At 64.5% G+C, this 56,035-nt stretch carries 53 protein-coding genes and 1 tRNA gene; 30 read left to right on the top strand and 24 right to left on the bottom strand.

Features of this window, described 5'->3' with window-relative positions; translation table 11 throughout:
* The first annotated feature begins 114 nt into the window (after positions 1-114).
* The 3 genes from O7A05_RS19670 (at position 115) to O7A05_RS19660 (ending at position 3,412) form a co-directional block, all read left to right on the top strand.
* Positions 115-657, top strand: coding sequence for a sigma-70 family RNA polymerase sigma factor (locus tag O7A05_RS19670; protein ID WP_337094758.1), 543 nt, complete (start codon positions 115-117; stop codon positions 655-657).
* Positions 654-1,292: an NrsF family protein gene (locus tag O7A05_RS19665; RefSeq protein ID WP_337094647.1), complete on the top strand. Its 639-nt coding sequence runs from the start codon at positions 654-656 to the stop codon at positions 1,290-1,292. The genes O7A05_RS19670 and O7A05_RS19665 overlap by 4 nt, the downstream gene beginning before the upstream one ends.
* Before the next feature lie 161 nt (positions 1,293-1,453).
* Positions 1,454-3,412 (top strand): PAS domain S-box protein, encoded by a 1,959-nt coding sequence (locus tag O7A05_RS19660; protein WP_337094646.1) that lies wholly within the window; start codon positions 1,454-1,456, stop codon positions 3,410-3,412.
* 30 nt (positions 3,413-3,442) lie between these two features.
* Here O7A05_RS19660 and O7A05_RS19655 read toward each other — a convergent pair whose 3' ends face one another.
* The 7 genes from O7A05_RS19655 to O7A05_RS19625 all read right to left on the bottom strand — a co-directional run bounded on the left by O7A05_RS19655 (position 3,443) and on the right by O7A05_RS19625 (position 8,897).
* Positions 3,443-4,321 (bottom strand): 3-hydroxybutyryl-CoA dehydrogenase, encoded by an 879-nt coding sequence (locus O7A05_RS19655; protein WP_126081053.1) that lies wholly within the window; start codon positions 4,319-4,321, stop codon positions 3,443-3,445.
* Between the two features lie 198 nt (positions 4,322-4,519).
* Complete coding sequence (locus tag O7A05_RS19650; protein ID WP_337094645.1) at positions 4,520-5,449, bottom strand: electron transfer flavoprotein subunit alpha/FixB family protein; 930 nt, start codon at positions 5,447-5,449, stop codon at positions 4,520-4,522.
* A 24-nt stretch (positions 5,450-5,473) separates the two neighbouring features.
* The gene (locus O7A05_RS19645; RefSeq protein WP_337094644.1) at positions 5,474-6,223 is read right to left on the bottom strand and encodes an electron transfer flavoprotein subunit beta/FixA family protein; all 750 of its coding nucleotides are present in this window, start codon (positions 6,221-6,223) and stop codon (positions 5,474-5,476) included.
* 162 nt (positions 6,224-6,385) lie between these two features.
* The gene (locus tag O7A05_RS19640) at positions 6,386-7,189 is read right to left on the bottom strand and encodes a rhomboid family intramembrane serine protease (RefSeq protein ID WP_337094643.1); all 804 of its coding nucleotides are present in this window, start codon (positions 7,187-7,189) and stop codon (positions 6,386-6,388) included.
* A gap of 22 nt (positions 7,190-7,211) precedes the next feature.
* Positions 7,212-7,793, bottom strand: coding sequence for a cob(I)yrinic acid a,c-diamide adenosyltransferase (locus O7A05_RS19635; protein ID WP_337094642.1), 582 nt, complete (start codon positions 7,791-7,793; stop codon positions 7,212-7,214).
* A gap of 19 nt (positions 7,794-7,812) precedes the next feature.
* Positions 7,813-8,004: a twin transmembrane helix small protein gene (locus O7A05_RS19630; protein WP_040998521.1), complete on the bottom strand. Its 192-nt coding sequence runs from the start codon at positions 8,002-8,004 to the stop codon at positions 7,813-7,815.
* 26 nt (positions 8,005-8,030) lie between these two features.
* Complete coding sequence (locus tag O7A05_RS19625) at positions 8,031-8,897, bottom strand: SDR family oxidoreductase (RefSeq protein ID WP_337094641.1); 867 nt, start codon at positions 8,895-8,897, stop codon at positions 8,031-8,033.
* 58 nt (positions 8,898-8,955) lie between these two features.
* On the opposite strand from O7A05_RS19625, the gene O7A05_RS19620 reads away from it, so the two are divergent.
* Positions 8,956-9,807 carry a YihY/virulence factor BrkB family protein gene (locus O7A05_RS19620; protein WP_095767497.1) on the top strand — a complete coding sequence of 284 codons (852 nt, stop codon included), beginning with the start codon at positions 8,956-8,958 and terminating at the stop codon, positions 9,805-9,807.
* Here the strand turns inward: O7A05_RS19620 and O7A05_RS19615 are convergent.
* Positions 9,777-10,673 carry a DMT family transporter gene (locus O7A05_RS19615; RefSeq protein ID WP_337094640.1) on the bottom strand — a complete coding sequence of 299 codons (897 nt, stop codon included), beginning with the start codon at positions 10,671-10,673 and terminating at the stop codon, positions 9,777-9,779. The two genes, O7A05_RS19620 and O7A05_RS19615, sit on opposite strands and share 31 nt — an antisense overlap.
* On the opposite strand from O7A05_RS19615, the gene O7A05_RS19610 reads away from it, so the two are divergent.
* Positions 10,651-11,115: a hypothetical protein gene (locus tag O7A05_RS19610; RefSeq protein ID WP_337094639.1), complete on the top strand. Its 465-nt coding sequence runs from the start codon at positions 10,651-10,653 to the stop codon at positions 11,113-11,115. The two genes, O7A05_RS19615 and O7A05_RS19610, sit on opposite strands and share 23 nt — an antisense overlap.
* Positions 11,116-11,119: 4 nt before the next feature.
* Here the strand turns inward: O7A05_RS19610 and gluQRS are convergent, their stop codons facing one another.
* Positions 11,120-11,989 (bottom strand): tRNA glutamyl-Q(34) synthetase GluQRS, encoded by an 870-nt coding sequence (gene gluQRS / locus O7A05_RS19605; protein ID WP_337094638.1) that lies wholly within the window; start codon positions 11,987-11,989, stop codon positions 11,120-11,122.
* Positions 11,990-12,080: 91 nt separating this feature from the next.
* Between gluQRS and O7A05_RS19600 the strand changes: the two genes are divergently transcribed.
* Together O7A05_RS19600 and O7A05_RS19595 are read left to right on the top strand one after the other, a co-directional pair.
* Positions 12,081-12,740: a DNA-3-methyladenine glycosylase family protein gene (locus tag O7A05_RS19600; protein WP_337094637.1), complete on the top strand. Its 660-nt coding sequence runs from the start codon at positions 12,081-12,083 to the stop codon at positions 12,738-12,740.
* 111 nt (positions 12,741-12,851) lie between these two features.
* Entirely contained in the window at positions 12,852-13,409 is a 558-nt protein-coding gene (locus O7A05_RS19595; protein ID WP_027167440.1) for an HNH endonuclease, read from the top strand.
* A gap of 164 nt (positions 13,410-13,573) precedes the next feature.
* Here O7A05_RS19595 and O7A05_RS19590 read toward each other — a convergent pair whose 3' ends face one another.
* Complete coding sequence (locus O7A05_RS19590) at positions 13,574-14,092, bottom strand: disulfide bond formation protein B (protein WP_337094636.1); 519 nt, start codon at positions 14,090-14,092, stop codon at positions 13,574-13,576.
* 23 nt (positions 14,093-14,115) lie between these two features.
* Positions 14,116-14,706 carry a YqaA family protein gene (locus tag O7A05_RS19585; protein WP_337094635.1) on the bottom strand — a complete coding sequence of 197 codons (591 nt, stop codon included), beginning with the start codon at positions 14,704-14,706 and terminating at the stop codon, positions 14,116-14,118.
* Between the two features lie 335 nt (positions 14,707-15,041).
* On the opposite strand from O7A05_RS19585, the gene O7A05_RS19580 reads away from it, so the two are divergent.
* A tRNA-Leu gene (locus O7A05_RS19580) sits at positions 15,042-15,126 on the top strand.
* 128 nt (positions 15,127-15,254) lie between these two features.
* On the opposite strand, the gene O7A05_RS19575 is transcribed toward O7A05_RS19580, so the two are convergent.
* The 5 genes from O7A05_RS19575 to O7A05_RS19555 form a co-directional block, all read right to left on the bottom strand.
* On the bottom strand, positions 15,255-16,412 hold the full coding sequence (locus O7A05_RS19575; RefSeq protein WP_337094634.1) for a YncE family protein: 1,158 nt from the start codon (positions 16,410-16,412) through the stop codon (positions 15,255-15,257).
* Between the two features lie 70 nt (positions 16,413-16,482).
* Positions 16,483-17,763 (bottom strand): GNAT family N-acetyltransferase, encoded by a 1,281-nt coding sequence (locus O7A05_RS19570; RefSeq protein ID WP_337094633.1) that lies wholly within the window; start codon positions 17,761-17,763, stop codon positions 16,483-16,485.
* Positions 17,763-19,166, bottom strand: a complete 1,404-nt coding sequence (locus O7A05_RS19565) for a lipopolysaccharide biosynthesis protein (RefSeq protein ID WP_337094632.1) — start codon at positions 19,164-19,166, stop codon at positions 17,763-17,765. Before O7A05_RS19565 ends, O7A05_RS19570 begins: the two co-directional genes overlap by 1 nt.
* Positions 19,167-19,482: 316 nt before the next feature.
* Positions 19,483-19,935 (bottom strand): hypothetical protein, encoded by a 453-nt coding sequence (locus tag O7A05_RS19560; RefSeq protein WP_337094757.1) that lies wholly within the window; start codon positions 19,933-19,935, stop codon positions 19,483-19,485.
* Positions 19,936-20,454: 519 nt separating this feature from the next.
* Entirely contained in the window at positions 20,455-20,727 is a 273-nt protein-coding gene (locus O7A05_RS19555; RefSeq protein ID WP_095767571.1) for a DUF4242 domain-containing protein, read from the bottom strand.
* Between the two features lie 243 nt (positions 20,728-20,970).
* Between O7A05_RS19555 and O7A05_RS19550 the strand changes: the two genes are divergently transcribed.
* A complete protein-coding gene (locus O7A05_RS19550) occupies positions 20,971-23,556 on the top strand; it encodes a helix-turn-helix transcriptional regulator (protein ID WP_337094631.1) in 2,586 nt (861 codons plus the stop codon).
* Positions 23,557-23,671: 115 nt separating this feature from the next.
* On the opposite strand, the gene secA is transcribed toward O7A05_RS19550, so the two are convergent.
* On the bottom strand, positions 23,672-26,404 hold the full coding sequence (gene secA, locus O7A05_RS19545; RefSeq protein WP_337094630.1) for a preprotein translocase subunit SecA: 2,733 nt from the start codon (positions 26,402-26,404) through the stop codon (positions 23,672-23,674).
* Between the two features lie 264 nt (positions 26,405-26,668).
* Between secA and O7A05_RS19540 the strand changes: the two genes are divergently transcribed.
* Positions 26,669-27,586, top strand: coding sequence for a peptidylprolyl isomerase (locus O7A05_RS19540; protein WP_337094629.1), 918 nt, complete (start codon positions 26,669-26,671; stop codon positions 27,584-27,586).
* A gap of 61 nt (positions 27,587-27,647) precedes the next feature.
* Here the strand turns inward: O7A05_RS19540 and O7A05_RS19535 are convergent, their stop codons facing one another.
* A complete protein-coding gene (locus tag O7A05_RS19535) occupies positions 27,648-28,241 on the bottom strand; it encodes a TetR/AcrR family transcriptional regulator (protein ID WP_337094628.1) in 594 nt (197 codons plus the stop codon).
* A gap of 189 nt (positions 28,242-28,430) precedes the next feature.
* Between O7A05_RS19535 and argJ the strand changes: the two genes are divergently transcribed.
* From argJ to O7A05_RS19510, 5 genes are all read left to right on the top strand, one after another.
* Positions 28,431-29,672, top strand: a complete 1,242-nt coding sequence (argJ, locus tag O7A05_RS19530) for a bifunctional glutamate N-acetyltransferase/amino-acid acetyltransferase ArgJ (RefSeq protein WP_337094627.1) — start codon at positions 28,431-28,433, stop codon at positions 29,670-29,672.
* Positions 29,672-30,451 carry a GNAT family N-acetyltransferase gene (locus tag O7A05_RS19525; RefSeq protein ID WP_337094626.1) on the top strand — a complete coding sequence of 260 codons (780 nt, stop codon included), beginning with the start codon at positions 29,672-29,674 and terminating at the stop codon, positions 30,449-30,451. Before argJ ends, O7A05_RS19525 begins: the two co-directional genes overlap by 1 nt.
* Positions 30,448-30,870: a (deoxy)nucleoside triphosphate pyrophosphohydrolase gene (locus O7A05_RS19520; protein WP_337094625.1), complete on the top strand. Its 423-nt coding sequence runs from the start codon at positions 30,448-30,450 to the stop codon at positions 30,868-30,870. Before O7A05_RS19525 ends, O7A05_RS19520 begins: the two co-directional genes overlap by 4 nt.
* Before the next feature lie 166 nt (positions 30,871-31,036).
* Positions 31,037-31,357, top strand: coding sequence for a hypothetical protein (locus tag O7A05_RS19515; RefSeq protein ID WP_224588618.1), 321 nt, complete (start codon positions 31,037-31,039; stop codon positions 31,355-31,357).
* Positions 31,358-31,467: 110 nt separating this feature from the next.
* Complete coding sequence (locus O7A05_RS19510; RefSeq protein WP_411962280.1) at positions 31,468-31,647, top strand: Flp family type IVb pilin; 180 nt, start codon at positions 31,468-31,470, stop codon at positions 31,645-31,647.
* 30 nt (positions 31,648-31,677) lie between these two features.
* Here the strand turns inward: O7A05_RS19510 and O7A05_RS19505 are convergent, their stop codons facing one another.
* Entirely contained in the window at positions 31,678-32,550 is an 873-nt protein-coding gene (locus O7A05_RS19505) for a methyltransferase domain-containing protein (protein ID WP_337094623.1), read from the bottom strand.
* A gap of 64 nt (positions 32,551-32,614) precedes the next feature.
* On the opposite strand from O7A05_RS19505, the gene O7A05_RS19500 reads away from it, so the two are divergent.
* The 4 genes from O7A05_RS19500 (at position 32,615) to O7A05_RS19485 (ending at position 35,052) form a co-directional block, all read left to right on the top strand.
* Complete coding sequence (locus tag O7A05_RS19500; protein WP_337094756.1) at positions 32,615-33,415, top strand: ComF family protein; 801 nt, start codon at positions 32,615-32,617, stop codon at positions 33,413-33,415.
* Between the two features lie 76 nt (positions 33,416-33,491).
* Positions 33,492-33,761, top strand: a complete 270-nt coding sequence (grxC, locus tag O7A05_RS19495; protein WP_337094622.1) for a glutaredoxin 3 — start codon at positions 33,492-33,494, stop codon at positions 33,759-33,761.
* 2 nt (positions 33,762-33,763) lie between these two features.
* Positions 33,764-34,630: a carbon-nitrogen hydrolase family protein gene (locus tag O7A05_RS19490; RefSeq protein ID WP_337094621.1), complete on the top strand. Its 867-nt coding sequence runs from the start codon at positions 33,764-33,766 to the stop codon at positions 34,628-34,630.
* Entirely contained in the window at positions 34,627-35,052 is a 426-nt protein-coding gene (locus O7A05_RS19485; RefSeq protein ID WP_337094620.1) for a DUF1178 family protein, read from the top strand. Before O7A05_RS19490 ends, O7A05_RS19485 begins: the two co-directional genes overlap by 4 nt.
* Here O7A05_RS19485 and O7A05_RS19480 read toward each other — a convergent pair.
* Positions 35,049-35,543, bottom strand: coding sequence for a MarR family winged helix-turn-helix transcriptional regulator (locus O7A05_RS19480; RefSeq protein WP_337094619.1), 495 nt, complete (start codon positions 35,541-35,543; stop codon positions 35,049-35,051). The two genes, O7A05_RS19485 and O7A05_RS19480, sit on opposite strands and share 4 nt — an antisense overlap.
* 99 nt (positions 35,544-35,642) lie before the next feature.
* On the opposite strand from O7A05_RS19480, the gene O7A05_RS19475 reads away from it, so the two are divergent.
* A complete protein-coding gene (locus O7A05_RS19475; RefSeq protein ID WP_337094618.1) occupies positions 35,643-36,575 on the top strand; it encodes a DMT family transporter in 933 nt (310 codons plus the stop codon).
* Between the two features lie 71 nt (positions 36,576-36,646).
* Here the strand turns inward: O7A05_RS19475 and ubiG are convergent, their stop codons facing one another.
* Complete coding sequence (ubiG, locus tag O7A05_RS19470; RefSeq protein ID WP_337094617.1) at positions 36,647-37,396, bottom strand: bifunctional 2-polyprenyl-6-hydroxyphenol methylase/3-demethylubiquinol 3-O-methyltransferase UbiG; 750 nt, start codon at positions 37,394-37,396, stop codon at positions 36,647-36,649.
* Between the two features lie 327 nt (positions 37,397-37,723).
* On the opposite strand from ubiG, the gene O7A05_RS19465 reads away from it, so the two are divergent.
* Positions 37,724-38,281, top strand: coding sequence for a putative glycolipid-binding domain-containing protein (locus tag O7A05_RS19465; RefSeq protein WP_337094616.1), 558 nt, complete (start codon positions 37,724-37,726; stop codon positions 38,279-38,281).
* A gap of 38 nt (positions 38,282-38,319) precedes the next feature.
* On the opposite strand, the gene O7A05_RS19460 is transcribed toward O7A05_RS19465, so the two are convergent.
* Positions 38,320-38,616: an antibiotic biosynthesis monooxygenase family protein gene (locus tag O7A05_RS19460; RefSeq protein ID WP_337094615.1), complete on the bottom strand. Its 297-nt coding sequence runs from the start codon at positions 38,614-38,616 to the stop codon at positions 38,320-38,322.
* A 213-nt stretch (positions 38,617-38,829) separates the two neighbouring features.
* Between O7A05_RS19460 and O7A05_RS19455 the strand changes: the two genes are divergently transcribed.
* From O7A05_RS19455 to O7A05_RS19420, 8 genes are all read left to right on the top strand, one after another.
* A complete protein-coding gene (locus tag O7A05_RS19455) occupies positions 38,830-40,083 on the top strand; it encodes an aspartate kinase (protein ID WP_127225134.1) in 1,254 nt (417 codons plus the stop codon).
* 83 nt (positions 40,084-40,166) lie between these two features.
* Positions 40,167-42,437, top strand: coding sequence for a phosphoenolpyruvate--protein phosphotransferase (gene ptsP, locus O7A05_RS19450; RefSeq protein ID WP_337094614.1), 2,271 nt, complete (start codon positions 40,167-40,169; stop codon positions 42,435-42,437).
* Positions 42,438-42,576: 139 nt separating this feature from the next.
* Positions 42,577-43,656 (top strand): peptide chain release factor 1, encoded by a 1,080-nt coding sequence (gene prfA, locus O7A05_RS19445; RefSeq protein ID WP_337094613.1) that lies wholly within the window; start codon positions 42,577-42,579, stop codon positions 43,654-43,656.
* Entirely contained in the window at positions 43,649-44,518 is an 870-nt protein-coding gene (gene prmC / locus O7A05_RS19440; RefSeq protein ID WP_337094612.1) for a peptide chain release factor N(5)-glutamine methyltransferase, read from the top strand. The genes prfA and prmC overlap by 8 nt, the downstream gene beginning before the upstream one ends.
* A 313-nt stretch (positions 44,519-44,831) precedes the next feature.
* Positions 44,832-45,839: a DUF4167 domain-containing protein gene (locus O7A05_RS19435; RefSeq protein WP_337094611.1), complete on the top strand. Its 1,008-nt coding sequence runs from the start codon at positions 44,832-44,834 to the stop codon at positions 45,837-45,839.
* Positions 45,840-46,062: 223 nt separating this feature from the next.
* A complete protein-coding gene (clpB, locus tag O7A05_RS19430) occupies positions 46,063-48,669 on the top strand; it encodes an ATP-dependent chaperone ClpB (RefSeq protein WP_337094610.1) in 2,607 nt (868 codons plus the stop codon).
* 116 nt (positions 48,670-48,785) lie between these two features.
* A complete protein-coding gene (locus tag O7A05_RS19425) occupies positions 48,786-49,151 on the top strand; it encodes an MmcQ/YjbR family DNA-binding protein (protein ID WP_337094609.1) in 366 nt (121 codons plus the stop codon).
* A gap of 191 nt (positions 49,152-49,342) precedes the next feature.
* A complete protein-coding gene (locus O7A05_RS19420) occupies positions 49,343-50,875 on the top strand; it encodes a L,D-transpeptidase family protein (protein ID WP_337094608.1) in 1,533 nt (510 codons plus the stop codon).
* Between the two features lie 93 nt (positions 50,876-50,968).
* Here O7A05_RS19420 and O7A05_RS19415 read toward each other — a convergent pair whose 3' ends face one another.
* A complete protein-coding gene (locus tag O7A05_RS19415; protein WP_337094607.1) occupies positions 50,969-51,481 on the bottom strand; it encodes a TMEM175 family protein in 513 nt (170 codons plus the stop codon).
* 213 nt (positions 51,482-51,694) lie between these two features.
* Between O7A05_RS19415 and O7A05_RS19410 the strand changes: the two genes are divergently transcribed.
* Positions 51,695-53,248: an MFS transporter gene (locus O7A05_RS19410; protein ID WP_337094606.1), complete on the top strand. Its 1,554-nt coding sequence runs from the start codon at positions 51,695-51,697 to the stop codon at positions 53,246-53,248.
* Between the two features lie 206 nt (positions 53,249-53,454).
* Here the strand turns inward: O7A05_RS19410 and O7A05_RS19405 are convergent, their stop codons facing one another.
* A complete protein-coding gene (locus O7A05_RS19405; protein WP_337094605.1) occupies positions 53,455-55,434 on the bottom strand; it encodes a M23 family metallopeptidase in 1,980 nt (659 codons plus the stop codon).
* Positions 55,435-56,035 lie beyond the last annotated feature (601 nt).

The raw sequence follows: 56,035 nt of genomic DNA, 5'->3' as shown, positions 1-56,035 counted from the left end.
CAATCGGTCGCTGTGCCGCAAACTTTCGTGATTTTGCGGCAGTTTGGCTTGGACATTATTTGGCCGGCCACGTAACAAACCAGGGCCGAGACGCGAACATTGGGGGTAACTCTTGTGACCGGCAAGGACGAGGCCGAGCTTTCCCGGCTGCTCAGGGCCGCGATCGCGGGAGATGAAAGGGCTTATGCCGACTTTCTGCACCGCATTGCCGCCCTCGTTCGCGGTTTTATCCGGCGCAAGATCGTTCAGGGCGGGGTCGATCCCGAGGATATCGTGCAGGAAACCTTGCTGGCCATTCATGTCAAACGCCACACCTGGCGGCCTGACGCGCCGGTGCTGCCCTGGATCTATGCGATCGCCCGATTCAAGCTGATCGACGCGTTCCGCCGACGCGGGCGGCGCATCGAGGTCGAGATCGACGAGATCGCCGAAACCTTCGCCGAGCCGGAGACGGAAACGGTGAGCGAGCGCGACATCAACCGGGCGCTCGACGGGCTGCCGCCGGCGCAACGCTCCGTGGTCTCGTCGATCTCAGTCGACGGGCAGTCGATCGGCGAGACGGCGGCGAAGCTCGGCATCAGCGAGACGGCGGTGCGCGTATCGCTGCATCGGGGCCTCGCCGCGATCGCCAGACGGTTTGGACGAACAGCGACATGAGGACAGAGGATCTCATCAAGGCGCTCGACGCCGATGCCCGCGACAAGGCCATGCCGCTCGGCAAGGCCTGGTGGCTGGCGGTCGGCGTGGCCGTGGTGATCGCGGGGGTGGTCTTCTTTGCGACCATCGGGCCGCGTCCCGACATCATGCCGGCCATGCACACGATGCGCTTCATGTCGAAATTCGTATTCACGCTGGTGCTTGCGGCCAGCGCCTTCGCGCTGATCCGCGCGCTGTCGGTGCCGGGTGCTTCGACCGGGCGGGCGATGGCCTGGATGATCGCCGCGCCGCTTCTGGTGGTGCTGGCGGTGGTTCTGGAGCTTTTCGTCGTGCCCGAGGCCGATTGGGGCAAGCGACTTATCGGCTCGAACATGATGATCTGCATGAGCTTCATCCCGCTGATCGGCATTGGTCCGCTGGCTATCTTCCTCGGAATGCTGCGCTATGGCGCTCCGACGCGGCCGGTGTTGGCGGGCGCGGTGGCCGGCCTGCTCGCGGGCGGGCTCGCGGCAACCTTTTATGCCGCGCATTGCTTCGATGATTCGCCGCTCTTCGTCGCCACCTGGTATACGATCGCAATCGCCTTCCTGACGCTGCTCGGCGCCGTCGGCGGCCGGCTTTTCGTGCGCTGGTAGCCGTATAGCGATCCTTAGGTAGAGTTTAGAAACAGTCCCTTAATCATGCCGGAAATTGTTTGCCGATAGCGGAGCGATCGCTGTCGTCCGTGCAACCATTCCTTAAAACCGATCCACCAGGGTTGTGGCAACGTGCAGTGCGTGTTGGGTGGGATCGCCTCGTGGCGTGGTTGAACTGGAAAGGGCTCCGTGCCGACGGCCATGCTGCGCAGGCTTTGCTGGCGGTCGGGTTGGTTGCCGCCGCTGCGTCGGTCCTGCTGCCGCGCCTCGAATTCGGCGCCGATGCGCTGAAGCTCTGCCTGCAGGTTTCCGTGGCTATCACGGCCGCGACGCTGTTCTTGTCGGCGCTGTTCATCCACCGCATCGTCGATGATCGCCGGCAGATCGCCGAGAGCGAGCAGCGCTTCCGCCGGGCCATGGAAGATTCGGCGATCGGCGTCGCCATTGTCGGCCTCGATGGTCGCATCCAGCAGGCCAATCCCGCCTTCGCCGCGATGCTGGGCTACAGCCGCGCGGAGATCGAAGCACTGACCTTCCCGCAGATCACGCATCCGGACGATCTTGCGATCGGCCGCGAGACGATGCTGAACGTGCGGGAAGGCCGGATCAGCTCCTACCACTTCGAAAAGCGCTATCTCAGGAAAGACGGAACTGCGGTCTGGGCGCAGCTCGCCGGCTCGGTCATCCGCGACGAGGACACCCGCAAGCCGCTTTATCTCGTGTCCCAGATCGAGGACATCGACGCCCGCAAGCAGGCCGAGGCGCGCATCGCCGAGGCCGAGACCCGGTGGAACTTCGCGCTCACCAGCACCGGACAGGGCGTCTGGAGCCTCGATATGCGCAAGGGCGGCACCACCTATTCCGAAACCTGGGTGAAGATGCTGGGCTACGCCCATGGCGAGCTCGACGGCGACCCCGGCCGCTGGCTGACCATGATCCACCCCGACGACCGCGAAATTGTCGCCGAGGCGGATCGCGCGCATCTTGCCGGCGAGACGGCCTTCTTCGAGGCCGAGTTCCGGATGCGGCACAAGGACGGGCACTGGGTCTGGATCCTCGACCGCGGCAAGGCGATCGAGCGCGACGGCGAGGGCCGACTGATCCGGGCCATCGGCAGCCTGACCGATATCACCGAGCGCAAGGAGGCGGAGGCGCGGCTGATGGTTTCGGCGACGCTGCTGGCCGACGAGAAGGAGCGCCTCAGAGTGACGCTGCACTCGATTGGCGACGCTGTGATCTGCACCGACGCCGCCAACCGCATCACCTTCATGAACCCGATCGCGGAAAAGCTCACCGGCGTCGACGTCGGCGAGGCGCTGGGAAAGCTGCTCGGCCATGTCTATTGGGCGGTCGACGAGGAAAGCGGGCACAGAATCGGCCTGACGCGTCCTTCGGCGGGCGAACGCCCGAACTGCGACCACAACACGCGCGCTGTCCTTGTCCGGCGCGACGACACCCGATGCAGCATCCGCCAGGTGGTGTCGCCGATCATGAATGACCGCGAGGAGTTCTGCGGCCTGGTCATCGTCTTCCAGGATTTCAGCGACGCGCGCGCCCTGCAACGCCAGCTGGCCTATGCCGCCGCTCATGACGCGTTGACCGGGCTCGCCAACCGTTCGAGCTTCATGCGCACCATGGAAGATCTGGTCGATCAGTGCCGCATCAATGGCGGCGAGCATCAGTTCATGTTCGTCGATCTCGATCACTTCAAGGCGGTCAACGACACCGGCGGCCATGCCGCGGGCGATGCGCTGCTCAAGCGCGTGGCCGACACGTTGCGCAGCGTGCTCGGTGCGGAAGACATTGTCGCACGGCTCGGCGGCGACGAATTCGCCGTTATCCTCAAATCGGGCGCCGCTGAGCGCGGGCCGATCGCGGCGCGCTCGATCATCGATGCCATCCGCAACCTCAACTTCAGCTGGGACGGGCGCCTGCATTCGATCGGCGCCAGCATCGGGCTTGCGCCGATCCGCGCCGGCTGTGGCGAGGTGGACGAGATCATCGCCCGCGCCGACGCCGCCTGTTATGCCGCCAAGGCGGCAGGCCGCGGCTGCGTTTCCGCCGCGCCCGACGAAGCTTCGAAAGATTTGGCGCCACTGCCGCTTGCCGCGGCTTCCTGAGCCGCGTCGAAAGGGTTCAGCCGCAGAAGATCAGCGCGTCGGCACCGGATGGTCGCCGCGATAATCGTAGAAGCCGCGACCGGTCTTGCGGCCGAGCCAGCCGGCTTCGACATATTTCACCAGCAGCGGGCACGGGCGGTATTTGGAGTCCGACAGGCCCTCATGCAGCACCTGCATGATCGACAGGCAGGTGTCGAGGCCGATGAAGTCGGCGAGCTGGAGCGGTCCCATCGGGTGGTTGGCGCCGAGCCGCATGGCGGTGTCGATGGCGTCGACCGTGCCGACGCCTTCGTAGAGCGTGTAGATCGCCTCGTTGATCATCGGCAAAAGAATGCGGTTGACGATGAAAGCCGGGAAATCCTCCGAGACGGTGATGGTCTTGTCGAGGTGCTTCACATAGGTCTTGGCGGCCTCGAAGGTCTGGTCCTCGGTGGCGATGCCGCGCACCAGCTCGACCAGCTTCATCACCGGCACCGGGTTCATGAAGTGGATGCCGATGAAGCGCTCCGGACGGTCGGTCTGGGCGGCAAGCCGGGTGATCGAGATCGACGAGGTGTTGGTCGCCAGAATCGCTTCCGGATTGAGCTGCGGGCAGAGCTGCGCGTAGATCTTGCGCTTGACCGTTTCATCCTCGGTCGCCGCTTCGATCACCAGATCGGCGGCGGCGAGGTCGGCCATGGCCGGGGCGGCGGAGATGCGCGCCATCGCTTCGTTGCGCGCCTTCTCCTCGAGCTTGCCGGAGCCGACCTGGCGGGCCATGTTGCCGCTTATCGTGGCGATGCCCTTCTCGATCCGGTCAGCCGATATGTCGTGGATCAGGACCTTGTAGCCGCCCAGCGCCGAGACATGGGCGATACCGCCACCCATCTGACCCGCGCCGACAATGCCGATCGTCTCGATCTTGCTCATGACCCCGATCCCGTCCGGAGCAGTTCCGCTTCCTTGAAGCAGGAACGCGCCTGTGTGTTTGTTTCTCGCAATCCCGGACGCAAACCGCCGGAATGGCTCAGACCTTGGCGGCCTGCTTTTTGTGCAGTGCAAACTAAAAGGGCGGGGCGACTTCGTCTACCCCACCCTTTGGATTTTAATATGCCAGAACCGGCGGCGTCAAAGCACCTTTTGCAGCTCCGGCAGGATGACGAAGAGATCGCCGACCAGGCCGTAATCGGCGACCTGGAAGATCGGCGCTTCCTCGTCCTTGTTGATGGCGACGATCACCTTCGAGTCCTTCATGCCGGCAAGGTGCTGAATGGCGCCGGAGATGCCGACGGCGATGTAGAGATCGGGCGCGACCACCTTGCCGGTCTGGCCGACCTGCCAGTCGTTCGGCGCGTAGCCAGCGTCGACCGCGGCGCGCGAGGCGCCGACCGCAGCGCCGAGCTTGTCGGCAACCGGCAGGATGACCTCCTGGAACTTCTCCGAGGAGCCGAGCGCGCGGCCGCCCGAGATGATGATCTTGGCCGAGGTCAGCTCCGGACGGTCGTTCTCGGAAAGCTTGTTCTCGACGAAAGACGACAGGCCGGGGTTGGCGGCGGCGCCGACCGTCTCGACCGAGGCGGAACCACCTTCCGGCGCTGCCGAGAAGGATGCGGTTCGTACGGTGATGACCTTCTTGGCGTCGGTCGACTGCACGGTCTGGATGGCGTTGCCGGCATAGATCGGCCGCTTGAAGGTATCCGGCGAGACGACCTCGATGATCTCGGAAACCTGGGCGACGTCGAGGAGTGCCGCCACGCGCGGGGCGACATTCTTGCCCGACGAAGTGGCCGGCGCGACGATCGCGTCATAGGAGCCGGCGAGCGAGACGACCAGCGCCGCCGTCGGCTCGGCGAGGCGCTCGGCAAGCTCGTCGGCCTCGGCGAGCAGCACCTTGCGGACGCCTTTCAGCTTGGCGGCGGCATCAGCCGCGCCCTTGGCGCCCTTGCCGGCCACCAGCACGTCGACATCCGAGCCGATCTGGAGGGCCGCCGAGAGCGCCTTGGCGGTCTGGTCGGAAAGGCTTGCATTGTCATGTTCGGCGATGAGGAGAATTGCCATTTTCTTTATCCTTTCCCGATCGCTTTAAAGCACGCCGGCTTCGTTCTTGAGCTTCTCGACCAGTTCGGCCACCGACTTCACCTTGACGCCGGCCTTGCGGCCGCCCGGCTCCTCGGTCTTGATCACCTTGAGGCGCGGCTTGACGTCGGCGCCGTAGTCGGCCGGGCTCTTCTCGTCGAGCGGCTTCTTCTTGGCCTTCATGATGTTGGGCAGCGAGGCATAGCGCGGCTGGTTGAGGCGAAGGTCGGCGGTGACGATCGCCGGCATCTTCAGCTCCACCGTCTGCAGGCCGCCGTCGACTTCGCGCGTCACCTTGGCCTTGTCACCGGCGAGCTCAATTTTTGAGGCGAAGGTCCCTTGAGCCCAGCCAAGCAACGCCGCCAGCATCTGGCCGGTCTGATTGCTATCGTCGTCGATCGCCTGCTTACCGAGGATGACGAGGCCGGGCTTCTCGGCCTCGACCACGCCCTTCAGCACCTTGGCCACACCCAGCGGCTCGGTCTGCTCGTCGGTCTTGACCAGGATTGCGCGGTCGGCGCCCATGGCGAGCGCGGTGCGCAGCGTCTCCTGCGCCTGCTGCGGGCCGATCGAGACGACGATGATTTCTTCCGCCTTGCCGGCTTCCTTGATGCGGATCGCTTCCTCGACCGCGATCTCGTCGAACGGGTTCATCGCCATCTTGACGTTGGCAAGCTCGACGCCCAGTCCGTCGGCTTTCACCCGGACCTTGACGTTGGCATCCACAACCCGCTTCACGGGCACAAGGATCTTCATTTTCCTGTCACCTCTCCTGAGATAGTCGGGGCGCTATAGCAGCGTGCGCCCTGTCAGAGTTGTCGAAAGCCGACATCTCGGACGGAATATCCGTCCAATTGTGCCGTTTCCGTAGTGGCGACAAATCGGCGCGTCAATATCCCACGACGCACCCAAATCGGTTCAATCCCGGGGCGTCGCTGCTCCACGGCCCCATTGCGAGGCCGGCTGCGCCGGATCGCTGGGGGCCGGCTCGACGGGGATAGGCGGCTGCTGGATGTTGGGCGTCGGATCCGGCTCGCCGTCGGCGCCGGCCAGCAGCGGCACGCCCCGGCTGCGCAGCACCAGCACCAGGATCGATCCGGCGATGATGCCGCCGATATGGCAGGCCCAGGAGATCTGGTCCTCGCCGGCCGCGGCAAACATCACGATCTGGAACAGGATCCACAGGATCAGCGGAATGAACGCCGGGATGCGCAACGGGATGCGGGCAAAGGCCAGCACCCAGACCTTCACCCGGGGATAGAGGATCAGATAGGCGGCGACGACGCCGGCAATCGCCCCCGAGGCGCCGATCAGCGGCACCTGCGAATCCCAGGCCACTAACCCCTGGAAGAAGGCACCAGCGACGGCGCAGGCCAAGTAGAAGATCAGATAGCGTATGTGGCCGAGCGCATCCTCGACATTGTCGCCGAACACCCAAAGGAACAGCATGTTGCCGCCGAGATGGAAGATGTCGGCATGCAGGAACGAGTAGGTGAGGTAGCTGAGGCTCTCGGGGATGACGACGAATTCGGGCGACAGCTCGACCTTGTCGTGAACCACCGACGGAATGAAGCCAAGGCCGAGAACCGCGGCATTGGTGAAGTTCTCACCGCCAAGCGTGGTCGCCAGATAGATCAGCACATTCGCCACGATCAGGCCGATGGTGACATATTGCAGCCGGACATGGCGCAGCCTGTTGGTGTCGTAGAGCGGGATGAACATCGGACCCCTCCCGCCTGCGGATTCAGCGGTTCTTACCGGGAACCCATAGCACGTCGGCCTTTCCATTGTCATTGACCGCACGGGCGGCGACGAACAGGAAATCCGAGACGCGGTTGATGTATTTGAGCGCCTCGCGATTGACATGCTCGGCCGGATCCTGCGCCAGCGCCACCATCAAGCGCTCGGCGCGGCGCGCCACGGTGCGGGAAAGATGGAGCGCGGCTGCGGCCGGCGTGCCGCCGTTCAGCACGAAGGATTTCAGCGGCTGCAGCTCCTTGTTGAGCGCGTCGATATCCCGTTCGATGCGGTCGGTCTGGGCGGCAACGATGCGCAGCGGCTCGTATTCCAGGGGCTTGCCGTCGTCCGGCACGGCAAGGTCGGCGCCCAGATCGAACAGATCGTTCTGGATGCGCGACAGCATGGCGTCGATCGCGGGATGTTCGGCGGCGGTATGGATGCGGGCCATGCCGATGCAGGCATTGGCCTCGTCGATAGTGCCGTAGGCGTCGACGCGCAGGTCGGATTTCAGCCGTCGCTCACCGGTGCCAAGCCCCGTCGTGCCGTCGTCGCCGGTGCGGGTGTAGATCTTGTTGAGCTTGACCACGCCGTCCTCTCTAAAATCTCTATTTGCGTGTGAAATAGACCACCAGCAACAGCAGCGCCAAGGCCACGGCCTGCAGCATGATGCGCGCCTGCATCAGCTTGTTCGAGGTAATGCCGGAGCCGCCGCGCATCATGTTAATCAGGCCGCGAACCAGAACGATCACCACTGCGGCCATCGCGACGATGGCGAGGATCTTGAAGACGATGAGCATCTGGCTGGCTCCGGTTCAGGTTCGGGTCAGGCGCGCCTGGCGAGCACGCGATAGAGCAGGGATGCCGGCAGGATGCGTTTCAGCGCCGCGCCGATCCGGGCCGGCAGTGTTACCACATAATGCGGGCGCGGGCGCTGTGACAGAAGCGCGTGGCGGAGCGCCTTGTAGACGACCTCGGGTCCGGGCTTCAGCTTCGACACGCTGCCGCCGGCCTGAAGCCGCGCAAGCTGCGCCTGATAATCGGCGCGGTGGACGGAATTTTCGATGTCGATGTTTTTTAGGAACCAGGTGAGGCCGTTGCTGGCAATCTTCGACGTCACCGGTCCCGGTTCGATCAGGGATAGGTGGATGCCGCTGCCTTCGAGTTCCTGGCGCATGCAGAGCATCAGGCCTTCGATGGCGTGCTTGGAGGCCGAATAGGCGCCTCTGAAGCGGACCGGCGCCAGCCCGAGAATCGAGGAGCAGTGTACGAGCCGGCCATGCCCCTGGCGGCGCATGACCGGAACGATACGCCGGGTGAGGTCGTGCCAGCCGAAGAAATTGGCCTCGAACTGCTCGCGAAGCGCTGCGACCGACAGGTCCTCTACGGCGCCGGGCTGGGCGTAGGCGCCGTTGTTGAAGAGCGCGTCAAGCGTGCCGCCGGTGCGCTCCAGCACCGCATCGACCAATACCGCGATGGATTCGGGCTCACAGTAGTCGAGGTAAAAAGCCTCCAGGCCGTCGGCCTCGAGGGCTGCGATGTCGGCCGGCTTGCGCGCCGTGGCGAAGACCCGCCAGCCTTCCGCTTTCAACGCCCGCGCGCAATAGGCGCCGATGCCGGAGGAGGCGCCGGTGACGATGACGGTGCGCAACTCTTCGGCGGCGGGGCGCATTGTGGGACCTGGGGTTGCCATTTGCCGCAATCACTTCCCATATTCGCGGCGTTGACACAATCGAGCGGAGCGCGGGCCCTTGCTGCGGAATATCGTCGCCCTCAAGCGCGTGCTCTACGATGCGATAGGCCACTTCAACACCGATGACGGCTGGGCGATGGCCAGCCATCTGGCGATCACCTCGCTGATGGCGCTGTTTCCGTTCCTGATCTTCGCCACCACGCTTGCCAGCTTCCTCGGCGCGCGCGCCTTCGCCGACACGGCCGTGCATCTGGTCTTCGACACATGGCCGGAGCAGATCGCCAAGCCGATCGCGCATGAGGTGCTGAACGTGCTCACGGTGCGCCGCACCGACCTTCTGACCTATGGCGTGCTGCTTGCGGCCTATTTCGCTTCCAACGGCATCGAAGCCCTGCGCACTTCGCTCAACCGCGCCTATCGAGTTACCGAGACGCGCGGCATCATCCACCGCCGGGTGCAAAGCATCATCTTCGTCTTGATCGCCACCGCCTGCTTTCTCGCCATCAGCGTGCTTTTGGTGTTCGCGCCGCTGCTCGCACGGCTGGCGGAGGCGCATCTGGAGTGGATCAAGCCGTATATGGGCACGATCACCATCTGGCGTTACGTGATCGCCTCGACGGTCATCGTCATCGGGCTGTTCTCCGTGCATATCTGGCTGCCTGCCGGCAAGCGCCGCTTCGTCTCGATCATACCCGGCATCGTCTTCACGCTGGTCGCCTGGCTGGTGGGGTCGACGATCTTTGCCACCTATCTCGACCATTTCTCGTCCTATGTGACGACCTATGCCGGGCTCGCCTCGATCATGATCGCGGTCGTCTTCCTCTACATCATCTCGGCGATCTTCATCCTGGGCGGCGAACTCAACGCCGCGATCAGCCGCTATCTTGAAGCGCGCGCCCGCGTCGGCTGAGCCTGCCGCGCCGTCGCCAAGGCGACGCCAAGGGTGGCGATCGCCATGCCGGCGATCTGCAGCAGGTTGAGCTGCTCATTGAAAAGCACCCAGGCGATGACTGCGGTTACGGCCGGCACCAGGTAGAACAGCGAGGCAACCTTCGACATCTCGCCGTCCCTGATCATCACCATCAACAGGAATATGGCGCCGACCGAGAGCACCAGCACCAGCCAGGCCAGGGCGAAGATCAGCTCGCCATTGACGGTGACGGCGCGAGTCTCGAAGGCGAGCGAGCCCAGGATCATCACGACGGAGCCGCCGACATATTGCCACATCGTCGCCGACACCAGATCGCCGCCGGAGGCATAGCGCTTCTGCCAGATGGTGCCGGCGCTCATGCCGAGCACCGAGACGAGTGAGGCGGTCAGCGTCGCCGGCGTGACGCCGCCGTGCAGCATGCCGAGCTTCGGCCAGAGCACGATGACGACGCCGAGCAGGCCGACGGCAAGGCCTGCCCAATGGCGCGGCAGGATCGCTTCGCCCAGGAATTTTCCAGCGAGCACGGCGGTGATCAGCGGCTGCAGGCCTACGATCAGCGCCGAAAGGCCCGCCGGCATGCCCCTGTGGATCGCCCAGAAGACGGCGCCGAGATAGACGCCGTGCATGAGGACGCCGGCCGCCGTCGCGTGCAGCGCCTCATCGCGCGTTGCCTTGCGCGAGCGGAGCAGGATGGAGAGGCCGGCAAACAGGATCGCCGCGATCACGAAGCGGATGGCAAGGAAGGTGAAGGGTTCCGCCCAGGGCATGGCGTAGCGCGCGCCGATGAAGCCGGTCGCCCACAGAACGACGAAGGAGGCGGGAATGAACCGCTTGATGCTCTGCATGGGGGGAAGCTGCCGGGATGAACGGTTGATGACGGCAATTGCTCTAATGCCGATCAATCCCGCAAGCAAAACGAAACGGTTGATCCATAAGCTAAGTCGAATTCAACAAACCGTGCCAACAGGGGCATGGCGCATCGCCGCGCCATGGTGGGGCATGTTTTTGCATCTGGACACGGCCTGGCTGTTGTTTGCCTTCGCGATCATCGCCGGCTTCGGCTTCTTCTTCGGCACTGCGCTCGACGTGATCATGAGGGAGAGCGGCTTCGGCCCGACCGGCAACACGCTGCTGTTCATCTTCGGCTTTTTCGTCGCGGTGGCGGTCGCCAACCAACAAGGCATCAGCCTGAGCGATCTCAAGCTGGCGGTTGCCTGCGGGCTCGGCGGCGCCTTTGTCTTCATAAGCGCGCTGGCGCTGATCAAGGCCGGGATGGCGCGCCTCTAGCCAGCTAAAAGCCGATCAATCTTCTGACATCCTGCGGCGACATGCCCGCCGCCCGGAGGGAGGCAAGGCCGGTGTCCTTGAAGCTCTTGGACAGTTTCCTGCCGTCCGGACCGAGGATCAGGCGGTGGTGGAAATAGCGTGGCTGCGGAAGGCCGAGAAGTTGCTGCAGCAGGCGCTGCACGCTTGTCGCCGAATAAATATCCTGGCCCCGCACGACGTGGCTGACACCCTGCAGAGCGTCGTCGAGGACCACGGCGAGATGGTAGCTGGTCGGGATGTCGCGGCGGGCGACGATGACGTCGCCCCAGGCTTGCGGTTGTGCTTCGATCGCTCGCGTCGCGGACATCGTCTCGTCGGTGAACTCCACCCATGACAGGCCGGCGGTGACGCGCGCCATGGCCGCCTCGACATCGAGCCGCCAGGCGAAGGGCATGTTCTCCGCGATCCGCCGCCTGCGCTCCCTGGCCGACAGGGCCTTGTCGAGTGGCGGGTAGAGCGGCACGCCGTCCGGATCGCGAGGCCAGTCGCGGCTGCCTCTCTCGGCGATGAAGGCGCGGATCTCGCCCCGGCTCATGAAAGCGGGATAGATGAGTTCCTCTGCGATCAGCCGCTCGAGCACGTCGCGGTATTCGGCGAAATGCTCGGACTGGCGACGCACCGGCAGTTCCCAACGCAACCCCAGCCATTCGAGATCGCGAAAAATGCCGGCCTCGAATTCGGGCGTGCAGCGCAGGATATCGATATCCTCGATGCGCAGCACCAGGCGCCCGCCGGCCTGCGCCGCCATGCGCTGGTTGAGCAGAGCCGAATAGGCATGGCCGAGATGCAATTCGCCATTGGGGCTCGGCGCGAAGCGGAATGTCAGGAGTGTCATATCTCGGGCGGTATTCGGGTTGAAAGGCGCTTCCGCCGGTTGCTAGTTAGCCATCAATTGCCATTTCGCGGGCGCCCTGGGAACAAGCAACGTGCAACGCATCGCCTCGCTCGACGACATTGCGACAGGGCTCGACGCGCTCTGCCGGATCGATCCGCGGCTGGCGACCGTGCGCGGCCGGGCGGGCGAAGTACCGCTCCGGCTGTCGGAACCTGGCTTCCAAAGCCTCGCTTCCATTATCGTTTCACAGCAAGTTTCCCGCGCGAGCGCCGACGCCATCTTCGGGCGACTGGTGAAGCTCGTCGACCCGCTGACGCCGCAAGCAATCCTTGCCGCGCGCGAAGACGTATTTCGCGAGGCCGGGCTGTCGCGGCCGAAACAGCACGGGCTGCTCGCCGTCGCCGAGGCGGTGGCCGGCGGGCTCGATCTCGATCACCTGTGCACGCTGGACGCCGGCGACGCGATTGCCGCGATGACGGCCGTGCCTGGCATCGGCCCATGGACGGCCGAATGCTACCTTTTGTTTGCAGCCGGCCACCCGGATGTGTTTCCCGCGCGCGACGTCGCGCTGCAGACGGCGGTCGGCCATGCGCTCGGCATCGAGCCGCGTCCGCCGGAAAAAATGCTTATCCGGCTGGCCGAATCATGGAGCCCGTGGCGGGGGGTCGCGTCGCGGCTTTTCTGGGCCTACTACCGGGAACTGAAGGGCAGGGACGCGGCGCCCTCCGCCGAAATGACCAAAAAAGCCTGAAAATCATGCGGTTTTGGCGATTTCGACGCACGACAATCCGCTTCACATCCCTGTCATGTCGGGCTTACAGTATCCGCGCCGTTCGGTTCTAGAAGCAAGGAGGCGAAGGACGTGACGGTTGCCGTATCTCCGGATGGGCTTCCCGCGCTGGTGCTGAATGCGGACTACCGCCCGCTCAGCTATTACCCCCTGTCGCTCTGGTCGTGGCAGGACGCCATCAAGGCAGTCTTCCTCGACCGGGTCAACATCGTCGCCGAATACGAGCACGCCGTCTCTTCGCCGACCTTCTCGATGAAGCTGCCGAGCGTGGTCAGCCTGAAAGCCTATGTGAAGCCGTCGCGGCATCCCGCCTTCACCCGCTTCAACGTCTTCCTGCGCGACCGCTTCCAGTGCCAGTATTGCGGAACGCCGGAGGATCTGACGTTCGACCATGTCATCCCGCGCCATCGCGGCGGAGCGACGACCTGGGAGAATGTCGTCGCCGCCTGCTCGCCCTGCAACCTTCGCAAGGGCGGCATGATGCCGGCGCAGGCCAAGATGTGGCCGCTGCAGAAGCCCTATCAGCCGACGGTGCACGACCTGCACAACAACGGCCGCTTGTTCCCGCCCAACCATCTGCATGAAAGCTGGATGGATTATCTGTACTGGGATGTCGAACTCGAGCCTTAGAGTTCGGCACAAATTCGCCATGCTGGTGGCCTGCCGCAGCTTTCTGCGCTTCCGGTGCTCACGTACTTAAGTACGCTCCGCTCCGGTTCTCGAAAGCCGCGCCATCCGACTCAGCCTGCCGAATTTTTGATCGAACTCTGCGTCGCATTTCTCGATCAATTGGCTTAATCGCGCGCGAGCGCGCTGCGGAAGGCGACGGCGGCGAGGATGAGGCTGGCGATGGCGTTCCAGCCGGCGAGCGACAGGCCGAGGATGCGAAGCGCCGCCTTGTCGCAGGAGGGTGGCACGAATTTGTCGAGCGCGTCGAGCACGCCCTTGCCGCCGGTGTCGACCGGACCGGCGCCGGCGGTGCAGTCAGCCGGACCTTGCCACCATGCCCATTCGACGCCCGAATGGTAGACGCCGAGATAGAGGCCGTAGAGCATCAACAGGCCGCCGATCGCGAGCAGCCCGCGCGTCACCCAGGCCGGCGCGCGCAGCATCGAGGCGATCGCCGCCAGCAGCATCAGCGGCGCGCCGATATAGTAGGGCGTGCGCTGCTCGAGGCAGAGATGGCAGGGGATGTAGCCCCCGATATATTGGAAGGCGAGCGCAGAGCCGACGGTCGCGGCCATGGCGACGGCGAGAAAGAGCGCCGCGCGCGTGCGCTGGCGTCCGGTGTCGGCATTCATGGTCGCGGTCATCTATCGGGTCCGTTGCTGCGTCGCTATCCGTGGGCGTATCTGACGAGGATATAGAGCAAAATCAGGGCAGCGGCGCCGGCGCCGACAATCAATCCCAAGCGCTTTTCGATGAACTCCCTGATCGATTCGCCATAGCGGCGAAGCAGCCAGGCAAGCAGCAGGAAACGCCCGCCGCGCGCCACGATCGCGAGCCCGATGAAGAGCAGGAGATTGACGCCGATGACGCCGGACAGGATCGTCACCACCTTGATCGGCGGCAGATGGGCCGCACCCGAGGTGACCAGCATCAGGATGATGAAGCCGACGCCGGACGAGGTGCGCAACTGCTCGAACTCGTCGTATTTGCCGTAGAATTCGAGCACCGGCTTGGCGACCGCCTCGTAGGCATAGTGGCCGATGAACCAGCCGGCGACGCCGCCCAGCACGGAGGCGACCGTGGCGATCAGCGCGTAGCGATAGGCGCGCTCGGGTTTGGACAGCGCCATCGGCAGGAAGAGCACGTCGGCCGGCACCAGGAAGACCGAGCTTTCGACGAAGGCGATGAAAGCCAGCCACCATTCGGCCGATTTCCTCGCCGCCAGCGACAGGGTCCAGTCGTAAAGTCCGCGAAGCATCGGCTCTCCTGATGCGTTGACGCAATTCCGAACGGAAAACCGCTGCGCACTTTTCCCCTGGAATCATCTAATGCATGTCACCCCAACGGCGCAGCGGTTTTCGGCCACCGGCATGCATGAAACAAGGACCCAAAGCGCCGCAGCCGCCATTATCGACCGGGCACCTTAAACATTCGCCTCTCTAGAAAGATTTCTCGCGGCGCACAATGGCGGCGGTCCTCACAAGACCGCTGGATGCTGTTTGGCCGAAGCGGCGCCGGCAAATCCGCAACAGGCCAGTTGACGAAAGGCCGTCCAACCGTATAGTCCGCCCCCATCCAGGCCGCCCGGCCTGAGCCCCTATGGCGGAATTGGTAGACGCGCTCGACTCAAAATCGAGTTCCGCAAGGAGTGCTGGTTCGATCCCGGCTAGGGGCACCATCCTTCGCTCTGCGAGCTTCGGATGGCAGGGCCATCCTTTACGAGCTTCGGATGGCAGGCCGTCCTTTACGAGCTTGGGGTGGCGTCATGCCCCCAACGAGCTTCGGGTGGCAGGCCATCCGAATGCCCTACCGCATATTCCCTGTATGCCCTTGCGAGTAGCGCCCTGGCTGGGGCCACACGGTGAGGCCATGCGGCTCGGCGCCGACGCGGATTTTCGTCACCGCGCCGCTCATCGTGTCGATCATATAGACTTCGCTGTCGAAGCGGCCGGAGAGCCATAGCTGCCTGCCGTCGGCGCTGACATTGCCCATGTCGGGGCTGCCGCCGCCGGGGATCGGCCATTGCGCGACCACCGCGCGGGTGGCGAAGTCGATCACCGTGACGCTGCCGGGACCCCTGGCCTTGCCCTGCTCCATCGTGTGCGAGCCTCGGTTCGAGACGTAGAGCCGCTTGCCGTCGCGGCTGACGACGAAGCCATGCGTGCCGATGCCGGTCGGGATGAAGCCGATTTCCCGAAAACTGTCGCCGTCGACCAGGAACACGCCGTCGTTCATCATGTCGGCCACGTAGAAGACCTTGCCGTCGGGCGAGAGGCGGATATCCTGCGGCATGCCCATCCTGGCGAGGTCGAGGTGGCCGAGCAGCTTCTGGTTCTTCAGGTCGATCTTGGCCAGGCCGCCGTCGCCGTATTCGCAGGTGAAGATCGCATAGGAGCCGTCGGCAGAGAAGTCGGCGTGGTTGATGCCGGGGCAAGTCGGCGTCGGCAGGCTCGATTTCAACGCCATGGTGTGCGGGTCGCGGAAATCGAGCTGCTTCATCGCTTCGTCAACCACGATGGCGGCGCTGCCGTCCGGCATGAAATACAGATTATAGGGGTCGTCGACCGGGATCTGCTGGCCGGGCTTGGCCGTCATCGGGTCGATCGGCGTCAGGCTGCCGTTCCTGCCGGTGCCGTTGTTGGCGACCCACAGCGTCTTGAGGTCCCAGGACGGAACGACATGCTGCGGCTTGCTGCCGACCGGGAAGCGCGCGACCTCCTTCAAGGTGACGGTGTCGATCACCGAGACGCTGTTGGAGGAACGGTTCGGCACATAGACGCGCGGCAGCGCGCCGGCCGTGGCGGGGCTCAGATGGCCGGCCGTGGTCTGGCTGTAGATGTTGACGGGCGCGGGCGGATCGCTGCAATCCTCCGGGCAGGTATCGGCCACGGCTCGAGCCGGAAACGCGGCGAGTAGGACAAGCGGCGCACAAAGGCGGGCGAAGCGCAGGACGGTATCGATCATTTGAAGTGCTTTGTGGTGAAGGCGGCCGGGTCCGGCCGCCGCAAGCCATAGCCGGTGTCTCGCCGCCCATCTAGCGTCTTTTCAGCAGGCTCCGCATGCGGTTGCGCAGGATGCGCGCCATGTTGCGGGTCTCGCGGTAGAGATGCAGTTGCGAGGCCGCCTGACGGGCCAGCCGGTCGGCGTCCGGCGTCAGCCCGATCACCAGCGTGCCCATCGGCTTGCGCTCGCTCCACAGGCGGCTCATCACCGGATGGTCCGGAACCGCGCAGGAATCGGTCATCACGATGTTTGGATCGTCGAGATGCTGCCTGGTCACCTCGATCATCAAAAGCGTGCCCGGCGAATAGGCGGAAAGCGTTTCGTCATAGGCCGTCTTCCACGTATAGGCGACGCCGGCCTCGACGAAGACGACCAGGCAGGCGATGGTGCGGCCGTCGAGCGTCAAGAGATGGGTGCGGCACATGTCCTGCTCGGCCAACCTGTGCACGGCCTCGCGGGCGAAAGCGGCACGGTAGCGGTCGATCGCCATCGCGGTGCGCTCGCGGCCTTTCCAGCCGGCCGCTTCCAGCGTCAGGAAGCTTTCGATGGCGTGGCGGATCTCGTCCGGCCCGCGCGCCACGACGTGCTCCAGCCTGCCTTGATCGGCAAGGCGCCGCTTCAGGCGGCGGAATTCGCGGTAGTGATGCGCGCGCAGCGACGCCTTGAGGTATTCCTCGCCGTCGGCATCGCTCTCCAGCACCGGACGCTCGGCCTCGCCGGTGGTGACCATGGTCAAGCCGCGGCTGTCGGCAAAGGAGGTGAGCAGGCTCGCCACCGGACCGTCGAGGCGCATATCGGGTAGCACGAAGACCCTGGGCAGCTTGAGATGCGGCCTCGACAGCATCGAGAAGAAATCCTCGATGACGCCGATGGGATCGTCGCGGTCGACCAGCGGCGTGCCGAGCGGGCCGAACGGGCTCGACCATGTGCGCATCACCGGAACGCCGAGGGGGATCGCCGGCCGCTCGACCGAGAACGGCACCAGAAGGCGCAGCCGGTTGCGGTACTCGTCGCCGTCGCGGATGACGGCCAGCCGCACCTCGCGGTCTTCCAGCCGCGGCATGGCCGGCGCCAGGAAGCGCGGGTTGAAGAAGACATTGGGCTCGATCGTGCGGGCGCTGAGATAGTCGAGCTCCTCGACAAGATCGAAGCCGGCCGAGGCTGGGTAGATGGCCAGCTTGCGCTCCGGCCTGTTGCTGGCGAAGAGCTCGATATGGGCCGGGTCGGCCTCGCGCGCCAGGCCGGCAAGGTTGGAGACCATGGCGCCGGCGGGGCCGCCGCTGGTCTCTTCGAGCAACGGGACGGCGGCCATCAGGCGATTTCCTTTTTTGCAGGCACGAAGATCGCCATCACGATGCCGAGCTTGCGCCAGACGGTGAACGAGAGCGCGCAGGCCTCGAAGACCATGGCGAGGCTGGTGGCGATGGCCGCGCCCCAGAGGCCGAACAGCGGAATGAGGACCACGTTGAGGCCGATGTTGAAGGCAAGCGTCATGGCATAGACGCCGGCGCAGATGTTCTGGTTGCCGCTCATGGTGAGCAGGCTCTCGCAGGGACCGACAGCGGCGCGCGCCACGACGCCCAGCACCAGCAGGAAGAGCAGCGGATAGCCGGCGGTGAATTCGGGACCGAACAGCACCAGCATCGGCTCGCCCAGCGCCAGCACCAGCAGCGCCATCAGCAGCGAGGGCCAGAAGGTCCAGGAGACGGTCTCGCGAGCGAAAGCGGCAAGCCGATGCGGCTCGCCATGGGTGAACTGGGCGTAGCGCTGTGCAACGCCGGCCTTGACCGCGAAATAAACGAAATGCACCAGCGCCAGCGTCTTCACCGTGGCGAAATAGACGGCGACGTCATTGGGATCGAGATAGGCGCCCACCATCAGCACGTCGGCGTTGGTGAGCAGGAAGAAGAAACCCTCGACCAGGAAGATCGGCAACGAGACGAGAATCCACTGGCTGAAATGCACGGTCATCGGCCCGGGCGGGACTTTTTTGTCCATGCGCGAGGTGACGGCCATCAGCTGGCCGAGCGTGGTGACATAGGTCGCGGCGATCGAGGCGAAGATCGCGGTCTTGGCGTCGGGCACATAGTGCAGGCCAAGCATCAGCGCCATGAACACCAGGATCAGCACCGGGCGCACCAGATAGGTGGGCGACAGCGCCAGCAGCGCCCAGGAATTGGCGCGCGCCAGCCCCTGAAGAAGATCGCCGAGCGCGATCATCGGCAGGCAGATGACGCCGAGGATGAAGGGGATGACGTAGTAGTTCTCGATCCAGTCCGAGGCCAGCCAGACGCCAAGCGCGCCAAGGCCGGCCACCAGGGTCGAGGCGACGAGCACGAAAAGGCGGCTCGCCTGCACGATGCCGCGCAGCTCGGCCAGCATGCCGCGCTCGCGATATTCGGGAATGAAACGGATGACCGAGGTGTGGAAGCCGAGGCAGGCGAGGTTGCCGACGATGACCATCGTCACCCAGACCAGCACCGAGATGCCGTATTCGAACGAGCCCATCCAGCGTGCCATCAGCACCTGGCTGACGAAGGCGATGAAGGCGCTGACGATGCGGATGGAAAAGGCGATCAGCGACATGCGCCCGGCTTCGCCGCGCTCGTCGGCGGTGAACAGCACGGCATCGATGCGGCCAAGCAACGGACGCATGCGCAGCGCCCAGCGCTGCGGCAGGAACCGCCCGGCAGTCGTCGCCGCGGAAAAGCGCACCCAGAACTCTCCGTTTTCCGCCTCTTTCCAAGGTTTCGGTCTATCCGAAACACCTTAAGAAAGGGTGGTGGGGTGCTTCCTTCTCCCCGTCACTATACCGGGAGAAGGTGTCGGCAGGCGGATGAGGGGCGGAACCCGCCTCGGGAATTTGGGATGAACCGCGTGTCGAAGAGATTTCTTTGCGGGAGGGATCCTAAACAGGGTGATTATCCTCTGTCAGATACGAGGGGCGGCCAATCGCAATCGCCGGCGCTGCCCCTCATCCGGCCCTTCGGGCCACCTTCTCCCCGTGAAACGGGGAGAAGGCAAGGATGTCTCACATCCCCTGCATCGCGTCGCAGGAGACGTTCGGGTTCATGTCGGCGAAGGCGCCGGTGGGGTTCTGCTTCCAGGCCCAGACATGCAGTTCGTAGAACGGGCCGAGGCCGTAGCGGTTGGGCGCCGTGTTGAAGTTGAACAGATGGCCTTCGAGCGAGGCCGGGCCCTTCGCGGTGATGTATTCGACCGCGATCAGCTTTAGCGTGCCGTCGGCCATCGGCTCGTACATCACGGCTTCCGGCTTGGCGACGTCGACGGCGTCGTCCTTCAGATAGGCGGCGTTGACGTAGTGGATGCCCATCGCGCCGCCGGTGAGGCCGCTGGCGCAGGGGATCGGCGCGTAGCCTTCGGCTTTCGCCACGGCGACGTCCTCGAAGCGGCTGTCGAGCGCTCGCACCTTTTCGGCAAGCGGATTGACGGTTTCTGCCATGGCCGCGCCCGCCATCAGCATGATGATCGAGGCAGAAGCGCCGATAACGCATTTGGTTAAGGTCTGAATGTTCATTTGTCTCTCCAATTGAGCTGCGCGAGCGGCGGCAGTCGGCCGGTAAAGGCCAACTCCGAACGCCGGCAACGCCTGCCGGTAAAAAGGATGGTCGCTGATCCCGACCAGAGCGGTTCACCAAACGAACCGCTCCAAGTCTTTGTTTTGCGCAATTCCGGACGGAAAACCGCTGCGCAGTTTTCCTGGAATTGCCCGATGCGGGATCAGCGGTGATGCCACCAATATTCCCAGTATTCGCGCGGGTTTTCCCGCTCATGCAGGCCGATGTCGCGCTTCAGGTAATCGTCCTGCGGTGGCAGGGGACGGCGTCGGTTTCGCACGGGCGAAAGCAACGCCGACACAGCCCGTCGCATGAAGCCGCGCCGTGGCGGGACATCATCCGCCGCGGCGGATAGAGCCTCGTCCTCTGGCACGGCGTCAGGTCCGCCGGCGACGGGTATGGTCTGCCCAACATGGTCTGCCCGATCAGCGATAAAAGTAGGGGTCGAGGACCCGGACCTCCGTGATCTTGTCGACGGGAAGCGAATTCTTCTGCGCGGTGCTGCGGATCGCCTCCGGCGAGGGCGCATCATAAATGCAGAAGCTCTTGCTCTTGTCCGGCGAGACGAAGGATTGCACCCAGGTGACGCCTTTCTCGGCGTTGCGGGCGATGACGCCGCCCATCGCGGTTGCGCCGGCATCGTTCATCGGCACGTGAAGCCCATCGGGGAAGGTACGTTCAATTAGGTAACGAGGCACGATCGGTTTCCTTTCATCGGTGAATTGCGCTCGGTTCAAGCGCGACCCAGCAGAAATCACCTTCGCGGAAGGCGCGCATCGGAGCCATTCCCCATATTGGCCGGGACGGTTCCCTATCTTTGCGACGTTTTATGTGGAAGATGGCACCTCAATGTGTGGAAAGTCACATTTCGGTGCCGTTTCCCAGGCTATCGCGGCGACGGCCTGCCACGGTGGAAATTCTGATTTCGCGAGAGAGTGACGATGCTTCTGGAACGGCAGACGCAACTGCAGCAAATGGATGCCTTGCTGGCGGATGCAACAGGCGGCCGCGGCCGCGTCGTGGTTTTGTCGGGGGAGGCCGGCGCCGGCAAGACGGCGCTGGCCGAGGCGTTCGCAGGCCGCTTGGGCGAGGGGCTGCCCGTTCTTCGCAGCGCCTGCGAGGACCTCTCCATTCCAGATCCCCTGGGGCCGCTTTACGATCTGGCCCGCGAGGCGCACTGGGAGCCGCCGCGGGCGATCGACGACCGCCAGGTGCAGCGGCTGCCTTTGTTTTCCGAGGCGCTCGACGTCTTCGAGGCGAAAGGCCCATGCCTGCTCGTCATCGAGGACCTGCACTGGGCCGATGACGCGACGCTCGATTTCGTGCGTTTCCTCGGCCGGCGCATTGCAAACACGCACATCCTGCTTCTGATCACGGCACGCACCGACCGCAGCGAAGGACAGATGCGCGTGCGCCGGGCGCTCGGCGAGATACCCGCCGGCAATATCCAACGCATAGAAGTGCCGCTGCTCAGCGAAAGCGCGGTGCTCTCGCTCGCCGCGGCGGCCGAGCGCGACGGCGACGCGATCTACCGCGCAACGGCGGGCAACGCCTTCTTCGTTACCGAGCTGCTCGCCGCCGCAGGCGATGGCGCGTTGCCGGCGAGTGTGCGCGACGCCGTGCTGGCGCGCGCCGAAAGATTGTCGCCGGGCGCCCGCTCGATGCTCGACGCGGTCTCGGTGTTTCCGCGCCGCGCCGATGCCTGGGCGCTGAGCGGCCTTTGCGGAATTGCCGCCGCCGGCCAACTCGCCGAATGCGTGGCCCACGGCCTGCTCGAAGATTTCGGCGACGGCTATGCCTTCCGGCACGAGATCGCCCGCACGGCCATCGAGATGGCGCTGACGCCCAGCAAACGGCGGGAGTACAATGAGCGCGCCCTGGCAGCCTTGCGGGACAATCCGCAAGTCGCCACCGCAAGACTGGTGCATCATGCCGTGGAAGCGCAAAACCTGGACGTGGTGCGCGAGCTCGCGCCGGTCGCCGCGCGCGAGGCATCTCGCGTCGGCGCGCATCGCGATGCGGCGGGCTATTACGAGGTCGCCCTGCGCTACGCGGATATTCTGCCGATCGAGAAGCAGGCGGAGCTTTACGAAGGCCATGCCTTCGAGTGCCACCTGATCGGCCGCGTCGACACGGCGATGGAAGCGCAAGGCCGGGCGCGCCAGCTGCGCCAGGCGCTGGGCGATCGGCTCAAGGAAGGCGACAGCCTCAGGTGCTTGTCACGCTTCGCCTATCTGCTCGGCGATCGCGAGTCGGCGGACCGGTTCGGATCACAGGCCATGGAACTTCTGGAAACGGCGCCCGACAGCCCCGAACTCGCCATGGCCTATTCCAATCTCTCGCAGCTGGCGATGCTGGCCGAGCGGCTCGAGGAGACGCTTAGGTTCGGCGGCAAGGCCGTCGAACTTGCGGAGCGGCTCAACCGACCGGACATCCTTTGCCACGCCCTCAACAATGTCGGAGCGGCCGGGCAATGGCTGGATTTCGCCAAGGGGCGGCGCGATCTCGCCCGCAGCCTTGGAATTGCGCTGTCGGGCAACTTTCAGGAGCATGCCGCGCGCGCCTTCACCAACTGCGCCTGCGTCGAAATGAACAGGCTTAACTTCGACGAAGCGGCGGCGTTCCTGGATCGCGGCATCGGTTATTGCGTCGAGAACGATCTCGCGACCTGGCGCGACTATATGCGCGGCGTGCAGGCGCAGCTTCTGCTCAGGCTCGGCCATTGGGACGATGCCGCGGCCATGGCGCATGAGGTTGTCGACGATGAAGCAACGACGCCGTTGGTGCGCTATCCCTCACTCGTCGCCATGGCCCGCTTGCGCATCCGCAGGGGAGACCCGTCGGCCGAGCCGGTTCTCGACGAGATGAGGCTGTTTCTCGACAAGGGCATGGAGCTGCAACGGCTTGTGCCCTTCGCCTCGGTGATGGCCGAACTGGCATGGCTGGGCGAGGGGAACAGGGACGAAGCGCTGCGCCTCATCGCTCTTGCCGAAAGCCTTTCGCCGACGCGGGCGGTGTTCGGCGAACTGGCGATATGGCGGCAGCTTTTGCTCCCTGAAAGCGATCCCGGCGAGACCGACGGAATGGCTGAGCCGCATCGCCTGCAACTGCTTGGTGACTGGCGTGCCGCCGCCGCGCTCTGGGCGAAAATGGGCGCCCCCTTCGAGCGGGCGCTCGCGTTGCTGAAGGGCGACGAGTCAGCGCGGCGCGAGGCGCTCGATGGTTTCGAGGCCCTCGGCGCAAGGCCGGTGGCGCAGCATGTGCGCGGCCTCATGCGGCAGAGCGGGTTGATCCACATTGCAAGAGGGCCAAGGCAAGCGACGCGCGCCAACCAGGCCGGCCTCACGCAGCGCCAGATGGAAGTGCTGGAACTTCTCGAGCGAGGCTTTTCCAACAAGAAGATCGCCGCGCATCTGACGATTTCGCCCAAGACGGTCGATCACCATGTCTCGGCAGTGCTGGAGAAGCTGGAAGTCATCTCGCGCGGCGAGGCGGCGGCCGCGGCGCGCGCGTCGGGCCTGGTGTGAGGGCCGGTTGAGCCTAACTCGCGTTCTACCGTGATCGAGGAAACGCCGGCACTGCCCCTCATCCGCCCTTCGGGCACCTTCTCCCCGTATAGTGACGGGGAGAAGGAAGAGGGCGTCAGGCGAAGGCGCCGTGGCAGTGCTTGTACTTCTTGCCGGAGCCGCAGGGGCAGAGCTCGTTGCGGCCGACTTTGCCCCAGCTCGCGGGGTTCTTCGGGTCGCGGTTTTCCGCCGCGACGACGGCGCTTGTGTCCTGACGCATCAGAAGCGCGGTCTCGCCGCCCTGGAAATCGTCCTCGCCGGTGAAGCCGTCGATATGGCTGCCGAACATCTCGGGGGCTTCGGGCGGCGGCGCGTCGGCCGCCTGGCGCACCAGTTCGACGCGCATCAATTGCGCGGTGACGGCCTGGCGCAGATTGCCGAGCATGCCCTGGAACAGCTCGAAGGCTTCACCCTTGTATTCCTGCAGCGGGTCGCGCTGGGCATAGCCGCGGAAGCCGACGACCGAGCGCAGATGATCGAGATTGACGATGTGCTCGCGCCACAGATGGTCGAGCGTCTGCAGCACCACCGAACGTTCGACATAGTTCATCACGTCCGGGCCGAAGCGGTCGGCGCGCTCCTTGGCGGCGGCATCCGCCGCAGCGGTGATGCGTTCGCGGATGTCGTCCTCGGCTATGCCCTCTTCCTTGACCCATTCCTCGATCGGCAGGTCGAGATTGAGATACTGCGCCACTTCCTCCTTGAGGCCGGCGACGTTCCACTGCTCGGCATAGGCGTTCTCGGGGATGTTCTTGGTGACGATCTCCTCGATGACGCCTTCGCGCATCTCGGCGATCGTCTCCGACAAGCCTTCGCCGTCCATCAGCTCGATGCGCTGCTCGAACACCACCTTGCGCTGGTCGTTTGAGACGTCGTCATATTTCAAGAGGTTCTTGCGGATGTCGAAATTGCGCGCCTCGACCTTCTTCTGAGCCTTCTCCAGCGCCTTGTTGATCCACGGATGGATGATCGCCTCATCTTCCTTGAGGCCCAGCTTCTGCAGCATGCCGTCCATGCGCTCTGAGCCGAAGATGCGCATCAAATCATCCTGCAGCGACAGGAAGAATTTCGAGCGGCCCGGATCGCCCTGGCGGCCGGAGCGGCCACGCAGCTGGTTGTCGATGCGGCGCGATTCGTGGCGTTCGGTGGCCAGAACATAGAGGCCGCCGGCGGCCAGCGCCTTTTCCTTCAGGCGCTCGACATCGTCCTGGATTTCCTTTTCCCGCGCCTCGCGCTCCGGCCCGGCCGGCATGTCGCCCAGTTCCTCGGCGATGCGCATCTCGGCATTGCCGCCGAGCTTGATGTCGGTGCCGCGGCCGGCCATGTTGGTGGCGATGGTGATGGCGCCGGGCTTGCCGGCTTGGGCGACGATGGACGCCTCCCGTTCATGGTGACGGGCGTTCAGCACCTCGAAGTCCTTGATGCCTTCCTTGCGCAGCCGCTCGGCAAGCAGCTCGGATTTCTCGATCGAGGTGGTGCCGACCAGGATCGGCTGGCCACGGTCGCGCGCGTCTTTGATCTCCTTGACGATCGCCTTGTATTTCTCTTCCACCGTCCGGTAGACCTCGTCGTCCTCGTCCTTGCGGGCGACCGGCAGATTGGTCGGGATCTCGGTGACTTCGAGATTGTAGATGTTGGCGAATTCCTCGGCCTCGGTCAGCGCCGTGCCGGTCATGCCGGCAAGCTTCTTGTAGAGGCGGAAATAATTCTGGAAGGTGACGGAGGCCAGCGTCTGGTTCTCCGGCTGGATCTGCACATGCTCCTTGGCCTCGAGCGCCTGGTGCAGGCCTTCCGAATAGCGGCGTCCGGGCATCATGCGACCGGTGAACTCGTCGATGATGACGATCTCGCCGTTGCGCACGATGTAGTCCCTGTCCTTCTGGAACAACAGATGCGCCTTCAGCGCGTTGTTGACATGGTGGACGATGGCGACGTTCTCGACGTCGTAGAGCGACTCGCCCTTCAACAGGCCGGCGTCGCGCAGCATGTTTTCCAGCTTCTCGGTGCCGTCCTCGGTGAAGATCGTCGTCTTCTGCTTCTCGTCGACCTCATAGTCGGCCGGGCCGAGCTTCAGCATGAAGGCGTCGATGGTGTTGTACATTTCCGAGCGGTCTTCGAGAGGACCGGAAATGATCAGCGGCGTGCGCGCTTCGTCGACCAGGATGGAATCGACCTCGTCGACGATGGCGTAGGAATGACCGCGCTGCACCATCTGCGAGCGCTCATACTTCATGTTGTCGCGCAGATAGTCGAAGCCGAGCTCGTTGTTGGTGGCATAGGTGACGTCGCAAGCGTAGGCCTCGCGGCGTTCCTCGTCGGAAAGGCCGTGGACGATGATGCCGACGGTCAGGCCGAGGAATTTGTAGACGCGGCCCATCCATTCGGCGTCGCGCTTGGCGAGATAGTCGTTGACGGTGACGACATGCACGCCTTTGCCGGCGAGCGCATTGAGGTAGACTGGCAAGGTGGCGACCAGCGTCTTGCCTTCGCCGGTGCGCATCTCGGCGATGCCGCCATTGTGAAGCACCATGCCGCCGATCAACTGGACGTCGAAGGGCCGCATGGCGAGCACGCGGCGGGCCGCTTCGCGCACCGTGGCGAAGGCCGGAACCAAGAGATCATCGAGCGAAGCGCCGTTGGCCAGATCCTGGCGGAATTTCTCCGTGCGCCCGGCGAGCTCGGCGTCGGAAAGCGCCCGCATCTCGTTTTCCATGGCGTTGATGGCTTCGACCCTGGGCCGGGTCGACTTGACACGGCGGTCGTTGGAAGAACCGAAAACCTTACGGGCGAGACCGCCGAGACTGACCATCCAATGGTCCCTTTCGATAGCAATTTTGGCCGTTTGCGACAGGCACCTGGCGGGCCCATCAAATCCGCGTGAATGCGGACAAACGCAAAAAGCGCCCGGAAAACGGTTCTGGACGCCAAGTCGTTGGACAGATAAGAGGGGGCTCAATCGATGTCAACGCCGCGTTAGCCCTATGGGCAGCGCCAAATTCCGCCACAATCCGACTGATCTGGAACCCTTTCGCTCACGCGATCCTTATTGGCAATCCCCTTGGAGTTTATCTCGATGTCCCTGTCGTTCCGCCGCGCCTCGCTCGCCAGTCTCGGTCTGGCCTTCGGGCTCTCGGCTCTTTGCCTGTCGCCGCTGATGGCGCAGGAAACCAAGCCGGATGCCGCCGCGCCCGCCGCTACGCCCGCCAAGCCGGTCGATCCCAATGCCGTGGTCGCCACCGTCAATGGCGAGAAGCTGACTGAGGCCGATCTTCAGCTCGCCGAAGGCGAACTGTCGCAGCAGTTCGCGCAACTGCCGCCCGACCAGCGCCGCGCGGCCGCCCTTTCGGCGGCGATCGAAATCCGTGTCATGGCCAAGAAGGCGGTTGATGCGGGCCTCGACAAGGACGCCGACTTCCAGCGCCGCATGGCTTTCCTGCAGGCGCGCGCCCTGCATGGCGAGGTGGTCGAGAAGGAAGTGGTCGACAAGGTGACCGATGCCGAAGTGCGCGCCCGCTACGACCAGGAGATCGCCAACACGCCGCCGGTCAACGAAGTGCATGCGCGTCACATCCTTGTGAAGACGAAGGAAGAGGCCGCGGCGATCATCAAGCAGCTCGACGGCGGCGCCGATTTCCAGAAGCTCGCCAACGAGCACACCAACGACCCCTCGGGCAAAACCAATGGCGGCGATCTCGGCTGGTTCGGACCAGGCCAGATGGTGCCGGAATTCGACAAGGCGGCCTTAGCGCTCGACGTCGGCAAGTACACTAAGGAGCCGGTGCAGACGCAATTCGGCTGGCACGTCATCAAGCTCGAGGACAAGCGCGCCAAGCAGCCGCCGGCCTTCGACGACGTCAAGGATCAGGCCAAGCAGGCGGTGATCCGCGACAAGTATTTCGCCATGGTCAAGGACCTGCGCGGAGCCGCAAAGGTCGAGATTCCGGACGAGAAGCTCAAGAAGGACGTCGACGCGCTGGAAGGCAGCAAGTAATCCTCTACCGGCTGGGGTATCCTGCAAAGGGCGCCTTCGGGCGCCCTTTCGCTTTTCGGGCTCAGGCGGTCACTATTCCCCGCGCGATATAGCGCACGGCCGCGCGGATCGCCGCCTCGTCCTCGTCGAGCCGTTCGGTCAGCAGATGCCGCCAGGCAAAGGAAGCGATCAGGTCGGCGACGATCCCGGCATCGACATCGGCCGCCACTTCGCCCCGCGCCTTGGCGCGCTCGATCATCCGGCCGGTATGGCTGCGGCGTCCTTTCGAATATTCGGCAAGCGCTGCCGCGGCAGCCTCGTCCGACTGCGCCTCTGCGATCAGCGAGCGGAAGATGTTGCCCGACGGGGTATCGCGCCAATGCGCGAACAGATTTTCGAGGAAGCCGGCCAGATCGTCCTCGATGTTTCCGGTGTCGGGCGTCTCGACGCGCTTCTGCCGCTGGTAGATCTCAATCAGCAGCGCCGCCTTGCTCGGCCACCAGCGGTAGATGGTCGGCTTGCCGGCCCGCGCACGCCGGGCGACGGCCTCGATCGAGAAGCCGGCATAGCCGGCCTCGCGCAGCACCGCCTCGGCGGCGTTGATGATGGCATCGGCGCTCTCGGGATTGCGTTTCGCGCCGATCGACTTGCGCCCGCGAGCGGCGGTTTCGCCCATCGAGGTCTTCCTTAGCCGGTGAATCTGCCGCCGATCATATTGGCTTCGGCGATGAAACGAAACGACGCGTTTCCAACGGCAAAGCCCCCGGCCACGCCGGTAAGGCACGGCCAGAACGCCCCTTGCGCCGGCGCGCGCTATCGGGCAAACCGGCCTTCCTTTCGTGTTCTTGCCGCTCCGGGGTTCCCGATGTCCGCTACGCTTTCGCCGCTCGCACCGAAGAAATATCCGAAGATGCCAGCCATCGAAGGTGTGCGCATCGCGACCGCCGAAGCCGGTATCAAGTACCGGAACAGAACCGACCTGCTGGCCATGGTCTTCGATCCGGGCACGGCTGTCGCCGGCGTGTTCACCAGGTCGAAATGCCCGTCGGCGCCGGTCGACTTCTGCCGCCAGAACCTGCCTGCCGGTAAGGCGCGTGTGCTGGTGGTGAATTCCGGCAACGCCAACGCCTTCACCGGCAAGAAGGGTAAGGCTTCGACGGCAATGACCGGCGAGGCGGCAGCCAAGGCCGCGGGATGTTTCGAGAGCGAAGTGTTCCTGGCCTCGACCGGCGTCATCGGCGAGCCGCTCGACACCACCAAATTCAGCCATCTCCTGGCCGGCCTGGTCGAGGACGGCAAACCGGATTTGTGGACCGAGGCGGCGAAGGCCATCATGACCACGGACACCTATCCGAAGGTGGCGACCCAGACGGTGAAGCTCGGCGATACCGACGTCACCATCAACGGCATCGCCAAGGGCGCCGGCATGATCGCGCCCGACATGGCGACGATGCTTTCCTTCATCGCCACCGACGCGCCGATCGCGGCCCCCGTACTGCAGGACCTGTTGTCGCGCGGTACGGCCAAGACCTTCAATGCGGTGACCGTCGACAGCGACACCTCGACCAGCGACACGCTGCTTTTCTTCGCCACCGGCAAGGCGGCTACGCGCGGCGCGCCCGCGATCAGCGATCCGAAGGATGCGCGGCTCGGCGCGTTCCGCCGGGCGCTCGGCAAGGTGTTGAAGTCGCTGGCGCTGCAAGTGGTGCGCGACGGCGAGGGCGCGCGCAAGCAGGTCGAAGTTACCGTCACCGGCGCCAAATCGGCGCGTTCGGCCAAGCGGATCGCGCTCTCGATCGCCAATTCGCCGCTGGTCAAGACGGCGGTCGCGGGCGAGGACGCCAATTGGGGCCGCGTGGTCATGGCCGTCGGCAAGGCCGGCGAGCCGGCCGACCGCGACCGGCTGTCGATCTGGTTCGGCGACAACCGCCTGGCGCATGAGGGCGAGCGCGATCCGGCTTATTCGGAGGAAGCGACCTCGGCCTATATGAAGCGCGATGACATCCGCATCCGCGCCGATCTCGGCATCGGCCGCGGCAAGGCGACGGTGTGGACCTGCGACCTCACCAAGGAATATGTCGCCATCAACGGCGATTACCGGAGCTGATGGCGCCGGTGTCCAGGCATCCGGCAAGCGTGCTGGCGGTCGTGCGCCGCTACGAGGCGGCGGGTTTTCGCGCCTGGCCGGCGGCGGCCGTTCATTATGACGGGACCTGGGTGGTGCGGCTCACGGCCGGGCACCCAGCCAAGCGCCTGAACTCGGTCAATCCGCTCGATCCGGGCGACACGCACGCCATCGAGGAGCGCATCGGCCGCGCCGCAAGGCGCTTCGACGCCTATGGCAGGCCGCTGACCTTTCGCATGTCGCCGCTGTCGGGGCAGGTGCTGTCCATGCATCTCGACAAGGCCGGCTGGAACAGGTTCGACGAATCCCTGGTCCTGCGGCTGCCGCTGAAGGACCTCGAGCTTGGCGCGGCCATGGACCAGATACCGCTCAAGGATATCAGCCGCTTCATCGGCGCGTCGCTCAAAACGAGCGGCTCGGACGCCTCGCTGCGGCCCGGCCTGTCCGAGGTCATCGGCGCCATCCAGCCGGAGGCGGGGCTGTTCGCGCTGGAAGACGGCAACGAGCCGCTGGCGACGCTGATCTGCGTCCACGACGGCGACCTCGCAGGTCTGTTCGAGGTCGCCACCGAAAAGACGGCGCGCAACAAAGGGCATGGCCGCAATCTCATCCTGTCGGCGCTGAAATGGGCGCGGCTGCGCGGCGCGCGCGAGGCCTGGCTGCAGGTCGAGGCCGGCAATCTACCGGCGCTTTCGCTCTACCGGTCGCTCGGCTTCGAGGAAGTCTATCGCTATCACTATCGGCGGCCGCCGGGCGCATGAGCGAGGTCAAGTCAACCGGAAAGCGCCTGCTCCTGGTCGCCGCCTGCGCGCTGGTCGACACCGACCGGCGCGTGCTCCTGGCGCAGCGCCCGGAAGGCAAGCAGCTTGCCGGCCTGTGGGAGTTTCCAGGCGGCAAGGTCGAGCCCGGCGAGACTCCGGAGGAGTGCCTGGTCCGCGAACTGCATGAGGAACTCGGCATCGAGACCGAGATTCCGTGCCTGGCGCCGCTCACCTTCGCCAGCCACTCCTATGACGATTTCCATCTCCTGATGCCGCTCTATGTCTGCCGCCGCTTCCGCGGGATCGCGCAGCCCAGGGAAGGACAGGGGCTCAAATGGGTCAGGCCGCGGCAGATGCGCGATTATCCGATGCCCCCGGCCGACGCGCCGCTGATCCAGTTCCTCATCGATCTTTTGTAGTTTCACGGCCGACTTCGCCGCAGCTCGCCGTTGCCCGGAAATGGTGAATGTTTTCGCACGTTTGCCGGGGCTGCGTAGCCAGCGTTAATGGAAGATTTATCTCGACGTGAAAAATTGCCCGGGGCCGTTTCGCGCGGCGATATCGTCGATGATTGGGAAACACGGCATGAGCCTTGAAAGAGACTGGGACTCGATCCGGCCCGACCGAGGCTTCCGCGCGGTGGACGCCGGCATGGGTATCTTGCGGGTCACGCTTCTCTTCGGCTCGGCCGCGGTGGCGCTGGCGCTGATCGCAACGCCTTTCCTGGACAACCAGACCCGGCCGCAAAGCGCCCGCGACGGCTTCGCCGGCGGGCTCGATATGACGGCGACCGGATCGATTGGCCATCGCCTCAATACATATACGCTGCGCCGCAGCGTGCTGCAGCCATTGCCCAGTTCAATCTGCGTCATCCGCAATGACGGCAGCCGCAGCGGCGAGTGCTGACTTGGTTAATGATTTTGCGGCACAGCAGCGTTTCACTCGCTGTTAAGCTTTTACCGTTAACCTTTCTTAACGGGTAGGACATTAGAATTTCTGCATAAGGGATGATGACCATGAAGAACCTACTGCAGCAATTCATTAAAGATGAGACAGGCGCCACGGCTATCGAATACGGCCTGATCGTCACCGTGCTGTCGCTCGTGATCATCGGCGGCGTCGGCAAGGCCGCGGATGCGCTCCAGTGGTTGTTTAGCGATAACAACAGCAGACTGGTCCAAGCTTTCTCCCCCTGAGCATGCCGGTCAGGCAATCAGAGGCGGCAGTCAACGCTTCCGCACGTCCTCCAGGACAGTTTTCAGCGAGACCTTGGCCGATCCGGGCTTGAGCGGCTTTTGCTGCGAGGCGTCGGGCGCCCAGCCGGACATCCAGACAACCGAAAAACTCGCGCGGACGCGGCCATCCGGGTCCGAGAACCGTTCCGCATAGATTTCGGCGGCGCGGGCAAAGAGCCGTCTGCCGGCCGGCCGGCGGCTGCGATCGACGAGAGCGCTGGTTTCGCCCATCGCGCGCAGATCGGCGGCGAGATCGAACAGCGTGTCGTAGCGCACCGCGACCGTTTCGACATCGGCGACGGGCAAGGCCAGACCGGCGCGCTGCAACAGCGCGCCCGCGTCGCGCACGTCGGTGAAGGGAAGGACGCGCGGGCTTGCGCCGCCGTAGAGCTCCGTCTCGGCCGCAAGCATGCTTTCGCGCAATTCCGCCAACGTGCCCGCGCCGGCGAGGGCGCCCAGGAACAGGCCGTCCGGTTTCAGCGCCCGGCGGATTTGCGCGAGCACGCCGGGAATGTCGTTCATCGCGTGCAGCGAGAGCAGGGAGACGACGAGATCGAGGCTGCCTTCCTCGAACGGCACGGTTTCCGGCGGCGCCACCAGGCCGGGGCTGCCGGAAAGGAGCGCTTCGTCCATCTCGACGCGCACGATCTCGCCGACCTTGCCGCTGTCGGCAAGCACGTCCGCTGCCGCCGATGTCTGACAGAACAGCGCGGCCGCCTTGCCGAAGCGGCGTTCGACGGCGCCCAGCCGGTCGGCAAGATCCTCCGCGGCGCGACGCAGCAGGAAATCGGCGCCTTCGACGGGGCGCGCGAGCGCCCGGCGCTTGCGCGCGAGCCAGAGCTCGGTGTCGATCAAGGGCTGCAATAAAAAGCTTCCTGTTGTCCGCGCGTGCCGCAGTGGTATTAAGGTGACGCGGGTTTCCTTTCACGTGGCCGATCCGGTGCACAAGATCAAGACCATAGCGGTCCAGGATATGGCCCGGCAGGCACTGGCCTGGCCGGCGCGCCTGTTGTTCCCGCCGGTTTGCGCAGGCTGCCGTCGCCATGTGTCGCAGCCCGGCGTCTTGTGCGGCGCCTGTTGGCCGAAGCTGAGATTGCTGGAAAAACCCTGGTGCCCGGTGATGGGCACGCCCTTCACACACGACATGGGCGAAGGGTTTCTTTCCGCCGAGGCGATCGCCGATCCGCCGCCTTTCGAGCGGGCGCGGGCGGCCGTCGTCTATTCGGGTGTCGCGCGGCAGATGGTACAAGGGCTGAAATATCAGGATCGCACCGATCTCGCGCCCTGGATGGCGAACTGGATGATGCGTGCCGGCGCGGAGCTGATCTCGGAGGCCAACCTGGTCGTGCCGGTGCCGCTGCATTGGCGACGCTTCTTCCGGCGCCAATTCAACCAATCGGCGGAGCTCGGACGGGCCGTTGCAAAGCTCGGCGGGCTACCCTTCTCGCCGTCCGCGATCAGGCGCGTGAAGCTGACCCGCCAGCAGGTGGGGCTCGAACGGCACGAGCGCGAGGAGAATGTGCGCGCCGCCTTTCGCGTGCCGCCGGAAGGTGAAATCGAGATCGCGGGCCGCCGGGTGCTGGTCGTCGACGATGTCTACACCACCGGCGCCACGGTGCGGGCGGTCGCCAAGGCGCTGAAGAGAAGCGGCGCCGGTGCGGTCGACGTGCTGACCTTCGCGCGCGTCCTGCCGGGGGACTTCCGGGCCGATGAGTCTGCAACTATATAGTGCTTAAGTTGTTGTTTTGGTGCATGTCGTTTTCGCGCAATTGTTGGGCGATGTGCACAGGCAGGGTTGCTGATCGATGGTCGATGTGACGATCTATACGCGGATGATGTGCGGTTATTGCACGGCCGCCAAGCGGTTGCTCGAGCGCAAGGGCGTGACCTATACCGAGCACGACGCTTCATTCTCTCCGGAATTGCGCCAGGAGATGATTTCACGAGCGCATGGGCGCACCACTTTTCCGCAGATATTCATCGGCGACACGCATGTCGGCGGCTGCGATGACCTCTATGAATTGGAGACGCAGGGCCGGCTGGACGCGCTGCTTGCCAACGGAGCGAGGGTTTGATCATGGGCGTTTTCAAGGCGGCGGCGGTGCAGATGCGTTCGGGGACCAGCCCGGAGCGCAATGCGGCCGACATGGAAAAGCTGGTCCGCGATGCCGCACATCAGGGTGCCACCTATGTGCAGACGCCGGAAATGACCGGCGCGCTGATCCGCGACAAGCAGGCGGGGACAGCCGCCTTCACCACCGAGGACAAGGATGTGATCGTTGCCACCGCGCGCGGGCTGGCGAAGGAGCTCGGCGTCTATCTGCATATCGGCTCGACGGCGATCCGGCGCGCCGACGGCAAGCTCGCCAACCGGGCGTTCCTGTTTTCACCCGACGGCCAGCTGATCGCCGGCTATGACAAGATCCACATGTTCGATGTCGATCTCGACAATGGCGAGAGCTGGCGCGAATCCGCGTCCTACGAACCGGGAACGGAAGCGGCCGTGACCGAATTCAACGGAACGAGGCTGGGCTTTGCCGTCTGCTATGACCTGCGCTTTCCGCAGCTGTTCCGCGCCGAGGCGATGGCCGGAGCCGAGGTGCTGACGGTGCCCGCCGCTTTCACGCGCCAGACCGGCGAGGCGCACTGGCATGTGCTGCTGCGCGCCCGCGCCATAGAGAACGGCGCCTATGTCGTCGCCGCCGCGCAAGGTGGCCTGCATGAGGACGGGCGCGAGACCTATGGCCATTCGCTGATCGTCGATCCGTGGGGGCGCATCGTCGCCGAGGCCGCGCATGACGAGCCAGGCGTGATCGTCGCCGAGATCGATCCGGCCCAGTCGCTTGCCGCGCGCCGCAAGATCCCCAATCTGAATAATGCGCGGGATTTCACTGTCAATGCGGGGACAAGCGGAGCGCCGCGTCTCAGGGGTGCTGCCTCTTGATCCGTTTTTCCCTGATCTGCGAACACGAGCACGAATTCGAAGCCTGGTTCCGCAGCAATGATGATTTCGACACCCAGAAGAAGCGCGGCTTCGTCGATTGCCCGAGCTGCGGTTCGCACAGGATAGAGAAGGCGCTGATGGCGCCGGCCGTCTCCACGTCCCGCAGCCGAGAGAAGGTAGCCTTGGCCATGGGCGAGGCGCAGAAGCAAGCGCTGGCTCAGTTGAAGGCGCTGGCCGAGAAGGTGCGCGAGAATGCCGACTATGTCGGCGACAAGTTCGCCGAGGAAGCGCGCAAGATCCATTTCGGCGAGACCGACCCGCGCGGCATCTATGGCGAAGCGACGCCGGAGGAGGCGCAAAGCCTTGCCGAGGACGGCGTCGAGTTCCTGCCGATCCCGAGCTTTCCGGACGACCGGAACTAGGACAGCGAGCTCAAGCTAACGATCAGTTTTTCCAGCAGTTTCGCCAGCATTTCCCGGTCTTCGCTCGTCAGACCTGAAAGGATCTGGTGCTCGTTGGCAACGTGGGCGGCGAGCGCCTCGTCGATAAGCTCGCGGCCTTTCGCAGTGAGCTCAACGACGACACCGCGCCTGTCGCTGGGGTGCGGCGCGCGCCGGATCAGTCCGGCCTTTTCCAGACGGTCGAGCCGGGCGGTCATGGCGCCCGACGTGACCATCGTCGCCTCATAGAGCTCGGTCGGCGTCAGCGCGTAAGGCGCGCCGGAACGGCGTAATGTCGCCAGCACATCGAACTCGCCGGGCTGCAAACCGAAGCGGGCGAAGAGCGGCGCCAGCCGGTCGCGCGCAATGAGCGCCGAAGCCTCGTTCAGGCGCCCGATGACGCCCATCGGCGACACATCGAGATCCGGTCGTTCCCGTTGCCACTGTTCCATGGCCCTGCCTGCTCGATCCATATCGCTCACCACAAAGTATCTTGACATAAAGAATCTTTACGCTATCTTATCGCAAGAAGAACCGGCCGCCAAGCGGCCACGCAGCGACAGGACAGCCAGATGAAACTTCTCTGGGATTCGGCGATCGGCCTTCTGGTCGTGACCGGCGGCCTGCTCGGCATGACGCTGCCGTTCGGCAAGCTTGCGACCGCAGCCGGGGTGCCGGCGATGGTCTGGGCCTCCGTCATCTCGCTGGGCGCCGGTGGCGTGCTGTTGCTTGCGCTTCTTCTGCGCGGCGAACGCATCCGGCTGACGTCGCACAAGCTGCGCTATTTCTTTGTCACCGCGGCGATTTCCTATGCCATTCCCAATCTTTTGATGTTCTCGGCCATCCCGCATCTCGGCGCCGGCTACACTGGCATCATGTTCACGCTGTCGCCGGTCATCACGCTGGTATTCTCGATCCTGCTCGGCGTCAGGCGCCCCAATCTGCTTGGCGTTGTCGGCATCGCCGTCGGCTTTGTCGGCGCGGCGATGGTTGCGCTGACGCGCGGCGAGGCCGGCCAGCCGGCCGATTATTTCTGGGTGGCGATCGGCCTGCTCATCCCGGTCAGCCTTGCCGCCGGCAACATCTATCGCACCGTCGACTGGCCGGAAGGCACAGGGCCCATCGAGCTTGCGGTCGGTAGCCATCTGGCCTCGGCCACGCTGCTTCTAACGAGCATCCTCGGCCTTTTGGGGACGCATGCTTTCGCTCCGCTCGGCGCTGTGCCGCTTGTCGTCGTCGGTCAGGTTGCGTCGGCCTCGGCGATGTTCGCCTTCTTCTTCCGCCTGCAGGCTGTCGGCGGCCCGGTCTATCTCAGCCAGATCGGCTATGTCGCGGCAGCCGTCGGCCTATTCGCCGGCACGGTGTTCCTGGGCGAGCACTACCAGCTTCTGACCTGGCTGGGGGCGGCCATCATCACCGCCGGCGTCTTCATCACGACCAAGGCACAAAGCCAGGCCGGCGCGCCTGCGCCGGCTCGGATCGAGCCGGCGGAGTCACGCGGCTAATCCTCCTTGCCACCGGCGGGTCCTATTGGCAGGGTGGCTATCGGCCGTTGGAAGCCTGACGTCTGACGCGATCAGACCGAGGCTTTCTCGGCCAGCACCATGTAGTTGACGTCCATATCCCTGGACTTCTGCCAGCGATCGGCCAGCGGGTGATAGATGACGCCGGTTCGGTCGATCACCGTGAGCCCGGCTGCGCCCAGCGCCTTTTCCAGTTCCTCCGGCCGCACCAGCTTGCCGAACTGATGCGTGCCGCGCGGTAGCCAGCGCAGGACATATTCGGCGCCGATGATGGCAAGGCCGAGCGCTTTCAGCGTGCGGTTGATGGTGGCGACGAACATGATGCCGCCGGGGCGCACCATCTGGCCGCATTTGGCGAGGAACAAGTCGACATCGGCGACATGCTCGACCACCTCCATGTTGAGGATGACGTCGAAGGTCTCGCCGGCATCGGCCAGCGCCTCGGCCGTGGTGGCGCGATAGTCGACACTGACGCCGGCCTCCGCCGCATGCAGCTTCGCCACCTCAATGTTGGTTGCGGAAGCGTCGGCGCCGACCACTTCGGCGCCAAGCCTGGCCATCGGCTCGCACAAAAGCCCGCCGCCGCAGCCGATGTCGAGGAAGCGCAAGCCCTCGAAAGGCCGCGCGGCGCGCGGATCGCGGCCGAAACGCGCCGCCACCTGGTCGCGGATATAGGCAAGCCGCACCGGATTGAACTTGTGCAGCGGACGGAACTTGCCGTTCGGGTTCCACCATTCGGCGGCAAGGGCGGAAAAGCGCTCGACTTCTCCGGCATCGATGGTCGATCGGCGGGGCTCTGGCATAGGCGGCTCTCCAGCGCACGACCCCGAAAATCGGTGCCGATTTTCGGAAAGGATCATGTGCAAAGTCAAAGTTCCACAGCGTCCTCTGCGCGTTCCGAAGGACGCGCGGCGCTGTGGAACGTTAGGAAGTCGGGTCCTTGGCGCCAAAAGTCAAGGCAGGGTTTTTCCGGCTGCTGCCACACGCGTTGCCGGCAAGCATCCGCGCACGCCGGTTCACGCCGGTTGTCCTCGGATGTCAGCACATGGCAGCTTGATCCGGCCGCCGGGGAAACGCGATCGCCATGTCGGACGAATGGAAGGCATGATGTCCAGGAAGGAGGCTCGATCATGCAATCCCACTGGTCGATCCTCTGGCGCCGTCTCGATCTTAAGGGCCATGATGCCTGCCTGCTTAGCGCGACCGACCGGGGTTGGCGCCTCAAGGGCCATGCACTCTTCGCGCATGACGGTAAGCCCTGCAGCCTCGCCTATGCGGTGGAATGCGATGTCGGCTGGAGCACGCGCTTCGCGCGCGTCGAAGGCTTTGTCGGAACGCAGGAGCTGCATTGCGAGATCGAGCGGCTTGCCGATGGCCAGTGGATGCTGAACGGCGCAGGCCAGGCCGGGGTCGCGGGCCTCGTCGATATCGACCTTGGCTTCACGCCGGCCACGAACTTCGTGGCGGTCCGCCGCTTCAATCTTGGCGTCGGCATGGCGACGCCGGCTCCTGCCGCCTACCTGGCTTTTCCCGAGCTCAGGCTCACCCGCCTCGACCAGACCTATCGGCGGCTTGACGAAAACCGCTACGCCTATGCTGCGCTGGCCTTCGGCTATGAGGCCATCCTGACGGTCTCGTCGGCCGGCTTCGTTCTCGATTATCCGGGCCTATGGCAAAGCGCTGCCTGAGCCGGTTGCCCGGTGGAAGACATGAGCGGGTGTCGGACCTACCGTGATAGGACAATTTCGGCATGGCTCATGGCGACGCTGGCCGGCTCGATCGCCTGCATGGCCTCGCTGTCGCCGATCTCGGCTATGATGCGGTCGGCCGCCGCCTGAGCCCGTTCCATGCTCTGCCAGCGCACGACGTCCACCCAGCTTCCATCCTCGCGCCGGCCGAGATGCCGGCTGAGGAAGCCTGGCTCCCGGGCGAGCCAGTCGGTCATGATCCCGTTATTGGCGACAAAGCCGGCTTCGGTGCCGGGCTTGAGGCGGAAGGTGACGATTTCCAGGGTCTCGGTCATGACAATCTCCAACGGGCCGTTTCGTCAGTCTTATGGCATGATCGACGACAAGATTCTGTCAGGATGAGCGGTGCCGGACCGCTCGTAGCCGCACTCGCTTGCGAAGCCTTGATGTTTTGGCTAAGGAGGCCGCGCATTCCGGCGCCGGGCTTAACCCGGCGTTTCCTCTCGTTCCGGCCTCGAACCGGCTTCAGTCAAAGGCATTTCGCTTCCATGGCGCGCATCGTGATGAAATTCGGCGGAACCTCGGTCGCCGACATCGCCCGCATCCGCAATGTGGCGCGTCATGTCAAACGCGAGGTCGATGCCGGTCACGACGTTGCCGTGGTGGTCTCGGCCATGGCCGGCAAGACCAACGAGCTGGTCGCCTGGACACGCGAAGCCTCGCCGATGCACGACGCGCGCGAATATGACGCTGTTGTCGCTTCCGGCGAGCAGGTCACGGCCGGTCTTCTGGCGATCACGCTGCAGAACATGGGCATTCATGCACGGTCCTGGCAGGGCTGGCAGATTCCAATCAAGACCGACAATGCGCATGGCGCGGCGCGCATCCTCGACATCGACGGCGCCTTCCTGGTCAAGCGTTTCGGCGAGGGCCAGGTGGCGGTGATTGCCGGCTTCCAGGGCATCGGACCGGACAACCGCATCGCCACGCTCGGCCGCGGCGGCTCCGACACCAGCGCCGTGGCGATCGCCGCGGCGGTCAAGGCCGACCGCTGCGATATCTACACCGACGTCGACGGCGTCTATACCACCGATCCGCGCATCGAGCCGAAGGCCCGCCGTCTGGCCAAGATTTCGTTCGAGGAAATGCTCGAAATGGCCTCTCTCGGCGCCAAGGTGCTGCAGGTGCGCTCGGTCGAGCTTGCCATGGTACACAGGGTGCGTACCTTCGTGCGGTCGTCCTTCGACGATCCCGATGCGCCCGGAATGGGGGATTTGCTCAATCCGCCCGGAACGCTCATTTGCGACGAGGAAGAGATCGTGGAACAGCAGGTCGTCACCGGAATTGCATACGCCAAGGACGAAGCGCAAATTTCGCTGCGCCGCGTCGGCGACCGCCCAGGCGTCGCCGCCGGTATCTTCGGCCCGCTGGCCGAGGCCAACATCAATGTCGACATGATTGTCCAGAACATCTCCGAGGACGGCAAGTTCACCGACATGACCTTCACCGTGCCGTCCGGCGATGTCGACAAGGCGCTTGCCGTTCTGGAGAAGCTGAAGCCGGAAGTCGGTTATGATGTCGTGCAGTCGGAAGCCGGCATGTCGAAGGTCTCGGTCATCGGCATCGGCATGAGAAGCCATGCCGGCGTCGCCGCCACCGCCTTCAAGGCGCTGGCCGACAAGGCGATCAACATCCGTGCCATCACCACTTCCGAGATCAAAATCTCGATATTGATCGACGGTCCCTATACGGAACTTGCAGTTCGTACTTTGCATTCCGTCTACGGGCTCGATAAGCAATAGCAAGAACTGAGTCAGTTGTTGCGTGAACGCCGGCCGCGGGAGAAACTGCGGCGGGCGGAATGCCCATTGGAGAACAAGCCGCGATGCGTGATACGGCCAGTGGCCCGCGCGTTCTGCTCAAACGGCTTCGCGAGCTCATGCAGGAGCCGCTGGAGCCGCAGGAGCGGCTCGACCGCATCGTGCGCGACATCGCCTCCAACATGGTCGCCGAAGTCTGCTCGCTCTATGTGCTGCGCGCGGACTCGGTGCTCGAACTCTACGCCACCGAAGGTCTGAACCCCAACGCCGTCCACCTGGCGCAGCTCAGGCTCGGGCAGGGTCTGGTCGGCACGATCGCCGCCAGCGCGCGGCCGCTCAACCTCTCCAACGCGCAGGAACATCCGGCCTTCGCCTACCTGCCGGAGACGGGCGAAGAGATCTATAATTCCTTCCTCGGAGTGCCGGTGCTGAGGGCAGGGCGCACGCTGGGCGTGCTGGTGGTGCAGAACAAGACCATGCGCCACTATCGCGACGACGAGGTCGAGGCGCTTGAAACCACGGCGATGGTGATCGCCGAAATGATCGCCACCGGCGATCTCGCGCGCCTCACCCGGCCCGGGCTGGAGCTCGACCTGCGCCGCCCGGTGAGCTTCACCGGCCTTTCCTTCAACGAAGGCGTCGGGCTCGGCCATGTCGTGCTGCATGAACCGCGCATCGTCGTCACCAACCTCTTCAACGAGGACAGCGAGGAGGAGGTGCGCCGGCTGCAGTCCTCGCTCGGCTCGCTCCGGCTCTCCATCGACGACATGCTGGAGCGGCGCGAGGTCGCCTTCGAAGGTGAGCACCGCGAGGTGCTCGAGGCCTATCGCATGTTCGCCAACGACAGCGGTTGGGTGCGCCGGCTGGAAGAGGCGATCCGCAACGGACTGACGGCGGAAGCAGCGGTCGAGAAGGTGCAGAGCGACATGCGCGCCCGCATGCTGCACATGACCGACCCCTATCTGCGCGAGCGGATGAGCGATTTCGACGACCTCGCCAACCGGCTCCTGCGCCAGTTGATGGGGCGCGGCCCGGAGGATGTCGCGACCTCGCTGCCCAAGGACGCCATCATCGTCGCCCGCTCGATGGGCGCGGCCGAACTGCTCGACTATCCGCGCGACAAGCTGCGCGGCCTGGTGCTGGAGGACGGCGCCGCCACCAGCCATGTCGTCATCGTCGCGCGCGCCATGGGCATTCCCGTCGCCGGCCAGATGAAGGGCGCCGTTTCCATGGCGGAAAACGGCGATGCCATCATCGTCGACGGCGAGGAAGGCACCATCCATCTGCGGCCGCAGTCCGACCTCGAGGCCGCCTATGCCGAAAAAGTCCGCTTCCGGGCCAGGCGGCAGGAAGTCTATCGCGAGCTGCGCAAGAAGCCGTCGCTGACCAAGGACGGGGTTCCGGTCGATCTCTTGATGAACGCGGGCCTTGCCGTCGACCTGCCGCAGCTGACCGAGTCGGGCGCCGCAGGCATCGGGCTCTTCCGCACCGAATTGCAGTTCATGGTCGCCTCGACCTTCCCGCGCGCCGAGGCTCAGGAGCGGCTTTACCGCGACGTGCTCGAGGCGGCGCGCGGGAAGCCGGTGACTTTCCGTACCATCGACATCGGCGGCGACAAGGTGCTGCCTTACTTTAAGGGCGCGATCCAGGAAGAGAATCCAGCGCTCGGCTGGCGGGCGATCCGGCTGACGCTCGACCGCCCCGGCTTGCTGAGAACCCAGATCCGGGCGCTGCTGAAGGCCTGCGGCGGCCGCGAGCTGAAGCTGATGCTGCCGATGGTGACCGAGCTGTCCGAAATCGCGCAGGCGCGCGAGATCATCGACCGCGAGGTACGGCATCTGTCGCGCTTCGCGCATCATCTGCCCACCAGCCTCAAACTCGGCGCCATGCTGGAAGTGCCCTCGCTCTTGTTCCAGCTCGACGAATTGATGAAGGCGGTGGACTTCGTCTCGGTCGGCTCCAACGATCTCTTCCAGTTCGTCATGGCCGTCGATCGCGGCAATACTCAGCTCGCCGACCGCTTCGACACTCTGTCGACGCCGTTCCTTCGGGTGCTGAAGACGATCGCCGATGCCGGCGTGCGCAACAACACGCCGGTCACGCTCTGCGGCGAACTTGCCGGCAAGCCGATCTCGGCCATGGCGCTGATCGGCCTGGGCTTCCGCTCAATCTCGATGTCGCCGGCCTCGATCGGCCCGGTCAAGGCGATGCTGACCGAGCTGCCGCTGCAGGAGCTGAAGGACTTCTTCAGGGACAATCTGATGGCGCCCAGCCAGGGGACGCCGATGCGGGCTTTGCTACAGGCCTTTGCAGATGACCGCTCGATTCCGCTCTAGATTCACGTGAGGGCGGTCTGCAAATGGCGATTTTCTGCGCTTCCGGTGCTCATGTACCTAAATGTACATTCCGCTCCGGTTCTCGAAATTCCCCATTTTCGACTCGCCCTGACGTGAACTCCATCGAAGTTCGAAGACCATGATCAACCTGCCCCGCGACCGTATGGATCAAGTCGTCAAGCGTTTCGACATGCTCGAAGCGCAGATGTCGGCCGGACCTGCCGCCGATCAATATGTGAAGATGGCTTCGGAATATGCCGACATCCAGGAGATGGTGGGCAAGATCCGGGCGTTGCGCGCCGCCGAGCAGGAACAGGCGGACCTCGAGGCGATGCTGGCCGACAAGGCCACCGACGGCGATATGCGGGCGCTGGCCGAGGCGGACCTGCCAGAGGTCGAGAACCGCATCGAGGCGCTGCAGAAAGACATCCAGATCCTGCTTCTGCCCAAGGACGCGACCGACGAGAGGAACGCCATCCTCGAAATCCGCGCCGGCACCGGCGGCGACGAGGCGGCACTGTTCGCCGGCGACCTGTTCCGCATGTATGAGCGCTATGCCGCCTCGCGCGGCTGGCGCTTCGAGGTGGTGTCGGCCAGCGATGGCGAGGTCGGCGGCTACAAGGAAATCATCGCCTCGGTGTCGGGCAAGGGCGTGTTCGCGCATCTGAAGTTCGAATCCGGCGTTCACCGCGTCCAGCGCGTGCCGGAGACCGAAGCCGGCGGGCGCATCCACACCTCGGCGGCGACGGTAGCCGTGCTGCCCGAAGCCGAAGAGGTCGATATCGAGATCCGGGCGGAAGACATCCGCATCGACACGATGCGCGCCTCGGGCTCCGGCGGCCAGCACGTCAACACCACCGATTCGGCGGTGCGCATCACCCATTTGCCGACCGGCATCATGGTGGTGCAGGCGGAGAAGTCGCAGCACCAGAATCGGGCGCGCGCCATGCAGATCCTGAGGGCCCGACTCTACGATCTCGAGCGCAGCCGCGCGGATGAGGAGCGCTCGTCGTCGCGAAAGTCGCAAGTCGGGTCGGGCGACCGGTCGGAGCGCATCCGCACCTACAACTTCCCGCAAGGGCGCGTCACCGACCACCGCATCAACCTCACGCTCTATAAGCTCGACCGGGTGATGATGGGCGAGCTCGACGAGGTTATTGACGCGCTGATCGCCGACCATCAGTCGAAACTGCTTGCCGATATGAGCCTCGATGGTTGATCGACTGCCCGCCGCGCTCGGGCCGCTGCTGAGGGCGGCGCGCGAGCGTCTGGCCGCCGCCGGCATCGACGATCCGGCGCTCGATTCCCGGCTGATCGTCGAACATTTCTCCGGCACGACTCGCGCCCGGGCGATTGCCGAGCCGGGGCACGAGGTGGGCTCGGCGGCGCTTTCGGCCGTTGAAGCGGCCCTGAGGCGTCGCGTCGCAGGCGAGCCGGTGCACCGCATCCTCGGCTACCGCGAATTCTACGGTTTGCGCCTGTCGCTGTCGCCGGAGACGCTGGAGCCCCGGCCGGACACCGAGACGCTGGTCGACGCCGTCCTGCCCTTCGCCCGGGCAACGGTCGAAAGGCTGGGCGAATGCCGTATTCTCGATCTTGGCACGGGCACCGGCGCCATCGCGCTGGCGCTGCTCAGCGCCGTTCCGGCGGCCACCGCGACAGGCGTCGAAATTTCGCCCGACGCATTGGCGACCGCAGCCGGAAATGCCCGGAATCTGGGGCTCGGCGCGCGCTTCAAAGCCGTGCATTCCAACTGGTTCGAAAAAGTTTCGGGCCGCTACCATGTAATTGCCTCGAACCCTCCCTATATACCCAGTCGAGAGATTGAAAATCTGCAGGACGAGGTCCGCGATTTCGACCCGCATCGGGCCCTGGACGGCGGTGTGGATGGTTTGGACCCCTACAGGGTCATCGCCGCCGGCGCGGCAGGATTTCTGGAAACGCAAGGCAAGGTAGCGGTCGAGATCGGCCACACGCAGAAAAACGAGGTCAGCGGGATTTTCGCGGCAGCCGGCTACGGGCTTGCCGGTGCCTACCTGGACCTCGGCGGCAATGACAGAGTTCTGGTGTTCGAGCGTTGAAAGCCCTGATGCAGTGCGAAAAAACCGCTTGGCAATACCGGGGAATGCAGCTAGGGTCCGGCTCAACCGGATGAGACGAAGCAGGCAGTGCTCCCAGCGATTCGGTTTTCCTTGGAAATAGCTGCCTTCTTGCGCAAACGACGCCCAAGCTTCGTGCGGGAATCATCCGGCAAGTGATGTAACCGGAACAGGATGGCACGTGGCGCCAACGCAATTGATGCGGGCGAACGCCGGTGAAGAAACGAAACGGCTGGCTGCATGAGCGCCTCCGTTCGTGAAGAGTTTTTCGAAAATTCACTATGAAGAGAGTCTAATGAGGCCACAACAGCAGAACAGGCGCATGCGCGGTCGCAACAACAATGGCGGCGGTGGCAACAACAACAACCGCAAGGGGCCGAATCCCCTGACCCGCACTTACGAGAGCAACGGCCCGGACGTGAAGATCCGCGGATCGGCTCAGCAGATCGCCGAAAAATACGCCACACTCGCCCGTGATGCGCAAAGCTCCGGCGACAGAGTAATGGCGGAAAACTATCTCCAGCACGCCGAACACTACAATCGCATCATTGCCGCCGCACAGGCGCAGATGCCGATCCAAAACGTCCCGCAGAACCGCGACGACTTCGACGACGATCTCGATGAGGATCGCGACGAGTTCGACAATGCCGGCAACAACAGCGGCGCCGAGGCGCCGGCGAACGGCTCCGGGCCGCAGCCGGTGATCGACGGAACGCCGGCGGAACTCGCCTACAACCAGGAAAACGGCCGCGACAACAACAATCGCCGCGACAACAACCAGCGCGACAACAGTGGCCGCGACCGGCATCGCGACCGCCGCAACGGCGGCTACGGCCAGAGCGGTCAGCGTGGCGAAAACGCCCAGCGCGGCGAGCAGGGCGGCCAGCAGTTCGATCAGAACCGCCGCAACGAGGCGCAGCCCGAGGCAGCCGGCGAGGCCGGATCCCAGGGTGAGCAGGCGCCGCAGTTCGACGGTTTCTCGCCGGCCGCGCTTGCAGCCCAGGCCGAGCTCAACGAAGCCGCGAATGGCGGTCGCCGGCCACGGCGTCCGCGGCGCCAGCGCGGCACCTATGCTGAGCAGGCGGGCAACGACGAGCAGGGCAAACAGCCGGAGGGCTTGAACCCCGAAGCCGGCAGCCCCGAAAGTTCAGGCGAAACGCGCAACGCGGCGAGCAACGGCGACCACGCCAGCGCCAAGCCGGCCGAGGAAGCGGACCGGGCGATCGAGCCTGTCGCCAGCGAGCCGACGCCCGTTGCCGGCGAAGCTCCTAGCGAGCCTGTCGCCGCCGACGCGAACGACTGATCCGGACGCCATTTCAGGCATTGCGAACGGCGGAGAGCAATCTCCGCCGTTTTTGTTTATGCGCGCCCTGGAATATTCTGCTTTGATCGACATCAAGGCGTCTTGAGGGAGCGCAGCCCATACACCATATCTCGGCTGAACAGGGCTCGGCTCTTATGGGCGGGTCCGTCACCGCAATCTGATCCGGTGCCGCAAAGCGGGCCGGTGATGGAAGGAGACAGGCATGAATCTTGAAAAATACTCGGAGCGCGTGCGCGGTTTCATCCAGTCCGCGCAGACCATGGCGCTCTCGCGCAATCACCAGCAATTCACCCCCGAACATATACTCAAAGTGCTCGTCGACGATGACGAGGGCCTTGCCGCGTCCCTGATTGAGCGCGCCGGCGGCAGCGTCCGCGACGTCAAGCTCGGTGTCGAGGCCGCGCTCGAAGCCATGCCCAAGGTCGAAGGCGGCAATGGCCAGCTCTATCTGGCCCAGCCTCTCGCCAAGGTGTTTTCCACCGCCGAGGACCTGGCCAAGAAGGCCGGCGACAGCTTCGTCACCGTGGAGCGGCTGCTGCAGGCGCTTGTCATGGAGAAGCCGGCCAAGACCGCCGACATCCTGTCCAAGGCAGGCGTGACTGCGCAGGCGCTCAACCAGGCCATCAACGATATCCGCAAGGGCCGCACCGCCGACTCGGCCAGCGCCGAGCAGGGCTATGACGCGCTGAAGAAATACGCGCGCGACCTGACCGCCGATGCCCGCGCCGGCAGGCTCGACCCGGTCATCGGCCGCGACGACGAGATTCGCCGCACCATCCAGGTGCTGTCGCGGCGCACCAAGAACAACCCCGTGCTGATCGGCGAGCCGGGCGTCGGCAAGACGGCGATCGCCGAGGGCCTGGCGCTGCGCATCGTCAATGGCGACGTGCCGGAATCGCTGAAGGACAAGCAGTTGATGGCGCTCGACATGGGCGCGCTGATTGCCGGCGCCAAATATCGCGGCGAGTTCGAGGAACGCCTGAAGGCCGTGCTCAACGAGGTCACCTCGGCCAGCGGCAACATCATCCTGTTCATCGACGAGATGCATACGCTGGTTGGCGCCGGCAAGGCCGATGGCGCGATGGACGCGTCGAACCTTTTGAAGCCGGCGCTTGCACGCGGCGAACTGCACTGCGTCGGTGCCACCACGCTCGACGAATACCGCAAGCATGTCGAGAAGGACGCCGCCCTTGCCCGCCGTTTCCAGCCCGTCTTCGTCGACGAGCCGACGGTCGAGGACACCGTCTCGATCCTGCGCGGCCTGAAGGAGAAATACGAGCAGCATCACAAGGTGCGCATCTCCGATTCCGCGCTGGTGTCGGCGGCGGCGCTTTCCAACCGTTACATCGCCGACCGCTTCCTGCCCGACAAGGCGATCGACCTGGTCGATGAGGCGGCCTCCAGGCTGCGCATGCAGGTCGATTCCAAGCCGGAGGCGCTGGATGAGATCGACCGCCGTATCATGCAGCTCAAGATCGAGCGCGAGGCACTGAAGGTGGAGAAGGACGAGGCCTCGAAGGACCGCCTTGCCCGGCTGGAGAAGGAACTCGCCAGCCTCGAGGAAGAATCGAGCGAGCTGACCGCGAAATGGCAGGCCGAAAAGCAGAAGCTCGGCCTTGCCGCCGACCTGAAGAAGCAGCTCGACGAGTCGCGCAACGAACTGGCGATCGCGCAGCGCAAGGGCGAGTTTCAGCGCGCCGGCGAGCTTGCCTATGGCAAGATTCCGGAGCTCGAGAAGAAGCTCAAGGAGGCCGAAGCGCAGGATGGCAAGACCGGCATGGTGGAAGAGGTGGTCACGCCCGACCATGTCGCGCATGTCGTGTCGCGCTGGACCGGCATTCCGGTCGACAAGATGCTGGAAGGGCAGCGCGAGAAGCTCTTGCGCATGGAAGACGAGATCAGCAAGCGGGTCGTCGGCCAGGGCGAAGCCGTGCAGGCGGTGTCCAAGGCCGTGCGCCGCGCCCGCGCCGGGCTGCAGGATCCGAACCGGCCGATCGGCTCGTTCATGTTCCTCGGACCGACCGGCGTCGGCAAGACCGAGCTCACCAAGGCGCTGGCCAGCTTCCTCTTCGACGACGAGACCGCGTTGGTGCGCATCGACATGTCGGAGTTCATGGAGAAGCACTCCGTCGCCCGGCTGATCGGCGCGCCTCCCGGCTATGTCGGCTATGAGGAAGGCGGTGCGCTGACCGAAGCGGTGCGGCGCCGGCCCTATCAGGTCGTGCTGTTCGACGAGATCGAGAAGGCGCATCCGGACGTGTTCAACGTGCTCCTGCAGGTGCTCGACGACGGCCGGCTGACCGATGGTCAGGGCCGCACGGTCGACTTCCGCAACACGCTGATCATCATGACGTCGAATCTCGGCGCCGAATATCTGGTGAACCTGGCCGACGACCAGGACGTCGATGCCGTGCGCGACGAGGTGATGGCCGTGGTGAAGGCCTCGTTCCGACCGGAGTTCCTCAACCGCGTCGATGAGGTGATCCTGTTCCACCGGCTGCGCCGTCTGGATATGGACCGCATCGTCGAGATACAGCTCAAGCGGCTGGAGAACCTGCTTACCGATCGCAAGATCACGCTGTCGCTGGATCACGACGCGATCGAGTGGCTGGCGTCGAAGGGCTACGATCCGGCCTATGGCGCCAGGCCGCTGAAACGGGTGATGCAGAAGGAGCTGCAGGACCCGCTGGCGGAGAAGATCCTGCTCGGCGAGATCCTCGACGGTTCGACCGTCAAGGTCACCGCCGGTTCCGACCGGTTGAACTTCCGCTCGAAGCCGACCGTGGTGGCGACGGAGGCCGCCGCCTGATTCGGGCGTGCTTGAATGAACGCGAAGCGCGTCGCACCGGACTGGTGCGGCGCGCTTTTTTATTGCCGGTGACTGCGCATAATCAGCTGCCGATTCGGATGACCGGGAAGAACTCGATGAAGCTCGACGATTACAACGGCTTCTGCGCTTCATTGCCCGCCACGACGCATGTCGTTCAGTGGGGCGGCGCCCATGTCTGGAAAGTCGGCGGCAAGGTGTTCGCCATCGGCGGCTGGAACGAGGGCGGTCAGCTTTTCGTCACCTTCAAATGTTCCGAGATGGCCTATGATGTGCTGAAGGATCAGTCGGGCTGCCGGCCGGCGCCCTATCTTGCCTCGCGCGGCATGAAATGGATCCAGCGTCAGACAAGCCAAAGCATGGATGATGCGGCGCTCAAGGACTATCTGCGCGAAAGCCACCGCCTGGTCGTCCGCAAGCTGACCAAACAGGCGCGCAAGGAATTGGGGCTTGCCGTATCCTAAGGATCTTATGCATGTCGTTCTCGCAAAACCGCGGCACACTTTTGCGTGACATGCATCAGCGGATATTCCTCGAGGCACCGGAAAACCGCCATCTTCATGCCCGGTTCATATTGGAACCTTAGTCTGGGTAACTGGTTTGCTGGCGAAGGTTCGGCCGCCAGGAGCCTCGTCGACCGGAGAGCTAGACCCCCATGCTGCGCTTGATCTTTTCCCTTTCGGCACTCGCGGCCGGGCTGGTATCTTCCAGTGCCTTCGCCGCGCCGGGCGTGGACGGCGGGCCGAGCGCGCGTCGGGCCGAGCGCGGTGCGCTGGTGCTGGCGCAGGAAGGCAATATCGACATCTATTATGACGCCAGGGGCAACCGCGTGCTGGTCGATGCCGACACCGGCAAGGTGATCGCCATCCAGCCGCCGGGGAGCAGGCTTGATCGCCGCGCGCTTCGTCGGCAGATGCGCATGCAGGAACTCGGCCGTGCGCCGGCCGAGGACGACGACCGCTATTATCTCGACAACCCCGAGGACATGGCGCGCTTCCGCCGTCAGCAATTGGAAGAGAACGGCCGTGTCATCCCGCCGCCGGTCGACGAGTACGACGACAATTCCGTCGATGCCTATCCGCCGGCGCCCAACAATGATGAAGGCTACGCCACCACCTATCCGGAGGCGCCGAAATCCGACACCATCAAGCGCCAGCCGCTGAACGAGGCGTCGATCGACCCGGAGCAGCCGGGCCAGGGCGAAGTGCTTCAAACCAATCCGGACGCCGAGCTGTCGCTGCCGCCGAACACTGGCGGCAAGGCCGCGGTCGATCCGTCGCTGTCGCTCGGGGTGCGCCAGGACGTTGCCGCGCTGCAGGTGCTGCTCGATCGCGGCGGCGCTTCGCCGGGCGTGATCGACGGGCGCTTCGGCTCGAATGTCGACAAGGCGCTGGCCGCCTACAACGAAATAAACGGCACCAATCTGAAATCCACCGATGCAGTCGGCATCCAGGCGGCGCTTGCACAGTCGGGCGGCGACGCCTTCGCCTCCTACACGATCACGCCGGAAGACGTGGCCGGCCCTTACGTCGCCTCGATCCCGGAGGACTACAGCCAGAAGGCCAAGCTCGACTGCATGTGCTACACCTCGGTCACAGAGGCGCTGGCCGAACGCTTCCATATGGACGAGACCTATCTGAAGTCGATCAACAAGGGCGTGGACTTCAATCGCCCGGGCACGATGATCAAGGTCGCCAATTTCGGCAAGCTGGTCTCCACGCCGGTAACGCGTATCATCGCCGACAAGACCAAGAAGGAAGTCTACGCCTATGATGGCAGCGGCAAGCTGGTCGCGGCCTATCCGGCGACCATCGGCTCGGCCGACACGCCGTCGCCAACCGGCATCCATGCCGTCTCGCGCATCGCGCTCGACCCGAACTACACCTACAATCCGAACATCAATTTCAAGCAGGGCCAGAACGACAAGATCCTGACCGTCCCGCCGGGACCGAACGGTCCGGTCGGCTCGGTCTGGATCGCGCTCGACAAGCCGACCTACGGCATTCACGGCACGCCCGATCCCTCCAAGATCGGCAAAACCGAGAGCCATGGCTGCGTGCGCCTGACCAACTGGGACGCACGCGAGCTTGCCAAGCTGGTGTCGCCGGGCGTCACCGTGGAGTTTGTCGGCGGATCAACAATCGCGGATGTCGGCGGGACCTCAACCGATGAGTTTACGCAGCAGTAAGGCGCGCGGCGCCGCGGCATAGATGAGCTGCACCAGCAGGATGAAGACGATGCTGAGCAGCGGCGTGATCAGGCAAAGCGCCGCGCCGACCGCTCACAGGATCTGCGCCTTGACGATCCGCTTGTAGACGGCGCGTCGCGTCTCCGCGTCGACATCCTCGGCGATCATGCCGTTCCTGTCGGCATACCACCAGCTCGCGAACAGCGTGCCGCCCAGCATCAGCAGATTCAGCCAGTAGACCAGCACCGCCATCCTGAATTCCAGGAAATCGGCCAGCAGGTCGGTTGAGAACGGCAGCAGCGCGATAAAGGCAAGAAAGCACAGATTGAGCGTCGCCAGCCTGCGGTCTGATTTTGCGATCAGGCCATGCTGCGCCTGCTGGCCGAACCAGAAGATGGTGAGCGTCAGGAAACTCAGCGCATAGGTCAGGAACCGTGGCCCGAGCGCCAGGATCGCGGCAAGCAGCTCGCCTTCGGAATGCACCGCCTCATGCGACGGCACCCTGATCTCCAGCACGATCAGGGTCAAAGCGATGGCGAAGACGCCGTCGGTTATGCCGACGATGCGTCCGCGTCCTTCCGCCGACGGTTCGAGCGGCCGCTTCATCGCTTCCCCCTTCTTTCACGCGCAATGCTGGAACCTAGCACGCGATCGGCGGTTTGCATCAGGATTGGCGTCTCCCGTGGGGCTCCGGTCAAAGAGATAGATGGCGCCGAAACCGCTTCGCAGTTTTCGGCATGCTCCACTGGCATCTGGTTTCAAGAACAGCGATGCTCTGGCTTGTTGTTGCGCAACGGCCGGAGGGCTAAGCAGAGATTCATGTCATCCGCGAACGAAGCCACTGCCGATTCGCATTCGCCCGCGCGGGCGAACGGTACGTTCTGTCCTCAGGCGCGGCGAAAATTCGTGCTGGTGGCAGCAATCCTCGCCTCCGCGCTCGGTTTCATCGACGGGTCGATCCTGGCGATCGCCATGCCGGCGCTGCGCGCGGATCTCGGCGCCAGCCTGGCCGAGGCGCAGTGGATTTCCAACGCCTATGCGCTGACGCTCTCCGCGCTCATCCTGGCGGGGGGCGCTGCCGGCGACCGGTTTGGCCTGCGGCGCGCCTTCGTGACCGGCATCGCGCTGTTCATCGCCGCCTCGCTCGCCTGCGCGGTGGCGCCGGATCCGGCCATATTGATCGCCTTCCGCGCCATCCAGGGCATCGGCGCGGCGATCATGGTGCCGGGCAGCCTCGCCATCATCGCCAAAGCCTATCCGAAGAAGGAGCGCGGCCGGGCGATCGGCATCTGGGCCGCCGCATCGGCGCTGACCACGGCGCTCGGCCCCGTTGTGGGCGGCTTCGTCCTGACGACTTTCGGCAATGGGGTCTGGCGCGCGATCTTCGCCATCAACCTGCCGCTTGGACTGATCTCGATCTATCTGCTGTTGGCCAAGGTGCCTGCCGACAAGCCGACCGAAAAACGCAGCCTCGATCTTGGCGGCGCGGGGCTGGCGACGCTTGCGTTCGGCCTGCTCGCCTACGGGCTGACGGCGATGAATGCGGAAGGCGGCGGAATGCTCTCGACGCCTGCGATCGTTGCCGGTGTGGTTCTGCTCTTTGTCTTCATCTTTTACGAGCTCAGGCAGCGCGATCCGATGATCGATCTCGGCCTGTTCCGGACCAGGGCCTTTGCCGGCGCCAATCTGGCGACATTCTTCCTCTATTTCGCGCTGTCGGCCAATTTGTTCTACCTGCCGATGCTTTTGATCGCCGGCTGGAGACTGAGCGAGGCCGAGGTCGGTTTTATCTTCCTGCCGCTGTCGGCGTTGATCGCGCTCTTGTCCGGGCCTGTCGGCCAGTGGTCGGATCGGATCGGTCCGCGTTTCCCGATCGCCAGCGGCAGCATGGTCGTCGCCATCGCCTTCGGCGGGCTCGCGCTGCTCGCTCATTTCGGCATCCACCATTTCTGGGCCGGGACCTTTCCGCTGATGGCGCTGATGGGGCTCGGCATGGCGCAGGTCGTGTCGCCGCTGTCGACCGCGGTCATGACGTCCGTCGAGGACAAGGATACCGGCGCCGCTTCCGGCATCAACAATGCGGTCTCGCGCGTCGGTGGCCTGATCGCGGTGGCGGCGATGGGCTCGCTGGCGGCCTGGGTTTACGCGCGGATGACCGGCCGTGCCCCCGGCATGCCCGGCTTCGGCGAGCCGCCTGCATCCCGGCTTGCCGCCAACCTCGATGCGGCCAGGGTCGTGGCAAGCGATTCGGCTTTCGCTGCAGTCGCGGCGGTCACGACTGTCCTTTGCCTGCTTGCTTCCCTGACCGCCTGGTTCACGGTGCCAGGGCAGGCATCGCCTTGGCCGCGGCAGACAGACGATTCGCGCGATTAGAGCATGATCCCGGAAAGTGGGAACCGGTTTTCGGAGAAGATCACGCTCCAACAAAGAGTTAGATCAGGATGACGATTCAACGAAACGTCACTCCTGATCTAGAGCAATACCAGGGAAAATGTGAGCGGTTAAGCCCGGCGACTTCGTCCTAGCCTTCCGTCCGCAATTGCGTCGAAACAAAGAGGTAGAGCGGTTCCGGAAACGGCTCAGTTCGGAAGCTGCGAATCAGTCTTGGCGCTGGCAACCTTCAGCGCGTTGCCGTCTTCCTGCTTCAGAAGATCGTCGATGCGTTCGCGCTCTTTCTTGAAGGCGACGAGATCGTCGCCCTTTAAAACCTTGCCGACCGGCAGGCGCACGCGCATCGAATCGACCTTGGTGCCGTTGACGATCAGTTCGTAGTGAAGGTGCGGGCCGGTAGAGAGGCCGGTCTGGCCGAGATAGCCGATGACCTGCCCCTGCCGGACATGAACGCCTTCCTCGATACCTTTGGCGAAAGCACTCTGGTGATTGTAGGAGGTCTCGTAACCATTGGCGTGGCGGATGATGATCTGCTTGCCGTAGCCGCCGGCCCAGCCGGCCTTCTCGACGACGCCGTTGCCGGCGGCGATGATCGGTGTGCCGATCGGCGCTGCCCAGTCGGTGCCGGTGTGCATCCGGACGTAGCCAAGGATCGGGTGCCGGCGTGCGCCGAAGCCGGAGGTGAAGCGCCCATTGGGCAGCGGATTGCGCAGCAGGAATTGCTTGGCGCTGCTGCCGTTCTCGTCGAAGTAGTCGACGCTGCCGTCCTGCATCTGGAAGCGATAGAAGTTGCGTGTTTGTCCGCCGAAGGTCGACGAGACGTAGAGAAGCTGGGAACCGTCGGAGGCCTGGTCGTCGCCGTCAGGTTGGGAGAACAGCACTTCGAGGCGGTCGGAAGGCGAGAGCCGCGACTGGAAATCCACGTCGGAAGCGAGCAGCTTGATCAGCTTCTGCGTCATCGCTTTCGACATGCCGTAGGAATAGGCGGTGCGGTAGATGCCGTCATAGACATTGGGCAGGTTGCCGCGCACCACGACGGGCTGCGAATCATCGAACGCTGTCAAAAGCTCGGGATTGGGCTCGGGCTCCTGCGCCGGCACGTACTGGCCGCGGTCGTCGAGCGCGATGGTCACGATATGCGTGGTCTTGTCGTAGACGCTGGTGCGCACGACCTTGGCGATGTCTCCGCGCACCTCGAGACCGACGCGCAGCACCGTTCCGGCCTTCAGCGCCGGGGCGTTCAAGAGCTTGCCGATCGCCTCCGCCATGCCCCTCGCGTCATCGCCGGTGTAGCCTGAATCGGCAAAGGCCTCGGCGATGTCGGTATCCCTGGTGAAGGGAATGATCTCCTCGGCGAAGGCCGGCGCCTGATCGTCCGGCGTGGCGCGCGGCGCCACCGAAACATTTTCCTGTGTGATCTTCACGTCGTAGGAGCCGGCCATCGATTCGGCGAAGGCGTCCCCGAATCGCTGCGGGTCGACATAATGCAGCGCGGCAACCTGGACGGCGCCGTCGCTCAAGCCGTTGCTGGCGTCCCGCACCACCTTTTCCACCTCGTTGGCGGAAAGATCGCTCTTTTCGTCGAAGGACGCCGTCTCGATCGGAAAATCGACCGTCTTCAGACTCATCTCGCTTTCGACCTTGGCGCCGTAGATCTGTCCGGCGGCCGCGGTGGCCGTTGCCGGCTGCGCATTGTCGTCGCCGTCGTCGCCGAACACCTGCATCGGGTCGAATGGCAGGTAGGGGCGGTTGGTGGTGTGGCCAGCGGCCAAGGCCATCTTGATCTGCACGAACGGCATGGTGTGGATAACATCGCGGTCGCCGACCTTGGTGACCATCGACACTTCCATGCGGCGGCGGTCCTTGGCCCGGGCGATCTGGCGCGGTGCTACCAGCCTCGTGGTCTTTGCCTGCTCGCCGGAATCGTCGCCGCCGCCGGCAAGGCCGATGAGCTCGGCGATCTCCGGCGGGGTCGCCAATTGCTGGCGGCCATCAAGGGCAGCGAACAAGGCCACGCCCATCAACACGCTCGATGTCACGCCGGTGAGGAAGGTGCCCGACAGCCAACGGGCCGAGACCTCGCGGCGGTCGGGCGGACCGCTGCGGCCGTCCGCGATCAGCGGCGGCTCGTTGCCGAGTTCGGCTATGACATCTTCCGTGTCTGGCATCCAGAAAGGCTGCTTCTTCCCCGGGCGAACGGCTTGTCGTTATCGTTGCGGCCATGACATTTGCCTGTCACGGCGGTTGAAGTCAACGAAACGGCAGGCCGGGGCCGATATCCCCAATCATGCGTTCTGCGCACGGCGCTCTTGTCGTCTGTTGCGGTCGTCTGTCCTGGGGCGCCTCGCACATACGCGCGCGCCTTCCTTATACGGGCCGGTTTCACGCCCCAATGCGGCGGCAATAGGGCCTCGTTGTGGATGACCCAAGGGCTGCCGCAAGGGCAGTCGGCTACCGAAAAAGCGGTTCGCAAAATTCGTCGCAAAAAATTCAAAAAAGTTGGAAATCGGTGTTGACGCGTCGAGGGAGGTCCGACTATATACGGCCCACGAACGAGGGCGGTGCGCCGCTGGCGACGAAGAAGTTTGCTTCTAGGTCTGCCCTCTGGCGAAATTCAAGAGAGCCGCGTGAGCGACACTCGAGTGGCCCCGAGCCGAAAGCGAAGCGGGCCGCGACATTGCGTGAAGCGATGTCTGTTCTTTGACAATTGAATATTGAAGAAAGAGAAACGTGGGCGGCAGAGTCCTGCTGAGCCTCTTACTCCGCCAG

It is taken from the genome of Mesorhizobium argentiipisi (SeqCode), from assembly GCF_037179585.1.
GTDB classification, from domain to species: domain Bacteria; phylum Pseudomonadota; class Alphaproteobacteria; order Rhizobiales; family Rhizobiaceae; genus Mesorhizobium; species Mesorhizobium argentiipisi.
The sequence above is the reverse complement of the archived record's forward strand: the minus strand, read 5'-3'. Positions and strand labels throughout refer to the sequence as shown.

Coding starts and splice junctions, on each gene's coding strand:
- O7A05_RS19665 (WP_337094647.1), top strand. CDS start 654: ATGAGGACAGAGGATCTCATCAAGGCGCTCGACGCCGATGCCCGCGAC.
- O7A05_RS19655 (WP_126081053.1), bottom strand. CDS start 4,321: ATGAGCAAGATCGAGACGATCGGCATTGTCGGCGCGGGTCAGATGGGT.
- O7A05_RS19650 (WP_337094645.1), bottom strand. CDS start 5,449: ATGGCAATTCTCCTCATCGCCGAACATGACAATGCAAGCCTTTCCGAC.
- O7A05_RS19645 (WP_337094644.1), bottom strand. CDS start 6,223: ATGAAGATCCTTGTGCCCGTGAAGCGGGTTGTGGATGCCAACGTCAAG.
- O7A05_RS19640 (WP_337094643.1), bottom strand. CDS start 7,189: ATGTTCATCCCGCTCTACGACACCAACAGGCTGCGCCATGTCCGGCTG.
- O7A05_RS19630 (WP_040998521.1), bottom strand. CDS start 8,004: ATGCTCATCGTCTTCAAGATCCTCGCCATCGTCGCGATGGCCGCAGTG.
- O7A05_RS19625 (WP_337094641.1), bottom strand. CDS start 8,897: ATGGCAACCCCAGGTCCCACAATGCGCCCCGCCGCCGAAGAGTTGCGC.
- O7A05_RS19610 (WP_337094639.1), top strand. CDS start 10,651: ATGAACCGCTTGATGCTCTGCATGGGGGGAAGCTGCCGGGATGAACGG.
- O7A05_RS19615 (WP_337094640.1), bottom strand. CDS start 10,673: ATGCAGAGCATCAAGCGGTTCATTCCCGCCTCCTTCGTCGTTCTGTGG.
- gluQRS (WP_337094638.1), bottom strand. CDS start 11,989: ATGACACTCCTGACATTCCGCTTCGCGCCGAGCCCCAATGGCGAATTG.
- O7A05_RS19590 (WP_337094636.1), bottom strand. CDS start 14,092: ATGACCGCGACCATGAATGCCGACACCGGACGCCAGCGCACGCGCGCG.
- O7A05_RS19585 (WP_337094635.1), bottom strand. CDS start 14,706: ATGCTTCGCGGACTTTACGACTGGACCCTGTCGCTGGCGGCGAGGAAA.
- O7A05_RS19575 (WP_337094634.1), bottom strand. CDS start 16,412: ATGATCGATACCGTCCTGCGCTTCGCCCGCCTTTGTGCGCCGCTTGTC.
- O7A05_RS19570 (WP_337094633.1), bottom strand. CDS start 17,763: ATGGCCGCCGTCCCGTTGCTCGAAGAGACCAGCGGCGGCCCCGCCGGC.
- O7A05_RS19560 (WP_337094757.1), bottom strand. CDS start 19,935: ATGCTGATGGCGGGCGCGGCCATGGCAGAAACCGTCAATCCGCTTGCC.
- O7A05_RS19550 (WP_337094631.1), top strand. CDS start 20,971: ATGCTTCTGGAACGGCAGACGCAACTGCAGCAAATGGATGCCTTGCTG.
- secA (WP_337094630.1), bottom strand. CDS start 26,404: ATGGTCAGTCTCGGCGGTCTCGCCCGTAAGGTTTTCGGTTCTTCCAAC.
- O7A05_RS19540 (WP_337094629.1), top strand. CDS start 26,669: ATGTCCCTGTCGTTCCGCCGCGCCTCGCTCGCCAGTCTCGGTCTGGCC.
- O7A05_RS19535 (WP_337094628.1), bottom strand. CDS start 28,241: ATGGGCGAAACCGCCGCTCGCGGGCGCAAGTCGATCGGCGCGAAACGC.
- argJ (WP_337094627.1), top strand. CDS start 28,431: ATGTCCGCTACGCTTTCGCCGCTCGCACCGAAGAAATATCCGAAGATG.
- O7A05_RS19525 (WP_337094626.1), top strand. CDS start 29,672: ATGGCGCCGGTGTCCAGGCATCCGGCAAGCGTGCTGGCGGTCGTGCGC.
- O7A05_RS19520 (WP_337094625.1), top strand. CDS start 30,448: ATGAGCGAGGTCAAGTCAACCGGAAAGCGCCTGCTCCTGGTCGCCGCC.
- O7A05_RS19515 (WP_224588618.1), top strand. CDS start 31,037: ATGAGCCTTGAAAGAGACTGGGACTCGATCCGGCCCGACCGAGGCTTC.
- O7A05_RS19510 (WP_411962280.1), top strand. CDS start 31,468: ATGAAGAACCTACTGCAGCAATTCATTAAAGATGAGACAGGCGCCACG.
- grxC (WP_337094622.1), top strand. CDS start 33,492: ATGGTCGATGTGACGATCTATACGCGGATGATGTGCGGTTATTGCACG.
- O7A05_RS19490 (WP_337094621.1), top strand. CDS start 33,764: ATGGGCGTTTTCAAGGCGGCGGCGGTGCAGATGCGTTCGGGGACCAGC.
- O7A05_RS19480 (WP_337094619.1), bottom strand. CDS start 35,543: ATGGATCGAGCAGGCAGGGCCATGGAACAGTGGCAACGGGAACGACCG.
- O7A05_RS19475 (WP_337094618.1), top strand. CDS start 35,643: ATGAAACTTCTCTGGGATTCGGCGATCGGCCTTCTGGTCGTGACCGGC.
- ubiG (WP_337094617.1), bottom strand. CDS start 37,396: ATGCCAGAGCCCCGCCGATCGACCATCGATGCCGGAGAAGTCGAGCGC.
- O7A05_RS19465 (WP_337094616.1), top strand. CDS start 37,724: ATGCAATCCCACTGGTCGATCCTCTGGCGCCGTCTCGATCTTAAGGGC.
- O7A05_RS19460 (WP_337094615.1), bottom strand. CDS start 38,616: ATGACCGAGACCCTGGAAATCGTCACCTTCCGCCTCAAGCCCGGCACC.
- O7A05_RS19455 (WP_127225134.1), top strand. CDS start 38,830: ATGGCGCGCATCGTGATGAAATTCGGCGGAACCTCGGTCGCCGACATC.
- ptsP (WP_337094614.1), top strand. CDS start 40,167: ATGCGTGATACGGCCAGTGGCCCGCGCGTTCTGCTCAAACGGCTTCGC.
- prfA (WP_337094613.1), top strand. CDS start 42,577: ATGATCAACCTGCCCCGCGACCGTATGGATCAAGTCGTCAAGCGTTTC.
- prmC (WP_337094612.1), top strand. CDS start 43,649: ATGGTTGATCGACTGCCCGCCGCGCTCGGGCCGCTGCTGAGGGCGGCG.
- O7A05_RS19435 (WP_337094611.1), top strand. CDS start 44,832: ATGAGGCCACAACAGCAGAACAGGCGCATGCGCGGTCGCAACAACAAT.
- clpB (WP_337094610.1), top strand. CDS start 46,063: ATGAATCTTGAAAAATACTCGGAGCGCGTGCGCGGTTTCATCCAGTCC.
- O7A05_RS19425 (WP_337094609.1), top strand. CDS start 48,786: ATGAAGCTCGACGATTACAACGGCTTCTGCGCTTCATTGCCCGCCACG.
- O7A05_RS19420 (WP_337094608.1), top strand. CDS start 49,343: ATGCTGCGCTTGATCTTTTCCCTTTCGGCACTCGCGGCCGGGCTGGTA.
- O7A05_RS19415 (WP_337094607.1), bottom strand. CDS start 51,481: ATGAAGCGGCCGCTCGAACCGTCGGCGGAAGGACGCGGACGCATCGTC.
- O7A05_RS19410 (WP_337094606.1), top strand. CDS start 51,695: ATGTCATCCGCGAACGAAGCCACTGCCGATTCGCATTCGCCCGCGCGG.
- O7A05_RS19405 (WP_337094605.1), bottom strand. CDS start 55,434: ATGCCAGACACGGAAGATGTCATAGCCGAACTCGGCAACGAGCCGCCG.